General features: G+C 60.9%; 53 protein-coding genes (1 of these 53 cut by a window edge). 28 read left to right on the top strand and 25 right to left on the bottom strand.

The features are described 5' to 3' along the window. The 13 genes from ACIP8I_RS08240 to ACIP8I_RS08180 all read left to right on the top strand — a co-directional run. On the top strand, positions 1-265 hold the 3' portion of the coding sequence (locus tag ACIP8I_RS08240) for a hypothetical protein (protein ID WP_400760116.1). It extends 62 nt beyond the left edge of the window; the window shows 265 of its 327 coding nt (coding positions 63-327); its start codon lies off the left edge, out of view; its stop codon occupies positions 263-265. 164 nt (positions 266-429) lie between these two features. Further along, positions 430-753, top strand: a complete 324-nt coding sequence (locus ACIP8I_RS08235) for a hypothetical protein (protein WP_007963450.1) — start codon at positions 430-432, stop codon at positions 751-753. Positions 754-806: 53 nt separating this feature from the next. Continuing rightward, on the top strand, positions 807-1,142 hold the full coding sequence (locus ACIP8I_RS08230; protein ID WP_400760114.1) for a hypothetical protein: 336 nt from the start codon (positions 807-809) through the stop codon (positions 1,140-1,142). A 274-nt stretch (positions 1,143-1,416) separates the two neighbouring features. Then, positions 1,417-2,232, top strand: a complete 816-nt coding sequence (locus tag ACIP8I_RS08225) for an energy transducer TonB (RefSeq protein ID WP_400760110.1) — start codon at positions 1,417-1,419, stop codon at positions 2,230-2,232. Positions 2,233-2,276: 44 nt separating this feature from the next. Continuing rightward, positions 2,277-3,002: a MotA/TolQ/ExbB proton channel family protein gene (locus ACIP8I_RS08220; RefSeq protein WP_007963447.1), complete on the top strand. Its 726-nt coding sequence runs from the start codon at positions 2,277-2,279 to the stop codon at positions 3,000-3,002. A gap of 1 nt (position 3,003) precedes the next feature. Continuing rightward, the gene (locus ACIP8I_RS08215; RefSeq protein WP_003220570.1) at positions 3,004-3,405 is read left to right on the top strand and encodes a biopolymer transporter ExbD; all 402 of its coding nucleotides are present in this window, start codon (positions 3,004-3,006) and stop codon (positions 3,403-3,405) included. Between the two features lie 280 nt (positions 3,406-3,685). Continuing rightward, positions 3,686-4,267 (top strand): alpha/beta hydrolase, encoded by a 582-nt coding sequence (locus ACIP8I_RS08210; protein ID WP_329699052.1) that lies wholly within the window; start codon positions 3,686-3,688, stop codon positions 4,265-4,267. A 56-nt stretch (positions 4,268-4,323) separates the two neighbouring features. Next, on the top strand, positions 4,324-5,244 hold the full coding sequence (locus ACIP8I_RS08205) for a sigma 54-interacting transcriptional regulator (protein WP_400760106.1): 921 nt from the start codon (positions 4,324-4,326) through the stop codon (positions 5,242-5,244). Positions 5,245-5,505: 261 nt separating this feature from the next. Continuing rightward, entirely contained in the window at positions 5,506-6,303 is a 798-nt protein-coding gene (locus tag ACIP8I_RS08200) for a MetQ/NlpA family ABC transporter substrate-binding protein (RefSeq protein WP_400760104.1), read from the top strand. A gap of 654 nt (positions 6,304-6,957) precedes the next feature. Then, entirely contained in the window at positions 6,958-7,623 is a 666-nt protein-coding gene (locus ACIP8I_RS08195; RefSeq protein ID WP_367082451.1) for an amino acid ABC transporter permease, read from the top strand. Continuing rightward, entirely contained in the window at positions 7,604-8,263 is a 660-nt protein-coding gene (locus ACIP8I_RS08190; protein ID WP_400760102.1) for an amino acid ABC transporter permease, read from the top strand. The genes ACIP8I_RS08195 and ACIP8I_RS08190 overlap by 20 nt, the downstream gene beginning before the upstream one ends. Next, positions 8,260-9,042 carry an amino acid ABC transporter ATP-binding protein gene (locus tag ACIP8I_RS08185; RefSeq protein ID WP_400760100.1) on the top strand — a complete coding sequence of 261 codons (783 nt, stop codon included), beginning with the start codon at positions 8,260-8,262 and terminating at the stop codon, positions 9,040-9,042. Before ACIP8I_RS08190 ends, ACIP8I_RS08185 begins: the two co-directional genes overlap by 4 nt. Continuing rightward, entirely contained in the window at positions 9,039-9,920 is an 882-nt protein-coding gene (locus ACIP8I_RS08180) for a transporter substrate-binding domain-containing protein (RefSeq protein ID WP_007964751.1), read from the top strand. The genes ACIP8I_RS08185 and ACIP8I_RS08180 overlap by 4 nt, the downstream gene beginning before the upstream one ends. Positions 9,921-10,149: 229 nt before the next feature. Here ACIP8I_RS08180 and ACIP8I_RS08175 read toward each other — a convergent pair whose 3' ends face one another. Continuing rightward, a complete protein-coding gene (locus tag ACIP8I_RS08175; RefSeq protein ID WP_400760097.1) occupies positions 10,150-11,346 on the bottom strand; it encodes an AAA family ATPase in 1,197 nt (398 codons plus the stop codon). Positions 11,347-11,605: 259 nt separating this feature from the next. Between ACIP8I_RS08175 and ACIP8I_RS08170 the strand changes: the two genes are divergently transcribed. From ACIP8I_RS08170 to ACIP8I_RS08160, 3 genes are read left to right on the top strand one after another with little or no spacing between them, the layout of a single operon-like run. Beyond that, a complete protein-coding gene (locus tag ACIP8I_RS08170) occupies positions 11,606-12,709 on the top strand; it encodes an efflux RND transporter periplasmic adaptor subunit (protein WP_007964746.1) in 1,104 nt (367 codons plus the stop codon). Continuing rightward, positions 12,706-13,770: an efflux RND transporter periplasmic adaptor subunit gene (locus ACIP8I_RS08165; RefSeq protein ID WP_007964743.1), complete on the top strand. Its 1,065-nt coding sequence runs from the start codon at positions 12,706-12,708 to the stop codon at positions 13,768-13,770. Before ACIP8I_RS08170 ends, ACIP8I_RS08165 begins: the two co-directional genes overlap by 4 nt. Further along, a complete protein-coding gene (locus tag ACIP8I_RS08160) occupies positions 13,767-16,820 on the top strand; it encodes an efflux RND transporter permease subunit (protein ID WP_007964741.1) in 3,054 nt (1,017 codons plus the stop codon). Before ACIP8I_RS08165 ends, ACIP8I_RS08160 begins: the two co-directional genes overlap by 4 nt. A gap of 84 nt (positions 16,821-16,904) precedes the next feature. Here ACIP8I_RS08160 and ACIP8I_RS08155 read toward each other — a convergent pair whose 3' ends face one another. The 12 genes from ACIP8I_RS08155 to ACIP8I_RS08100 all read right to left on the bottom strand — a co-directional run bounded on the left by ACIP8I_RS08155 (position 16,905) and on the right by ACIP8I_RS08100 (position 29,415). Then, positions 16,905-17,534 carry a class I SAM-dependent methyltransferase gene (locus tag ACIP8I_RS08155; protein WP_400760094.1) on the bottom strand — a complete coding sequence of 210 codons (630 nt, stop codon included), beginning with the start codon at positions 17,532-17,534 and terminating at the stop codon, positions 16,905-16,907. Between the two features lie 158 nt (positions 17,535-17,692). Then, the gene (locus tag ACIP8I_RS08150) at positions 17,693-18,337 is read right to left on the bottom strand and encodes a methionine ABC transporter permease (protein WP_027611182.1); all 645 of its coding nucleotides are present in this window, start codon (positions 18,335-18,337) and stop codon (positions 17,693-17,695) included. Further along, the gene (locus tag ACIP8I_RS08145; RefSeq protein ID WP_400760092.1) at positions 18,327-19,448 is read right to left on the bottom strand and encodes a methionine ABC transporter ATP-binding protein; all 1,122 of its coding nucleotides are present in this window, start codon (positions 19,446-19,448) and stop codon (positions 18,327-18,329) included. Before ACIP8I_RS08145 ends, ACIP8I_RS08150 begins: the two co-directional genes overlap by 11 nt. A 2-nt stretch (positions 19,449-19,450) precedes the next feature. Beyond that, on the bottom strand, positions 19,451-20,260 hold the full coding sequence (locus ACIP8I_RS08140; RefSeq protein ID WP_007964733.1) for a MetQ/NlpA family ABC transporter substrate-binding protein: 810 nt from the start codon (positions 20,258-20,260) through the stop codon (positions 19,451-19,453). 119 nt (positions 20,261-20,379) lie between these two features. Continuing rightward, positions 20,380-21,738: an LLM class flavin-dependent oxidoreductase gene (locus ACIP8I_RS08135; protein ID WP_400760090.1), complete on the bottom strand. Its 1,359-nt coding sequence runs from the start codon at positions 21,736-21,738 to the stop codon at positions 20,380-20,382. Next, complete coding sequence (locus tag ACIP8I_RS08130; protein ID WP_400760088.1) at positions 21,738-22,931, bottom strand: SfnB family sulfur acquisition oxidoreductase; 1,194 nt, start codon at positions 22,929-22,931, stop codon at positions 21,738-21,740. The genes ACIP8I_RS08135 and ACIP8I_RS08130 overlap by 1 nt, the downstream gene beginning before the upstream one ends. Positions 22,932-22,967: 36 nt before the next feature. Next, positions 22,968-24,209, bottom strand: coding sequence for an SfnB family sulfur acquisition oxidoreductase (locus tag ACIP8I_RS08125; protein WP_400760085.1), 1,242 nt, complete (start codon positions 24,207-24,209; stop codon positions 22,968-22,970). Between the two features lie 400 nt (positions 24,210-24,609). Further along, positions 24,610-25,380: a hypothetical protein gene (locus tag ACIP8I_RS08120; RefSeq protein WP_400760083.1), complete on the bottom strand. Its 771-nt coding sequence runs from the start codon at positions 25,378-25,380 to the stop codon at positions 24,610-24,612. A 473-nt stretch (positions 25,381-25,853) separates the two neighbouring features. Next, positions 25,854-26,603 carry an L-cystine ABC transporter ATP-binding protein TcyN gene (gene tcyN / locus ACIP8I_RS08115; RefSeq protein ID WP_003220606.1) on the bottom strand — a complete coding sequence of 250 codons (750 nt, stop codon included), beginning with the start codon at positions 26,601-26,603 and terminating at the stop codon, positions 25,854-25,856. A gap of 4 nt (positions 26,604-26,607) precedes the next feature. Next, positions 26,608-27,273, bottom strand: coding sequence for a cystine ABC transporter permease (gene tcyL / locus ACIP8I_RS08110; RefSeq protein ID WP_003220607.1), 666 nt, complete (start codon positions 27,271-27,273; stop codon positions 26,608-26,610). Continuing rightward, on the bottom strand, positions 27,273-28,073 hold the full coding sequence (tcyJ, locus tag ACIP8I_RS08105; protein ID WP_007964723.1) for a cystine ABC transporter substrate-binding protein: 801 nt from the start codon (positions 28,071-28,073) through the stop codon (positions 27,273-27,275). The genes tcyL and tcyJ overlap by 1 nt, the downstream gene beginning before the upstream one ends. A gap of 343 nt (positions 28,074-28,416) precedes the next feature. Continuing rightward, positions 28,417-29,415 (bottom strand): D-cysteine desulfhydrase, encoded by a 999-nt coding sequence (locus ACIP8I_RS08100; protein ID WP_400760080.1) that lies wholly within the window; start codon positions 29,413-29,415, stop codon positions 28,417-28,419. 190 nt (positions 29,416-29,605) lie between these two features. On the opposite strand from ACIP8I_RS08100, the gene epsC reads away from it, so the two are divergent. Further along, positions 29,606-30,532 (top strand): serine O-acetyltransferase EpsC, encoded by a 927-nt coding sequence (gene epsC / locus ACIP8I_RS08095; RefSeq protein WP_095137901.1) that lies wholly within the window; start codon positions 29,606-29,608, stop codon positions 30,530-30,532. 424 nt (positions 30,533-30,956) lie between these two features. Beyond that, the gene (gene betT / locus ACIP8I_RS08090; RefSeq protein ID WP_167734187.1) at positions 30,957-32,918 is read left to right on the top strand and encodes a choline transporter BetT; all 1,962 of its coding nucleotides are present in this window, start codon (positions 30,957-30,959) and stop codon (positions 32,916-32,918) included. A gap of 24 nt (positions 32,919-32,942) precedes the next feature. Here the strand turns inward: betT and ACIP8I_RS08085 are convergent, their stop codons facing one another. Continuing rightward, positions 32,943-33,203 (bottom strand): hypothetical protein, encoded by a 261-nt coding sequence (locus ACIP8I_RS08085; RefSeq protein ID WP_400760077.1) that lies wholly within the window; start codon positions 33,201-33,203, stop codon positions 32,943-32,945. 394 nt (positions 33,204-33,597) lie between these two features. On the opposite strand from ACIP8I_RS08085, the gene ACIP8I_RS08080 reads away from it, so the two are divergent. Together ACIP8I_RS08080 and ACIP8I_RS08075 are read left to right on the top strand one after the other, a co-directional pair. Continuing rightward, complete coding sequence (locus ACIP8I_RS08080; RefSeq protein WP_400760075.1) at positions 33,598-33,780, top strand: type II toxin-antitoxin system HicA family toxin; 183 nt, start codon at positions 33,598-33,600, stop codon at positions 33,778-33,780. 59 nt (positions 33,781-33,839) lie between these two features. Beyond that, the gene (locus ACIP8I_RS08075) at positions 33,840-34,241 is read left to right on the top strand and encodes a type II toxin-antitoxin system HicB family antitoxin (RefSeq protein WP_367082484.1); all 402 of its coding nucleotides are present in this window, start codon (positions 33,840-33,842) and stop codon (positions 34,239-34,241) included. 93 nt (positions 34,242-34,334) lie between these two features. Here ACIP8I_RS08075 and ACIP8I_RS08070 read toward each other — a convergent pair whose 3' ends face one another. Further along, positions 34,335-35,372, bottom strand: coding sequence for a LacI family DNA-binding transcriptional regulator (locus ACIP8I_RS08070; RefSeq protein ID WP_400760072.1), 1,038 nt, complete (start codon positions 35,370-35,372; stop codon positions 34,335-34,337). Between the two features lie 205 nt (positions 35,373-35,577). Here ACIP8I_RS08070 and ACIP8I_RS08065 point away from each other — a divergent pair, with 205 nt between their 5' ends. From ACIP8I_RS08065 to mgrA, 3 genes are all read left to right on the top strand, one after another. Beyond that, complete coding sequence (locus ACIP8I_RS08065; RefSeq protein ID WP_400760069.1) at positions 35,578-37,803, top strand: TonB-dependent receptor; 2,226 nt, start codon at positions 35,578-35,580, stop codon at positions 37,801-37,803. Between the two features lies 1 nt (position 37,804). Beyond that, positions 37,805-39,124 (top strand): LLM class flavin-dependent oxidoreductase, encoded by a 1,320-nt coding sequence (locus tag ACIP8I_RS08060; protein ID WP_400760067.1) that lies wholly within the window; start codon positions 37,805-37,807, stop codon positions 39,122-39,124. A gap of 190 nt (positions 39,125-39,314) precedes the next feature. Beyond that, positions 39,315-40,352: an L-glyceraldehyde 3-phosphate reductase gene (mgrA, locus tag ACIP8I_RS08055; RefSeq protein WP_400760065.1), complete on the top strand. Its 1,038-nt coding sequence runs from the start codon at positions 39,315-39,317 to the stop codon at positions 40,350-40,352. Positions 40,353-40,561: 209 nt separating this feature from the next. Here the strand turns inward: mgrA and tauD are convergent, their stop codons facing one another. From tauD to ACIP8I_RS08020, 7 genes are all read right to left on the bottom strand, one after another. Further along, positions 40,562-41,404 carry a taurine dioxygenase gene (gene tauD, locus ACIP8I_RS08050; protein ID WP_135294742.1) on the bottom strand — a complete coding sequence of 281 codons (843 nt, stop codon included), beginning with the start codon at positions 41,402-41,404 and terminating at the stop codon, positions 40,562-40,564. Positions 41,405-41,545: 141 nt separating this feature from the next. Beyond that, a complete protein-coding gene (gene tauC, locus ACIP8I_RS08045) occupies positions 41,546-42,379 on the bottom strand; it encodes a taurine ABC transporter permease TauC (RefSeq protein WP_400760063.1) in 834 nt (277 codons plus the stop codon). After that, on the bottom strand, positions 42,376-43,170 hold the full coding sequence (gene tauB, locus ACIP8I_RS08040; RefSeq protein ID WP_400760060.1) for a taurine ABC transporter ATP-binding subunit: 795 nt from the start codon (positions 43,168-43,170) through the stop codon (positions 42,376-42,378). The genes tauC and tauB overlap by 4 nt, the downstream gene beginning before the upstream one ends. Positions 43,171-43,186: 16 nt before the next feature. After that, positions 43,187-44,164 (bottom strand): taurine ABC transporter substrate-binding protein, encoded by a 978-nt coding sequence (gene tauA, locus ACIP8I_RS08035; protein ID WP_007964707.1) that lies wholly within the window; start codon positions 44,162-44,164, stop codon positions 43,187-43,189. Between the two features lie 283 nt (positions 44,165-44,447). Continuing rightward, positions 44,448-46,031, bottom strand: coding sequence for a glutamate--cysteine ligase (gene gshA, locus ACIP8I_RS08030; protein ID WP_400760058.1), 1,584 nt, complete (start codon positions 46,029-46,031; stop codon positions 44,448-44,450). A gap of 270 nt (positions 46,032-46,301) precedes the next feature. Next, on the bottom strand, positions 46,302-46,685 hold the full coding sequence (locus ACIP8I_RS08025; protein ID WP_086793980.1) for a PaaI family thioesterase: 384 nt from the start codon (positions 46,683-46,685) through the stop codon (positions 46,302-46,304). Continuing rightward, positions 46,685-49,009, bottom strand: a complete 2,325-nt coding sequence (locus ACIP8I_RS08020; protein ID WP_007964702.1) for a Tex family protein — start codon at positions 49,007-49,009, stop codon at positions 46,685-46,687. Before ACIP8I_RS08020 ends, ACIP8I_RS08025 begins: the two co-directional genes overlap by 1 nt. A 358-nt stretch (positions 49,010-49,367) precedes the next feature. Between ACIP8I_RS08020 and ompR the strand changes: the two genes are divergently transcribed. After that, positions 49,368-50,108 carry a two-component system response regulator OmpR gene (ompR, locus tag ACIP8I_RS08015; protein WP_007964700.1) on the top strand — a complete coding sequence of 247 codons (741 nt, stop codon included), beginning with the start codon at positions 49,368-49,370 and terminating at the stop codon, positions 50,106-50,108. Positions 50,109-50,220: 112 nt separating this feature from the next. Continuing rightward, positions 50,221-51,534, top strand: coding sequence for an ATP-binding protein (locus ACIP8I_RS08010; RefSeq protein WP_003220639.1), 1,314 nt, complete (start codon positions 50,221-50,223; stop codon positions 51,532-51,534). Between the two features lie 201 nt (positions 51,535-51,735). Here ACIP8I_RS08010 and rimK read toward each other — a convergent pair whose 3' ends face one another. Together rimK and ACIP8I_RS08000 are read right to left on the bottom strand one after the other, a co-directional pair. Next, on the bottom strand, positions 51,736-52,641 hold the full coding sequence (gene rimK, locus ACIP8I_RS08005) for a 30S ribosomal protein S6--L-glutamate ligase (RefSeq protein WP_007949201.1): 906 nt from the start codon (positions 52,639-52,641) through the stop codon (positions 51,736-51,738). Then, positions 52,638-53,099, bottom strand: a complete 462-nt coding sequence (locus tag ACIP8I_RS08000) for an ATP-dependent zinc protease (protein WP_007964698.1) — start codon at positions 53,097-53,099, stop codon at positions 52,638-52,640. The genes rimK and ACIP8I_RS08000 overlap by 4 nt, the downstream gene beginning before the upstream one ends. 233 nt (positions 53,100-53,332) lie before the next feature. Here ACIP8I_RS08000 and ACIP8I_RS07995 point away from each other — a divergent pair, with 233 nt between their 5' ends. Continuing rightward, positions 53,333-53,740 (top strand): RNA-binding S4 domain-containing protein, encoded by a 408-nt coding sequence (locus ACIP8I_RS07995; protein ID WP_007964694.1) that lies wholly within the window; start codon positions 53,333-53,335, stop codon positions 53,738-53,740. 166 nt (positions 53,741-53,906) lie between these two features. Here ACIP8I_RS07995 and ACIP8I_RS07990 read toward each other — a convergent pair whose 3' ends face one another. After that, positions 53,907-54,710 (bottom strand): phosphatase PAP2 family protein, encoded by an 804-nt coding sequence (locus ACIP8I_RS07990; protein ID WP_367082506.1) that lies wholly within the window; start codon positions 54,708-54,710, stop codon positions 53,907-53,909. Between the two features lie 104 nt (positions 54,711-54,814). Here ACIP8I_RS07990 and hslO point away from each other — a divergent pair, with 104 nt between their 5' ends. Next, the gene (hslO, locus tag ACIP8I_RS07985) at positions 54,815-55,717 is read left to right on the top strand and encodes an Hsp33 family molecular chaperone HslO (RefSeq protein WP_400760053.1); all 903 of its coding nucleotides are present in this window, start codon (positions 54,815-54,817) and stop codon (positions 55,715-55,717) included. A gap of 181 nt (positions 55,718-55,898) precedes the next feature. Continuing rightward, positions 55,899-56,953 (top strand): phosphoenolpyruvate carboxykinase (ATP) (locus ACIP8I_RS07980; protein ID WP_400760050.1); only part of this gene is annotated, 1,055 nt, incomplete at its 3' end.

Below are 56,953 nucleotides of genomic sequence, written 5' to 3'. Positions count from 1 at the left end.
TGGCAATGACTCCAACGGCACCTTCAGCGGCAAGTTCAGCCAGAACGGCGTGAACTACGACATCGCTTACGGGCATTACCATTTCCAGAACAGCACCGGGCAGCCTACGATCATCACTTTCGCGGCTCTGAATGACGGCTCGGGCTATCAGTCCTGGACGCTGATCTCGCCGGATCACAACTATTCGAAAGTTCGTGCGGTGGGTTCGCGTACCAACTTTGATGGTGATGTTGTGGGTGTGGCTGGAGAGTTTATTAAACAGTAATTAAATGTTGCAGAAAAAGCCGCCATGCTATTCAAGCCTGGCGGCTTTTTTCTTACATGAAATAAGTCATTTTCATGTTCTTTGTGCTTCCTGTGGATGACAGCGCTTGCTGGTGTTTGATTCTAAGCTCGCGGTGGAATTAATCATTCGATCAGGACGCTTACATGCAAAACGCGCTTTATTCCAACACCCTCGATGGGCCCTCTCTGACCATTGTCGATTCCGATGACCGCACCGGGGTCTTCGGCGGCACGTTGCATCACCAAGGCATCAACTACGGCATCGTCAGTGGCCGTTACGCCAGCCTCAACGGCTACCAGCCGCCAACCGTGGTCACGCTGATTGCCAATAACCAGGATCACGGTTATTTCGCCCTGACCCTGTTCTCGCCAAGTCGCGGCACTCATGAACTGCAGGGGCACTGCGTGCGCGTTACTTATGACGGCGTGGTCAGCAGCCTGCCGGGCGACTTCGTTCGCCATGCATGAGGCGCAGCCAGCGCCGGATTTTTCTCTCAAAACATCAAGCAAGGATGCTGCACATGTCCACGATCAACGGCGTTTATCGTCATGAACCTTCAGATACAACCTTGACCCTCGTCGAGGGCGATGACCGCACCGGCAGTTTCACCGGCACGTTGTCCGAGTCCGGCACCGATTATCCGATCGCATTTGGCAATTTTCACTTCAGGCATGGTTTTTCAACAGGCCCGGTCGCCATCTCTTTCAATACGCTGACGGCCGATGGCACGGCGCAAGCCTGGGTGATTTTCTCACCCGATCAGGCTTACACACGCTTGCGGGCACTGGGCAGCGCTGCCGATCTGAGCGGCGATGTCGCGCTGACAGGCCTTGAATTCATTCGACAAAAACCCTGAAAAAGCCCGGATTGAAGGCTTTTCGCATGCCTTCGCCGAATATTTTTCATGCTTGAAAAGCATTGTAAATTTTGACCTCGGCGCCAGCCCTTGCAGGGCGTGGCTTCGGAGCGATCAGCAAAAATTTATATTCATAAAAATTCTAAACACATCGATAAAAGTTACTTTCGGAGATAAGCCATTACTCCAATGATTCACCCAACGACCGGTCGCCCGGGGGATGTTTGCGGCGACCCGTCGGGTACTTCGCAAAGAGACCGCAGGGAGTGAATCAATGGGCAATGTCCAGACCGCCGCCAGTGCACAGGAGGTGCTGTGGCGCCAGGCACCGAGTGGCGAATTGGTCGATCTCGGCCGGCCCCATCGTGTGCCGCTGGGGCAGCTGCGGTTGCAGCGTGCGCCCAAGGGCATTCTGAGCCGCCGTGAAACCATTCTGCTCGGCGTGCTGGCGCTGCTGGTGCACGGTGCGGTGATCTACTGGATCAACCAGCATCCGACGCCGGCATTGCCGATCGTGCCGCCGGAAATTCCACCGATGACCATCGAGTTTTCGCGGCCGGCGCCACCCGCGCCACCAGTGGTCGAACCGCCGTCGCCGGCACCGGTCGTTGAGCCACCGCCGCCGGTTGAAGACGAGTTGGCGGTGAAGCCGCCGCCACCCAAACCGATTCCCAAGCCCAAGCCGAAACCGGTGGCCAAACCGGTGCCGAAACCGGCACCCAAAGCCGTTGAACAACCACCTGCGCCGCCGCAACCGGCAGCCCCAGTCGCAGCGCCAGCGCCACCTGCACCACCGGCCCCGGCTCCGGTAACGCCGGCCTCGGCCAACGCCACGTATTTGAAGAATCCGGCGCCGGAATATCCATCGCTGGCCCAGCGTCGCGGCTGGGAAGGCACGGTGATGCTAAGGGTGCACGTATTGGCCAATGGCAAGCCCGGTGAAATTCAGATTCAGAAAAGCAGTGGTCGGCAGCAACTCGACGATGCGGCACTCAATGCCGTCAAGCAGTGGAGCTTCGTGCCGGCCAAGCAGGGTGATGTCGCCCAGGACGGCTGGGTCAGCGTGCCCATCGATTTCAAGATTCATTAAACCGAAACCTATTCGCGCTAAATGTTTACACGAGGGAACACATCATGACGTTACTGGCCTCTCCACTGGAATCCATCGAAAGTGCGGTGATCTGGCTGCTGGTGGTTTTTTCCGTTGCCACCTGGGGACTGGCGCTGCTCAAGGCTGTGCAGTTCGGTCGTCTGAAGGCACAGGATCGCAAGTTTCATAAACGTTTCTGGGCGGCGTCGAGTCTGGATTCCGCCGCTGAGTTGAGCGAAACCCAACCCGGCGCTGCCGCCCGGGTGGCACAGGCCGGTTACGCGGCGATTCAGGTGGGTGAGGCGCCGCAGGCCAATGACCTGAGCCAGGCGATCAACCATCAGGATCGATTGGAGCGTGCCCTGCGTCAGCAGATCGTCCGTGAACGCCGTTCGCTGGAAACCGGCCTGGCAGTGGTCGCAAGTATTGGCAGCACCTCGCCGTTCATTGGCCTGTTCGGCACGGTGTGGGGAATCATGGAAGCGCTCAAAGGCATCAGCGCGGCAGGCTCGGCGAGCCTGGAAACAGTCGCCGGTCCGATTGGCGCGGCACTGGTTGCCACCGGTGTGGGGATCGCCGTCGCGGTGCCGGCGGTGCTGGTTTACAACTACTTTCTGCGTCGTCTGAAACTGACGGCGGCGGATCTCGATGACTTCGCCCACGACTTCTACAGCCTGGCGCAGAAGAGCTCGTTCCGCGTGCTGATCCACCCGACCGCGAACAAGGTAGCGGCGCCGGGCAGCGCAACAAAAGTGAAGGAGGCGTCCTGATATGGCCTTCTCCACGCAAGACAGCGACGAGGTGCTGAGCGAGATCAACGTGACGCCGCTGGTGGACGTGATGCTGGTGCTGCTGGTGGTGTTCATCGTCACCGCGCCGCTGCTGACCAACGCGATCCCGATCAACCTGCCGAAGACCGAGGCGGTAGCACCGGTCGAGCAGAAGGATCCACTGGTGGTGAGCATCGACGGCGCCGGCAAACTGTTTATCAACAAGGATGAAATTCAGCCGGACTTGCTGGAATTCAACCTCAAGTCGGCCAAGGCCAAGGACCCGGAAGTGCGCGTGCAATTGCAGGCCGACGACGGGGTGAACTACGGCGAGGTGGCGCGGGCCATGGCTTCGATCGAGCGGGCGGGGATTACCAAGTTGTCGGTGATCACTGCGCGGTAACAGGATTTACGTTTTTCCGGGGCCGTCTCCTTGGCAGGGTGCGGCCCTTTTTTTATCCCGGTTTTAACCCACACGCGACCCCTGTAGGAGCTGCCGCAGGCTGCGATCTTTTGATTTTGATTGTAAAAACAAGAGCAAAAGATCGCAGCCTTCGGCAGCTCCTACGCAAAGCCAGACATATTTCTTTTGGGTCTTAATAAATAGCTTCTTATTCCTTAACGAATATAAATCCCGTCCCTATACTCGATCAGGAACAGACACGACGCAGGAGAGCTCCCCCATGCGCAACGAATCAATCCGCTATCTGATTGTGCCGGGCTGGCAAGGATCGCCAGAAGATCATTGGCAAACCCACTGGCAAAACAGCCTGCCCAACAGCGCCCGGGTGGAGCAGGCCGACTGGCTGACGCCGCGCCGTGAAGACTGGGTCGCGGCACTGGCCGAAGCGATTGCCGCCGACAGCACGCCGGTAATTCTGATCGCTCACAGCCTGGGTTGCGTCACCGTTGCGCATTGGGCTGCCACCGCGCCTGTGCAATACCTGCGGCAAGTGCGCGGGGCGTTGCTGGTCGCACCGGCCGACGTCGAGCGTCCGGCCTGCGCGCCGGCGCTGCGCAATTTCGCGCCGATCCCGACCGATCTGCTGCCGTTCCCCAGCCAGGTCGTGGCCTCCGACAACGACGCCGCCGTCAGCGCCCCGCGCGCGCTGGAGCTGGCGCGCAACTGGGGCGCCGAGGCGGGAATTCTTGCCGGGGCCGGGCACATCAACGTCAAGTCCGGGCATCAGCGCTGGGAGCAGGGCTTCGCTTATCTGTATCGCCTGCAAAACCGTATGGAACACCACGCCCGGCGTCGCGCTTGAACCTTTTTCTTTTTTGAACGCCCCCGTCTGCCGGCGGTTGTGGGCGGGAGTCTGCCATGAGTTTCGAAACGTTCGGTCAGCCGTTGCTGACCTTTCCCGATGCAGAAAAAAGTCCCCTGAGCATTCGCGCCAAGGCGCTGGTGTTCGTCGATCCCCGTTCCCGCCAGTTGCGCGAGGAACTGGAGCACCTGGCACCGCGTTCGATCTCGGTGTTGATCCGCGGCGAGACCGGCACCGGTAAAGAGCTGCTCGCGCGCCATATCCATCGGGCCAGTGATCGCAGCGGCCTGTTCGTCTCGGTCAATTGCGGTGCGATCAGCCCGACCTACGCCGATGCCGAGCTGTTCGGTTATGCCGCCGGCAGTTACACCGGTTCGGCCAGCAGTCGTGCCGGCTGGTTCGGTTCGGCCAATGGCGGCACTTTGTATCTCGACGAAATCGGCGATCTGCCGTTGCCGATCCAGATCAAACTGCTCGCCGCCCTGGAAAATCACGAAGTCACCCGCGTCGGCGCGCATCAGCCAAGCCCGGTGGATGTGCGGCTGGTGGCGGCGACCAGCATCGACCTGGCGCAAGCGGTGGACGCGGGGAAGTTTCACGAACGGCTCTATCACTACCTCAGCGAAGGGCAGCTGGAACTGCCGGCGCTGCGCGAGCGGATCGGCGACATCCTGTCGCTGGCCGAATATTTTCTCGGCATCTACAGCCAGCGCCTCGACCTGCCGGTGCCGTTGATCAGCGAAGCGGCGCAACACCTGCTGGAGCGCCACAGCTGGCCGGGCAACACCCGTGAGCTGGAAAACGTCATTCACTTCGCGCTGCTGGTCAGCACCGGCGACGAAATCCTCCCGGAACACCTGAACCTGCCTCCGACACTGGTGCAGATCGAAAGCCAGATTAAACACATCCTGGAAAATGGCACCGCCACCGATCAGCAGGCGCTAAAGCAGCTACTGAAAAACGCAGGCCTCCTGTAGGAGCTGCCGCAGGCTGCGATCTTTTGATCTTGCTTCCAGACACATTCAACCCGTTGAAAATCAAAAGATCGCAGCCTGCGGCAGCGCCTGCACGTCTATCTCGCGTGTATGAACAAAATGGAATATCAACGTGAATAAACGTTATTGTCCGGGAATAAAAAATCCCGGTATTGTCCGCTTCACGCCAGAGATAGCACTTCACTGGCACTCGTATTAATAGCCGTCGCCATTCGCGACCGTGATTCTCGATAAGGACACTGCATGAAAAAGGTTCTGTTGTTTACCGCATTGGCGGCTGCTCTGACTGCTTCCCTGGCCCAGGCCGGCGAGAAACTGGTGGTGGCGGCGACTCCGGTACCGCACGCGGAAATTCTTGAGCTGATCAAACCGACCCTGGCCAAAGAAGGCGTGGATCTGGAAATCAAGGTCTTCACCGACTACGTGCAGCCGAACGTGCAGGTTGGCGAGAAGCGTCTGGATGCCAACTACTTCCAGACCAAGCCTTACCTGGACAGCTTCAACGCCGGCAAATACAAGGACGACAAGGCCAAGTACCTGGTGACCGTGCAAGGCGTGCACGTTGAACCGTTCGGTGGCTACTCGAGCAAGTACAAGAAGCTGGCTGATCTGCCGGACGGCGCGACCATCGCCATTCCGAACGAAGGCAGCAACAGCGGCCGCGCACTGATCCTGCTGCAGAAGGCGGGCCTGATCGAACTGAAAGATCCGAAAAACGCCCTGGCGACCCCGAAAGACATCGCCAAGAACCCGCACAACTTCAAGTTCAAGGAACTGGAATCGGCCCTGCTGCCACGCGTTCTGAAAGAAGTTGATCTGGACATGATCAACACCAACTACGCGCTGGAAGCCAAGCTGAACCCGACCAAGGATGCGCTGGTGATCGAAGGTGCCGATTCGCCTTACGTGAACTTCCTGGTGGCCCGTGAGGACAACAAGAACAGCGACGCCATCCATAAACTGGCCAAAGCCCTGACCAGCCCGGAAGTCAAAGCGTTTATCGAGAAGAAGTACAACGGCGCGGTATTGCCGGCGTTCTGATCACGACGCGTGAACCACCCCTTCAAGGTATGAAAACGCCGATGGCCAGTGAGGGTCATCGGCGTTTTTGTGCGTGCGTTGAAAAGCCCCTCACCCTAGCCCTCTCCCAAAGGGAGAGGGGACTGATTGGGGGATGCTGTAGAAGTACACCGACGTGAAAGTTTTCTGCCGAATCCATAATCGACTCGATCTTTCAGGTCGATGTTAATCGCCAGACACTGCGGTCGGCCCCCTCTCCCTCGGGGAGAGGGCTGGGGTGAGGGTGCTGTTGATCCTGACCTCAGGTTACCTGAGCCTTCAACGCCCGGCGCAACGCCACGAGCAATTTCACGATGTCCTGCGGATCCAGTCGCTGCGGCACTTTTACGTCCATGTTGTCTTCCTTGTAATGGTTTGGCCGGGGGAGTCTGGCCAAAAGCTGTTCGTCCTTGGAGGGCTTTCACGCAAAAAAGATCCTTCCTACAGCGCAAGGGAAAATAGCCTTCTTATTCCTTCCCGGCAAACCCACAAGATAGTTTTTTGGGTGATATCAATATGCTTTAACGGTATTTAAATTCTTGTTTTTATACCTATAAAGTCAGCGCCTGCCGGACAGTTACCCGCTGTCCATGGACTGCATGACCGCCGCTTACCGAGCGACGTCCAGGATGCTTCATGACTTTCGATTACGCATTTATCCTCAGCACCTTGCCGGCCTTTCTCAAAGCCGTGGGCGTGACGTTGCAGGTCGGTTTCATCGCCATCGGCACGTCGCTGCTGGTGGCGCTGTTCAACGCAACGATTCTGGTGTTCCGCACGCCTTACCTGCAACGCGCGGTCGGCCTGTATGTCGAGTTGGCGCGCAACACGCCGCTGCTGATCCAGTTGTTCTTCGTCTACTTCGCCTTGCCGGCCATCGGCATCCAGGTCTCCGGCTTCACCGCGGCGATCATCACCATGACTTTTCTCGGCGGCGCCTACCTCACCGAAGTGCTGCGCGCCGGGGTCGATGCGGTACCGCAGGCGCAATTGGAATCGGGGCGCTCCATTGGTCTGTCCCACGGCCAGTTGCTGCGCTACGTGATCCTGCCGCAAGCGGGGATTCTCAGCCTGCCGTCGCTGTTCGCCAATTTCATTTTCCTGCTCAAGGAAACCACAGTGGTCTCGGCGGTGGCCGTGCCGGAAATCCTCTACACCACCAAGAGCTACATCGCGCTCTATTACAAAACCTACGAAATGCTCGCCGTGCTGACGCTGATCTGCGTGCTGTTGTTCTTGCCGCTGTCGTTGCTGCTCAGCCGTCTGGAAAGGAGGCTCCAGCATGGCCAGTTCGGGTCTTGAGCTGCTCTGGGTGTCGTTGCCGCAACTGGCAAAAGGCGCCGGACAAACCCTGTCGATCTCGTTCCTGAGCATCGCCATCAGCACGGTTGGCGGTGTGCTCTACGGCGTGTTGCGCACGCTCAACGTGACGTGGCTGAACGCGATCCTGCGGGTCTATCTGGAACTGTTCCGGGCGATTCCGGTGCTGGTCTGGCTGTACCTGTTGTTTTTCGGCCTGCCGATTTTCTTCGGACTGAGCCTGCCGAGCTTCTGGTGCGCGGTGCTGGTGCTGTCGCTGTGGGGCGCCAGCGAGGTGGGCGAAGTGGCGCGCGGTGCGCTGCATTCGTTGCCGCGCGGGCAGCGTGAGGCGGGGCTGTCGATCGGCCTCAACGCGGCGCAACTGTACAGCTACGTGTTGCTGCCGCAGGCGCTGAAACGCATGACGCCGCCGACCATCAACGTCTACACGCGAATCATCAAGACCAGCTCGCTGGCGGTGCTGATTGGCGTGGTCGATGTGATCAAGGTCGGCCAGCAGATCATCGAGCGCACTTACGAATCGGTGCTGATCTACGGCGTGCTGTTCCTGTTTTTCTTTTTCATCTGCTACCCGCTGTCGGCCGCCTCGCGCGTGCTGGAGCGGCGCTGGACGCAAGCATGAGCGCATTGATCGAGTTTCAGGGTTTCAACAAATTCTACGGCGAGCAGCAAGTGCTCAAGGGCATCGACCTGCAAGTGCGCAGCGGCGAAGTGATCGTCATCCTCGGCCCCAGCGGTTGCGGCAAAAGCACGCTGCTGCGTTGCCTCAACGGTCTGGAAGAAGCCCACAGCGGCAGCCTGAAGTTTGTCGGCCGCGAGCTGCTGGACAAGACCACCGACTGGCGAGAGGTGCGCCAGCAGATCGGCATGGTGTTCCAGAGTTATCACCTGTTCCCGCACATGAGCGTGCTCGACAATTTGCTGCTCGGCCCGCTCAAGGTGCAAAAACGCCAGCGCCGCGAAGCGCAGCAGCAGGCCGAAGCCTTGCTTGAGCGCGTGGGCCTGGCCGACAAGCGCGATGCATTCCCGCGCCAGCTCTCCGGCGGCCAGCAGCAACGCATCGCCATCGTCCGTTCGCTGTGCATGAACCCGCGCGTGATGCTCTTCGATGAAGTCACCGCCGCCCTCGACCCGGAGATGGTCAAGGAAGTGCTGCAAGTGATTCAGGGGCTGGCCCGCGAGGGCATGACCCTGCTGATCGTCACCCACGAAATGGCCTTCGCCCGCGCGGTGGCCGACCGCATCGTGTTCATGGACGCCGGGCGCATCCTTGAACAGAACCCGCCCGAGATTTTCTTTACGAACCCGCAAACCGCACGCGCGCAGCAGTTTCTGGAGAAGTTCTCCTTCGTTGCAACACTGCCTGAAACGAATCCGACAAAGGAACTGGAACCGCTATGAAAACTGCCAAGTCATCCCTGTTTTTACTGCCGCTGCTGGGGCTCGCGCTGCTCGCCGGCTGCAACAAATCCGAAGAACCGGCCAAGCCGAAAGTCGCCAGCGCAAGCACCGCGCCGGCCGGTTACCTGGACAAGATCAAGGCCCGCGACAAACTGATCGTCGGCGTGTTCACCGACAAGCCGCCGTTCGGTTTCGTCGATGAGGCCGGGCGCTACGTCGGCTTCGACACCGACATCGGTCGGCGCTTCGCCAAGGATCTGCTGGGCGACGAGAACAAGGTCGAGTTCGTGGCCGTGGAGCCGGCGAGCCGCATTCCGTTCCTGCAAAGCGACAAGGTCGACCTGATCCTCGCCAACATGACCGTGACTCCGGAGCGCAAGGAAGCGGTGGAATTCACCAACCCGAACCTCAAGGTCGCGGTGCAGGCGCTGGTGCCCCAGAGCAGCGCGGTGAAAAGCCTCGATGACTTGGCCAGCCGCACCACTATCGTTACCACCGGCACCACCGCCGACATCTGGCTGACCAAGAATCATCCGGACTGGAAACTGCTCAAGTTCGAGAAAAACTCCGAGTCGTTGCAAGCTTTGGCCAATGGTCGCGGCGACGCCTACGCGCAGGATAATCTGGTGCTGTTCAGCTGGGCCAAGCAGAACCCGGGCTACCGCGTGCTGGACGAAAAACTCGGCGCCGAAGCACCGATTGCCCCGGCGGTGAAGAAGGGCAACGTCGAGCTGCGTGACTGGGTGAATACCGAGCTGGCGAAGCTGGGTGAAGAGAAGTACCTGCTCAAGCTGTACGACCAATATGTGCGTAAAGAGCTGAGCGATGACACCCAGCCTGAGAGTGTGATTGTCGAGGGTGGCAAGTGGCAGGGGTGATTGCCTGACAGGTCCGCGGTGAGGCTGAAGAGCAACCCCTCACCCCAGCCCTCTCCCGGAGGGAGAGGGAGCCGACCGAGGTGTGTTGCGTCCTGCATCGACCTGAACGACCGAGTCGATTATGGATTCACGGAAGCATTTTCAGGTCGGCGTAATTCACCAGCATTCCCCAATCAGTTCCCTCTCCCTCCGGGAGAGGGTTAGGGTGAGGGGCTTTGGGCTGAAACGCTCAATCCGGCCAGTTCCACGCCGGCTCATCCAGCACCCGCTGGCCGACAATCCCGGTCTGTCCCAGCGTCTTCTCCAGCACGATGCAATTGCACTCCGAGTCTTCCTGCAATGCCGAAATCAACCTTCGCGCATGCGACACCACCCACACCTGACACGCCTGCGAAGCGCGAATGATCAAGCGCGCCAGCGCCGGCAACAGATCCGGATGCAGACTGGTTTCCGGTTCGTTGAGCACCATCAATGACGGCGGGCGCGGCGTCAGCAGCGCGGCGATCAGCAGCAGATAACGCAAGGTGCCGTCCGACAGCTCCGCCGCCGACAATGGCCGCAGCAACCCCTCCTGAAAGAACTCGATGGCAAAGCGTCCGCCGGCCAGCGGGGCGATGTTCAGCCGTGCGCCGGGAAAGGCATCGCTGATCGCCGCCTGCAACGCCTCGGGGTCGCCGATTTCATTGATGGTCTGCAGGGCTGCGGCGAGGTCGCGACCGTCGTGGTGCAGCACCGGCGTGCGCGTACCCAGTTGCGGTTGGCGCACCGGGGCGTCGGCGTCGCTGCGAAAGTGATCGTAGAAGCGCCAGCGGCGGATGAACTCGCGCATCTGGAACACTTCCGGCGAACTGCGCAGACTGCCGATCTGATCGAACAGGCTGTCGAAGTTCGGCGTGTGCTGCGCCAGAACGTCCCAGCTGCGGCCTTCGCGGGCGCGAATCATCGGGCCGTTGCGATCTACCAGCAGGCTGGCCGGACGATAGAGCGGTCCGGCCCAGATGCATTCGCGCTTGATCTGCGGATCGAGGCTGAAGCGCGAGGGGCTGGGATGAGTGTCCCCCGGCAGCATGAAATGTCCGTTGGAATCGGGCAGGCCGAGACTGATGGAGTAGCTGAAATCTTCCCCGGCAAACCCCAGGCGCAGACGTTTGACGCCCTGACGCACCGTCGGCTCGACCGCCACTTCGCCGTTGCGCATGCGCCTGCTGATGGTTTCCGGCCCGGCCCAGAACGTCGAATCCAGCCCACCCTCGCGGGCCAGCGCGTTGACCACGCCGCCCTGCGCGGTCTCCGCCAGCAGGCGCAAGGCCCGATAGAGGTTGGACTTGCCGCTGCCGTTGGGGCCGGTGATCAGGTTCAGCCGGCCCAGCGGAATCACCAATTTATTGATCGAGCGGTAATTGGCCACCGCGAGGGTCTTGAGCATGGGCGTTTCCTTTGCCGGAGCCGATAGTGTGCCGTGCCCGTACCCCTGTGGCGAGGGAGCTTGCTCCCGCTGGGCTGCGAAGCGGCCCCAAACCCCGATTCGAGAGGTTTGCGCCTGCTTCGCAGTCGAGCGGGAGCAAGCTCCCTCGCCACAGAAATCAATGTGGAAAATGCGTTATTCCCGCGAGCGAAGGTTGAACCCTGTTCTAAGCTCACAGTCGTATCGTCACTTGCACGTTCGTACACAGGAAGGAGTCTGCATGGCGAGTCCCGGATTGAAAACAGTTGTCGTGCTGAGCCTGCTCACGGCGCTGACCGCTTGCGGCAAGAAAGAGGCCCCGGCGGAGTACCTGCCACGAGTCTTCGTGCAGGAGGTCAAACCGGCCGATTACGCCGCTGCCGTGACCCTCACCGGTGACGTTCAGGCCCGGGTGCAGACCGAACTGTCGTTCCGTGTCGGCGGCAAGATCATCCAGCGCATGGTCGATGTCGGCGACCGGGTGAGCGCCAAGCAGGTACTGGCCAAACTCGATCCCAAGGATTTGCAGACCAATGTCGATTCCGCCCAGGCGCAGGTGGTCGCCGAGCAGGCGCGAGTCAAACAGAGCGCCGCGGCGTTCGTGCGGCAGCAGAAACTGTTGCCCAAGGGTTACACCAGCCAGAGTGAATTCGACTCCGCCCAAGCCGCCTTGCGCAGCAGCCAGAGCGCCCTGAGCGCAGCGCAGGCGCAACTGGCCAATGCCAAGGATCAACTCAGTTACACCGCGCTGATTGCTGATGCTCCCGGCATCATTACCGAGCGCCAGGCTGAAGTCGGCCAGGTGGTCCAGGCGACCGCGCCGATTTTCAAACTGGCCCGCGATGGCGAGCGCGATGCGGTGTTCAACGTCTACGAATCGCTGCTCTCGGAACGGCCTGCCGATCGCTCGATTGTGGTCAGCCTGCTCGACAACCCCAACATCAAGACCACCGGCACCGTGCGCGAAATCACCCCGGCGGTGTCGGCGCAGTCCGGCACGGTGCAGGTCAAGGTCACTCTCGACAGCCTGCCGCAGGGCATGCAGCTGGGCTCGGTGGTCAGTGCCAGTGCCAAAGGCTCGGGCAAGTCGGCAGTGGAACTGCCGTGGTCGGCGCTGACCAAAAACATCAGCGACCCCGCCGTGTGGATCGTCGATGACAAGGGCGAGGCGCAACTGCACAACGTCACGGTCGGTCGCTACCTGACCGGCAACGTGATCATCAGTGAAGGACTCACCGGCGGCGAGAAGGTGATCGTGGCCGGTGGGCAACTGCTGCACCCGGGGATAAAAGTCGAGGTGGCAGAAAACACCTACAAGGATCTGCAACCGGGAGCGCAGCCATGAAGCGTCTGGGGCTGTTGTCCATCGGCGTGTTGCTGGCCGCCTGCTCGAAAAGCGAGCCACCGCCGGAGCCGGTGCGACCGGTATTGTCGATCAAGGTGCAGGCGCTGAACGAGGAAACCCTCGGGCGTTTTGCCGGGAGCATTCAGGCGCGTTACGAGAGCAATACCGGGTTTCGCGTCGGCGGCCGTATCGCCAGTCGCAACGTCGATGTTGGCGCGGAGGTCGACAAGGGCACGCTGCTCGCCACCCTCGATCCGAGCGATCAGCAGAACCAGTTACGTTCGGCCCAGGGCGATCTGGCCAAGGTCCAGGCGCAACTGATCAACGCCCAGGCCAACGCCCGGCGGCAGCAGGCACTGTTTGATCGCGGAGTGGGTGCCCAGGCACAACTGGACATCGCCACCACCGACCTGAAAACCACCCAGGCTTCGCTCGATCAGGCGCGCGCGGCGGTCAATCAGAGCCAGGATCAACTCGGCTACACCGAATTGCGTGCCGACCACAAAGCCGTGGTCACCGCATGGAATGCCGAGGCCGGCCAGGTGGTGACCGCCGGCCAGCAAGTGGTGACCCTGGCGCAACCGGACATCAAGGAAGCGGTGATCGACCTGCCGGACACGCTGGTCGATCAGATCCCGTCCGACGTGGTGTTTCTGGTGGCCGCGCAGCTCGACCCGAGCATTCACACCACGGCGATCATTCGTGAAATCGAACCCCAGGCGCAGAGTGCCACGCGTACCCGTCGCGCCCGCCTGACCCTGAGCGAAACACCCACCGGGTTTCGTCTCGGTACGGCGATCAGCGTGACCCTCAGCTCGGCGATCAAACCACGCATCGAACTGCCCGCCACGGCGTTGCAGGAAGTCGACGGCAAGACCCGCATCTGGGTCATCGACACCCAGAGCAAAACCGTGTCACCGCGCGATGTCAGCGTCACCAGCCGCACCGACAGCACCGTGGTGCTCGCCGGAGGGGTCAAGAGTGGTGAGCAGGTGGTCAGCGCAGGCGTCAACAGTCTCAAACCCGGACAAGCCGTGAAACTCGACGAGGACAGTCAATGAAAGGCTCTTTCAATCTCTCCGAATGGGCCCTCAAGCATCAGTCGTTCGTCTGGTACCTGATGTTCGTCGCGCTGCTGATGGGAGTGTTTTCCTACTTCAATCTGGGGCGCGAAGAAGACCCCTCGTTCACCATCAAGACCATGGTCATCCAGACCAAATGGCCGGGTGCGACCCAGGAGGAAACCCTCAAGCAGGTTACCGACCGCATCGAGAAAAAACTCGAGGAGCTCGATTCTCTCGACTACGTGAAAAGCTATACGCGGCCCGGCGAATCGACGGTCTACGTGTACCTGCGCGACACCACCAGCGCCAAGGACATTCCGGAAATCTGGTACCAGGTGCGCAAGAAGATCGATGACATTCGCGGGCAGTTTCCCCAAGGGATTCAGGGCCCCGGGTTCAACGATGAGTTCGGCGATGTGTACGGCTCGGTCTACGCCTTTACCGCCGACGGCCTGACCATGCGCCAGTTGCGCGACTACGTGGAGCAGGCCCGCGCCGAGATCCGCAACGTTCCGGGGTTGGGCAAGATCGAAATGATCGGCCAGCAGGACGAAGTGATCTACCTGAACTTCTCCACCCGCAAACTCGCGGCGCTGGGCATCGATCAGCGCCAGGTGGTGCAGAGCCTGCAATCACAGAACGCGGTGACCCCGGCGGGGGTGATCGAGGCCGGGCCGGAGCGGATTTCCGTGCGCACTTCGGGGCAGTTCGCTTCGGAGAAGGATCTGGCCGAGGTCAATCTCAAGCTCAACGACCGTTTCTACCGGCTGGCCGACGTCGCCGACATCAGCCGTGGTTACGTCGACCCGGCCACCCCGGAATTCCGCTTCGACGGCAAACCGGCCATCGGCCTGGCGATCGCCATGCAGAAGGGCGGCAACGTGCAGGAGTTCGGTAAAGCGCTGCACGCGCGCATCGACCAACTGACGGCCGACTTGCCCGTGGGTGTCGGCGTACACACCGTGTCCGATCAGGCGGTGGTCGTGGAAGAGGCCGTCGGCGGCTTCACCAGCGCGCTGTTCGAAGCGGTGATCATCGTGCTGGTGGTCAGCTTCATCAGTCTTGGCGTGCGCGCCGGACTGGTGGTGGCGTGCTCGATTCCGCTGGTGCTGGCGATGGTCTTCGTGTTCATGGAATACAGCGGCATCACCATGCAGCGGATTTCTCTCGGCGCACTGATCATCGCCCTCGGCCTGCTGGTGGATGACGCGATGATCACCGTGGAGATGATGGTCACGCGCCTCGAAATGGGCGAGACCAAGGAGCAGGCGGCGACGTTCGCCTACACCTCGACGGCATTCCCGATGCTCACCGGTACGCTGGTGACGGTCGCCGGTTTCGTGCCGATCGGCCTCAACGCCAGCTCCGCCGGTGAGTACACCTTCACCCTGTTTGCGGTGATCGCGGTGGCGATGCTGGTGTCGTGGATCGTCGCGGTGCTGTTCGCACCGGTGATTGGCGTGCACATCCTCAGCACCAATGTGAAACCCCACGAAGGTGAGCCGGGGCGCATTGGCCGTGCGTTCAACCACGGTTTGCTGTGGTCGATGCGCAACCGCTGGTGGGCGATCGGCATCACCGTGTTGTGCTTCGTGCTGGCGGTGTTCTGCATGCGCTTTGTGCAGAACCAGTTCTTCCCGTCCTCCGACCGCCCGGAAATCCTCGTCGATCTGAACCTGCCGCAAAACGCCTCGATCGACGAAACCCGCAAGGCTGTGGACAAGCTCGAAGCCACGCTCAAGGGCGACCCGGACATCGTGCGCTGGAGCACTTACATCGGTCAGGGCGCAATCCGTTTCTACCTGCCGCTCGACCAGCAATTACAGAACCCTTACTACGCGCAACTGGTGATCGTCAGCAAAGACTTCGAGGCCCGCGAAGCCCTCAGCCAACGCTTGCGCGAGCGTCTGCACAAGGACTTCGTCGGCATCGGCAGTTACGTCCAGGCGCTGGAAATGGGCCCGCCAGTGGGGCGGCCGATCCAGTACCGGGTCAGCGGCAAGGACATCGATCAGGTGCGCAAGCACGCCATCGACCTGGCGACCGAGCTGGACAAGAACGAGCACATCGGCGAGATCATTTACGACTGGAACGAGCCGGGCAAAGTCCTGCGCATCGACATCGCCCAGGACAAGGCGCGTCAGCTCGGGCTGTCGTCGGAAGACGTGGCGAAGCTGATGAACAGCATCGTCAGCGGCTCGCCATTGACCCAGGTCGATGACGATATCTACCTGATCAACGTTGTTGGCCGGGCGGTGGATTCCGAGCGCGGCACCCCGGAAACTTTGCAGAACCTGCAGATCGTCACACCCAACGGCACCTCGATTCCGCTGCTGGCCTTCGCCACTGTGCGGTATGAGCTGGAGCAGCCGCTGGTGTGGCGTCGCGACCGTTTGCCGACCATCACCATCAAGGCCTCGGTGCGCGACGAGATCCAGCCGACCGACCTGGTGAAACTGCTCAAGCCGTCAATCGATGCCTTCGCTGAAAAACTGCCGGTCGGCTACAAAGTCGCCACCGGCGGTACGGTCGAGGAAAGCGGCAAGGCCCAGGGACCGATTGCCAAGGTGCTGCCGTTGATGCTGTTTTTGATGGCGACCTTCCTGATGATCCAGCTGCACAGCGTGCAGAAGATGTTCCTGGTGGCGAGCGTCGCGCCACTCGGGCTGATCGGCGTGGTGCTGGCGCTGGTGCCGACCGGGACACCGATGGGCTTCGTGGCGATTCTCGGGATCCTGGCGCTGATCGGCATCATCATCCGCAACTCGGTGATTCTGGTGACGCAGATCGATGAGTTCGAGCAGAAGGGCTATGCGCCGTGGGATGCGGTGGTGGAAGCGACCGAGCACCGTCGCCGGCCGATCCTGCTGACCGCGGCGGCGGCGAGCATGGGCATGATCCCGATCGCCCGCGAAGTGTTCTGGGGGCCGATGGCCTACGCGATGATTGGCGGGATCGTGGTGGCGACGTTGCTGACCCTGCTGTTTCTGCCGGCGCTGTATGTGGCCTGGTACAAGATTCGCGAGCCGCAGAAAGAGGCCGCTTAAGGCAAAAGCAAAAGATCGCAGCCTGCGGCAGCTCCTACAGATAATCCCCTGTAGGAGCTGCCGAAGGCTGCGATCTTTTGATCTTCAACCCACCCGCCGCCAGACGCTGGCCACCCAAGGCTGCTGCTCGCGCGGCAAGCCTGCCGGCCGGTAGTAGTGCTCAAGCTCGACAAACCCCGCCGCCGTCAACAACCCGCGCCACGCTTCAAGATCGTGATACGCGCCATACCTCGGCCCGTTCCAGCCCTCACGGTTATCCCCGCGCGGATTGGAGCTGAACAACACCCCGCCCGGTTTTAGCGTGCCATGCAACTGCTTGAGCACTCGCGGCAACTCCTGCGACGGCACATGAAACAGCACCGCATTGGCGAAGATGCCGTCGAAGCGCTCAGCCGGCAGGTCGAGTTTCAGAAAGTCCTGCTGCCAGACCACGCAACCACTGTCCTCGCGGGCCATGCGCGCAAATTCCGGCGTGCCATCGAGGCCGACCGCGACGTGGCCCATGCGGGTGAACGTCTGCAAGTCACGCCCCGGGCCGCAGCCGAAATCGAGAAGAGTGAACGGCGCCTGACCCTGGATGTGGCGAAGCAAGGCGTCGATGTTCTGACTGACATCGTGGTCGCGGGTGCCTTCGCGGAAGTCTTCGGCCACCGAGTTGTAGTGGCCGAGGGTGGTGGCGGTGATCTGTTCCAGATCGGTGGGCGTTTGCTTCATGGTCAGGTGCTGCGCGGCAGTTGGTGTGTGTCGAATATACGCCAACCAGCGGGGCCGCTGCGCAGCCCATCGCGAGCAGGCTCACTCCTACATTTGAAATGCGATCCCATGTAGGAGTGAGCCTGCTCGCGATAGCGGTTTCAGAGGCGCGGCATGCCTTAACGCTTGTTCAGGCCCCGCGCCAGACGATCCCCGCCCAACTGAATCACCGCTACCAACGCCACCAGCAACACAATCACCGTCAGCATGATCTGGCTGTCGAAACGCTGATAACCGTAGCGGTAAGCGATATCGCCCAAACCGCCGGCACCAATCGCCCCGGCCATGGCCGACGAGTTGATCATCGTCACCAGCGTAATCGTGAACCCGCCGACGATCCCCGGCAGCGCTTCAGGCAACAGCACATGCCAGACGATGTGCCAGCGCCGGCAGCCCATGGCTTGCGCCGCCTCGATCAAGCCGTGATCGACCTCACGCAGACTCACTTCGGCAATCCGCGCAAAGAACGGCGTCGCGGCGATGGTCAGCGGCACCACCGCCGCCCACACACCGTAGGTGGTGCCGACAATCAGCCGGGTGAACGGAATCAGCGCGACCATCAGAATCAGAAACGGGATCGAGCGGAACAGGTTGACGAACGCGCCCAACGCGCGGTTGAGCAGCGGCGCCTGATAGATCCCGCCCTTGTCGCTGGTGACCAGAATCACCGCCATCGGGATCCCCACCAGCAACGCGATCAGCGACGACACGCCGACCATCAGGAAGGTGTCGATGAATCCCTGCAGCAAACGATCAAACCACATAACCCGCTACCTCCACCCGTTGCGCCCACTGCCCGGCGCGCTCGCGCAATTGTTCGGCGCTCAAGGATGAGCCGCTGACCGCCAACAACAGTTGTCCCAGCGCGTGGCCCTGAATCCGTTCGACGCCGCCCTGCAGCAACTTCACCCGACCACCGAGGGCGGCGAACAGCGCCGCCAGATCCGGCTCGTCGCCGGCACTGCCAGTGAACTGCAAACGCAGCATCACCGCTGCCTCGGAGTAGGGTGGCTGGGCATGCAGGCGATTCTGCAGCTCTGCCGGCAAGGCGTGTTGCAGCGGCGCGAGCAAGGTCTGGCTGACCTCGTGCTGCGGATTGCCGAACACCTCCCAGACCGGGCCTTGCTCGACGATCCGCCCGTGTTCCAGGACCACCACGCGGTCGCAGATTTCGCGGATCACCGCCATTTCGTGAGTGATCAGCACAATGGTCAGGCCCAGGCGCTGGTTGATCTCGCGCAGCAGGCCGAGGATCGATTGGGTGGTCTCCGGATCGAGCGCCGAAGTGGCCTCGTCGCAGAGCAGAATGTCCGGGTCATGCACCAATGCGCGTGCGATGCCGACGCGCTGCTTCTGCCCGCCGGAAAGCTGCGCCGGGTAGGCCGTGTGCTTGGCTTGCAGGCCGACCAGTTCGAGCAGTTCGCGGACTTTCTGCTCGCGTTTTGCCTTCGGCACGCCAGCCACCTTCAATGGCAGTTCGACGTTCTGCCACACGGTCTTGGCCGACATCAGGTTGAAGTGCTGGAAGATCATGCCGATCCTTCGGCGCAAGGCCACCAGACGGTCTTCATCGAACTCGCCGATATCGACCTGATCGATCAGCACCCGCCCTGCAGTGGGTTGTTCCAGACGATTGATGGTGCGGATCAGCGACGACTTGCCGGCGCCGCTGCGACCGATGATGCCGAACACCTCGCCGCGCTGGATCGCCAGGTCGATGCCTTGCAGGGCCGCGACCGGGCCTTGCCGACCCTCGTAGGTTTTACCCAGGCCGATGAAGCGCACGTGGGCGCGATTCAGCTCGGGATGCAGTTCGGTTTTTTTAGCATTTTTGGGCTCTGGAATCTCCAGTCGCCGTTGGATCGCGGCCGTCATGTTCAGCTTTCCCAGCCGGCCTGATACAGCTTGCCGTGGGCTTTATCCAGGGCGGCGCGAACGGCCGGCGAGTGCTGGTAGATGTCGACGAATTTGATCAGGCGCGGATCGTCCTTGCTCTTTGGCTGGATCACGAACTGGATCACGTATTCCTTGTGGTCGAGGCCGTCGAACAGCAGCGCCGAGCCGGCGTCGAAGGTCTTCGCCAGACGAATGTAGGCCGGGTAGCCCTGGACCAGATCGGCGTCGTCATAGGCGCGCACCAGTTGCACGGCTTCGACTTGGAGGATCTTGATCTTCTTCGGGTTGGCGACGATGTCGTCTTCGGTGGCCTTGTAGCCGACCCCCGGTTTCAGGGTAATCAGGCCGGCCTTGGCCAACAGTTGCAGACCGCGACCGCTGTTGATCGGGTCATTGGCGATGGCGACGCTGGCGCCTTCTGGCAACTCGTCGAAGCTTTTGTATTTTTTCGAATAGAGGCCGACGTTGTTGATGATGCCCGGGGCGAACGGCACCAGGTCAAAACCGGAAGCGGCCTTGGCGTTTTCGAGGAACGGGATGTGCTGAAAGTAGTTCACGTCGATGTCGCCGGCGGCGAGGCTGACGTTCGGCGCGATCCAGTCGGTGAACTCCACCAGTTCGACTTTCAGGCCTTGTTTGGAGGCCTCTTCTACGGCAGCTTCCAGGGGAATGGCGAAGGCGGCGGTGGTGCCGATTTTCAGTGGTGCATCAGCGGCGAACACCGCTGAGCTGAACAGGCCGAAGGCCAGGGCCAGTGCTTTGACTGGGTGGGAGAGACGTTTCTTGGTCATGGTGGTTTTTCCAGTCAGTGCATGAATTTTGTGGTGTCTGGTCGGGCCTCATCGCGAGCGGGCTCACTCCTACATTTGGAATGCGTTCCCCTGTAGGAGTGAGCCTGCTCGCGAAGTTTTTAATGTCGGTATGAAGAGCCGGTGTGTTGCTCAGGCAAATGCGCTTCACCGTGGAACAACTTCTCGCGCAAACTGCCGCTGTCATACGCAGTCTTGTACGACCCACGCCGTTGCAGCTCCGGAATCACCAGCTCAATGAAATCGACATAGCTTTCCGGGGTCACGATGCGCGTCAGGTTGAAGCCGTCGAGTCCCGTTTCAGCGATCCACGATTCCAGTTCATCCGCCACTTGCTCAGGCGAGCCGACCACGGTGATGTAGCGGCCACCGAGGGCGTGCTGATCGAGCAATTTGCGTCGGGTCCAGTCGTTGTTCTGCAGGTTCTTGGTCGCGGACTGGATGGCATTGCTCTTGACGTACTGGATCGGTTCGTCGATTTCGTATTGGGAAAAATCGATTCCGGTGGACGCCGAGAAATGCGCGACGCCGGCCTCGGCGCTGGCATAGCTCAGGTACTCGGCGTGCTTGGCCCACGCGGCTTCTTCGGTGGCACCTACGATCACGTTGAGGCCCATGAACACCTTGATATCCTCGGGATTGCGCCCGGCCTCGACCGCGCTGGCGCGGACCTTGTCCACCTGCACCTTGGTCGACGGTTTGTTCTGGCCGCTGATGAACACGCATTCGGCGTGGCGTCCGGCGAACAGCAAACCGCGATCGGAACTGCCGGCCTGAAACAGCACCGGCGTGCGCTGCGGCGACGGCTCGCAGAGGTGATATCCCTCGACCTGATAGAACTCGCCGTGGTGTTCGACCTTGTGCACTTTCTCCGGCTGCGCGTAGATGCGTTGCTCGCGGTCATTGAGCACCGCGCCGTTTTCCCAACTGCCTTCCCAGAGTTTGTAGAGCACTTCAAGGTACTCGTCGGCCTGATCGTAGCGACGGTCATGCTCGACCTGTTCGCGCAGGCCCATGGCCTTGGCGGCGCTGTCCAGGTAACCGGTGACGATATTCCAGCCGACCCGACCGCGGCTCAGGTGATCGAGCGACGACATGCGGCGGGCGAACAGATACGGCGGCTCGTAAGTGAGATTGGCGGTCAGGCCGAAACCAAGGTTTTTTGTCACCGCAGCCATGGCCGAGACCAGCAGCAGCGGGTCGTTGACCGGCAGCTGGATCGACTCTTTGAGCGTGACGTTCACCGAATTCTGATAGACGTCGTACACGCCGACGATGTCGGCGATGAACAGCCCGTCGAACAGCCCGCGCTCCAGCAACTGCGCCAGTTCGGTCCAGTATTCGAGGGTGTTGTAGCGCGTCGAAGTGTCGCGCGGATGCGTCCACAGGCCATGGTTGATGTGGCCGATGCAGTTCATGTTGAACGCGTTGAGCAGGATCTTTTTCTTCGCGGCGCTCATCAGATCGTCCCTCGCAGCGGAGGGTTTTCATCGTTGAGGTAGTAGTTGCCCACCGCGTGATACTTCCAGCGCACCGGGTCATGCAGAGTGTGCACCCGGGCGTTGCGCCAGTGACGGTCGAGGCCATGCTCGATCAGGGTCGCCTGACTGCCGGCCAGTTCGAACAAGGTGCTGCCGGCGGCGAGCGAAATTTCCGTGCTGATCGCCCGTGCTTCGGCGACCGCAATCGAGGCGGCAGCGACGGTTTCGGCGTTGGTCTCGGCCTGGGCCTTGTCGAGGAATTCGCCAGAGCGCTCAAGCAGCGCTTCGGTGGCGTGCAGACGGATGCTCAAGTGGCCGAAACTCTTCAGGGTCAGCGGGTCTTCGGTGGCCTTGTCGTTGCCGGAGTCGATCCATGGCCGGGTCTTGCTGCGCACGAAGTGCAGGGCGTCTTCGTAAGCAGCGCGGGCAATGCCGGTGTCGATGGCGGCGTGAAGAATCTGCGCCAGCGGGCCGACCGTGGTCGGACGCTCGAAGGCGCTCTGGAACGGGATCACGTCTTCGGCAGCGACATACACGTCTTCGAACACCACCGAACCGCTGCCGGTGGTGCGCTGGCCGAAGCCGCTCCAGTCGTCGATCACCGTCAGGCCCTTACTGTCACGCGGGACGAACGCCAGTTGCTGCACGCCGTTTTCATCCACCACCGAGGTCGGGATGCGCTGGGCGTAGATCGCGCCGGTCGCGTAGAACTTGCGACCGTTGATGCGATAGCCGTCGCCGTCACGCTTGAGGCGGGTGACGCGGTCGTGGGCGGTTTTGGTACCCAGTTCCGCCAAGGCGTTGCCGAAGCGCTGGCCGGCCAGCACTTCGGCGTACAGGCGTTGTTTCTGCTCGTGGCTGCCGTTAACCCGCAACACTTCGAGGGCGTAGAAATGGTTCTGCGGAATCTGCCCGAGGGAGCCGTCGGCCTGAGCGATCAGGGCGATGACTTTGGCCAGGGTCACGTTGGACACGCCGGCGCCGCCATACTCCTTGGGCACGCTGATGCCCCACAGGCCGGAGCGGGAAAACACGTCGAGTTCCGGCAGTGGCAGGCGGCGTTCACGGTCGCGCACGGCACTGTCGCGTTTGAAATCTTCGGCCAGGTCGCTGGCGACGATCAGGGCTTGCTCATCGCTGGTGATGACCGCGACGGGATGGGAAAAAGTCATGGTTCTCTCCAATGCCTTTGAGAAAGTGTGCGGTCGTCAGATCCAGGAATGGCGGGCCGGCAAAGTACCGTTCAGGCGATAGGCGCCGACCGCGTGATATTTCCAGCGCACCGGGTCGTGCAGGGTGTGCACCCGGGCGTTGCGCCAGTGGCGGTCGAGGTTGAATTCGGCGAGGGTCGCGCGGCTGCCGGCCAGTTCGAAAAGCTTCTCGCTGGCGAGCAAGGAAATCTCGGTTGTCAGCACTTTCGCTTCGGCCACGGCAATCGAGGCGCGGGCGGCGGATTCGGCGGTCAGCGGCGCGGCGTGCACCTGATCCAGCACTTGCCCGGCCTTGCGCAGCAAAGCTTCGGCGGCGTGCAGTTCGATTTTCAGTTTGCCGATGTCGGCGATCACGTAGAGGTCATCGCTGGCGCGTTCGACCTTGGCGTCGATCCATGGCCGCGCGCGGGTTTTAACGAATTCGATGGCGTCGTCAATGGCGCCACGGGCGATGCCGGCGTCGATGGCCGCTTGAATCAATTGCGACACCGCGCCTTGGGTATTGGGCTTTTCGTTGATCTTCCAGTTATCGACGACGAGGCTCGACTCGACCCGCACGTTGTTCAGCAAAATCGTGCCGCTGGCGGTGGTGCGCTGCCCGAAGCCCGACCAGTCATCGACGATGCGCAGGCCCGGCGTGCCACGGCGGACGAAGGCCAGCACTTGCCTGCCGTCGTCATTGAGCGCCTTGACCGCCACCCAGTGCGCGAACAGCGCGCCGGTGGAGTAGAACTTCTGGCCGTTGATCACGTAATCATCACCATCGGCGGTGATACGCGCTTTCAATTCAAGAGTATTTTTGGTGCCGCGCTCAGGGCCGGCATTGCCGATGCGCCAGCCTTCCAGAACGCTCTGGAACAGCTGCTTTTTCTGTTCTTCAGTGGCGCTGCCAAGCACCAGATTGATAATGCCGAACTGGTTCTGCGGGATCTGTCCCAGTGCCGGGTCGGCTGCGGAAATGATCGCGAACACTTCGGCCAACGTGACAAACGAAACCTGCGGGCCGCCGTACTCACGCGGGATGGCAATGCTGCCCAGACCGCTGCGGGTGAACTGTTCGATTTCCGACCACGGCAGCTTGCGCTGACGATCACGTTTGGCGGCCTGCACGCGGGCAACTTGCGCCAGTTCGTGGGCAGCCTTGATGGCTTGGGCGTCGTTGCGCAAGACCTGCGCGGGCAACAACAACGGGGCGATGTCCAGATCCGACTGGACGTTTGCATCGGCCAGACTGGACATCAGTGCCGCTCCTTGGCTGCACGCAATGCCCTGGCGATCTGCACTGGGGTGATTGTGTTCCGGACCATACTACCTACCTCACATCTCATGAAAAACGCCGCAAAAGTGCGGCGAACGAAAGAATGTCCGGTGGTCCGGTTCATATACCCTAAGCGTGTATAAATATTAAATAAACTAACTTTTAGGAATATGTATAGAAGGGGTGGTGGTCGGGTTGGTTAACAACTTTGTTTCGGTGACGGGAGTCTGTGGCAAGGAGCTCGTCGAATCGTCGCACCGTCCCGTTCGACTGCGCAGCAGTCGCGAAACCTGATCTCCACGTTTCAATTGAAAGAACGCGTTCTGCAGGTTCTGGGGGCGCTTCGCACCCCAGCGGGAGCGAGCTCCCTCGCCACAGAGTTCAGCTTTCTTCTTTGCGCGATTCAGCGGCCTTCAGATCCTGGCGCAGCGGCACCTTCAGATAAGGATTCACACAGCCGATCTTCAGCGTCCGTGGCGGTGCCCAGCGTGAGTTGTTGCCCACCCAGTCGATGATGCAGTAGGTCACGTCCAGACGCAGATCCTCACCGCCTTCGACGATCACCGCCGGTGGTACCCAGACCTGAATCGGTAGGCCGACATCGGCTGCGGTGATCCGGGCCAGGTCCATGCGCACGTCGCCCCAGCGCAAGGTAATGGCGTCGTCCTCGGCCATGTTCAGGTAGGGTTCGATGGTCAGTGGTACACCGCGTTTGATCTGATAGGGATTCACGCCCTGGCGCCGAATGGTGTCGGGCAGCGAGACGGGCGCCAGTTGCTGATTCTCGTCACCGCAGAGCGGCGAAGGCTGGCCGCCGGGGCAGTCGAGCTTGACCTGCACCCGGGTTGCCGCCGACAGCGCCGGCCCCTGGCCGATCTGCATCACCCGATAGTGAATCCGTGCGGTGCCACTGGCGATAAAACTCTCCGGTACCCGCAGGCTGATCGAGGCGCCAACGTCTTCGCTGGTCAAGACCCGCGATGCAACGTAGCAGTTGTTCCAGAACAGTTCGATCAGATCACCGGCGTCCATGCCGGAATAGGGCAGCACATCAATCAGCAAATGCGCGGCAGCCGCCAGGTTGATCGCGTTGTTGTGTGCGGATGCGAGGTTCGGCGCTGCCAGTTCGGCAATATGCGAAGTGCGGGTCATCAGGTTCTCTCCTTGAAGTCTTGCGGCGAATTCCATGTCTTGAAAAAACAAAAGGCGTGATGAATCGGTAATGCAACCGTGAACTTTTGTTCGGGCTGAGTACGGATTTATTCAACTACTGGGTGCCGGTTGCCGACTAGATAAGAGCGTGCGGGAAAGAGTGTCAATAGAGCACGTTAGTTAATCCATGAATTACGGATTAATCAGAAGCTTCCTACGCTGATCAGGCATGCTGCCTAGCGGTTACGGCGAATGGAACTACGATTCTTCCGGAGTTTCTGCGGTTTCTGTGCAGACCGGTTTAAGTGGTTTTACAGGCGCAATAGCGCGCAGCAGATTATTTTTATCTGTTGCAGAGGATAAATGTATTGTTTTGACAGGTTTTTAAACTGGAGGGATTCAAATATTTTTCAGGCGGGGGGGGAAGTATAACTTCCATCCGTGGAAGTTAATGATTCAAAACAATAATGTTCTCAGGCGTGATTCAGGAACTTGCTGAGAAACTGTTGGGTGCGTTCTTCTTTCGGATTGGCAAACAACGCCTTGGCTTCGCCTTGTTCGACGATCACGCCCTTGTCGAAAAACACCACACGGTTGGCCACGTCGCGGGCAAAACCCATTTCGTGGGTGACGATGACCATGGTGCGTTTTTCTTCAGCGAGACCGCGAATGGTCGCCAGCACCTCGCCCACCAGCTCCGGGTCGAGGGCCGAGGTCGGCTCGTCGAACAGGATCACTTCCGGCTCCATCGCCAGCGCCCGGGCAATCGCCACGCGCTGCTGCTGACCGCCGGACAGACGACGCGGATAAGCATCTTCCTTGCCGGCCAGACCGACCTTGGCCAGCAGCTTCATGCCCAGGGCAACGGCTTGCTCGCGCGGCATCTTCTTGACCACGATCGGCCCTTCGATGACGTTTTCCAGCGCCGTGCGGTGGGGGAACAGGTTGAAGTTCTGGAACACGAAGCCCACGTGCTGACGCAGGTTGCGCACCAGGCTCTGTTGCTGGCTCAGCGGGCGGCTGGTATCGATCTCGATATCGCCGACCTTGATCCGGCCGCTGGTGGGTTGTTCAAGGAAATTCAGGCAGCGCAGGAACGTGGTCTTGCCCGAACCGCTGGGGCCGATGATGGCCACGACCTCACCTTCCTTCACCTCAAGATCGATGCCTTTGAGCACCTCTTGACCCTTGAACTGCTTGGTCAGTTTTTCCACGACAATCATGGGGTCAGGACTCCTGGTCGTGCCGATTGGCCCGCTCTTCCAACTTGTTCTGCAGGTGCGACAGCACCGTGGCCAGAATCCAGTAGATCAGCGCGGCGGCAAGATACATGGTGAAGACTTCAAAAGTCCGGGCAGTAATCAGTTGCGCCTGGCGGAACAGTTCCGGCACCTGAATGGTGGCGGCCAGTGCCGTGTCCTTGACCAGCGAAATGAAGCTGTTGCCCAGCGGCGGCAGCGCCGTGCGCATGGCTTGCGGCAGGATGGCCCGGCGCAGAGTCTGCGCACGGGTCATGCCGATGCTCGCAGCGGCTTCCCACTGGCCGCGCTCGATCGAACCGATCGCCGCACGCAGGATTTCACAGGCGTAGGCGGCCATGTTCAGCGAGAAGCCGATCAGCGCCGCCGGCAGCGGATCCAGTTCCAGACCCAATTGCGGCAAGCCGTAATAGATCACGAACAGTTGCACCAGCAACGGCGTGCCGCGAAAGAACGACACATAGATGCGGGCAATCCAGCTCACCAGTTTGAAGCGCGACAGGCGCATCAAGGCCAGGCCGAAGCCCAGCAGCAAGCCGAAGAACATGCCGCCCAGGCTGAGGATGACCGTGTAATACGCGCCCTTGAGCAGAAAGGGCGCGGAGTCCAGTGCGAGTTGGAAAGCTTCTTCCATTATTTGGTGACGTCAGCGTTGAAGTATTTCTTCGACAGCTTCTCAAGGGTACCGTCGGCGCGCAGCTCGTCGAGCGCCTTGTTCACCGCCGCCAGCAGCTCAGGCTCGCCTTTGCGCAGGGCGATACCGGATTCCTGACGGGAGAACGCTTCACCGGCAGCCACGGTTTTCGGGGCTTTCTTGGCGTATTCCAGTGCAGCCAGACGGTCGATCAGGATGGCGTCAGTGCGTCCGTTGTTCAGGTCGGCGAACTTGGTCGGATCATCGTCGTAGGTACGTACGTCAGCGCCCGGCACGTTGGCGCGGACCCATTGCTCGTAGTTGGTGCCCAGGCCGACACCGACTTTCTTGCCGGACAGATCGGCGGCAGTCTTGATGTTCAACTTGGCTTCCTTGTCCTTCAGCACCAGCGCCTGAATCCCGGAAACGGTGTACGGCTCGGAGAAGTCATACTTCTTCTTGCGCTCGTCGGAGATGGTCACCTGATTGACCACGACGTCAAGACGTTTGGATTCCAGTGCAGCGAGGATACCGTCCCACTTGGTCGGCTGAATCTTGGCTTTGACGCCGAGTTTCTGCGCCAGGGCTTCGGAGAGTTCGACTTCGAAACCGGACAGCTTGCCGTCGGCGTCAACGAAGCTGAACGGTGGGTAAGTGCCTTCCAGGCCGACGTTGATGACGCCTTTGTCCTTGATCTGTTGCAACTGCTCACCGGCGGTTGCCTGACCGATCAGGCCGGCGCTCAGTGCAAGGCCCAGCGAACCTACCAGCAGATTGCGACGTAGTGCGGAAAAATTCATGACAAGCCCCTGTGTTTTCTTATGGAAGACGCTTAAGGAAAGTTGGCGAATCCGGGAGTTGGACGACAGCGCTATCCTGCCTTAAAGCAGCTTATGCGTCTTGCCCGAAATTCGCCTGCGGCGAGACTATAAGATGTCTCCTTTAGACTTGAAAATACTTAATATCTAATTTGATATTCTTATATGGAATATGTGGCATTCACATGTGGCGAGGGAGCTTGCTCCCGCCCGACTGCGCAGCAGTCGCAATACCTGCCGCCAGTGTTTAACTGAAAAACGCGGAAGCAGGTTTGGGGGCGCTGCGCACCCCGGCGGGAGCAAGCTCCCTCGCCACAAAGGCGCTTCAACCGCTCAAAGCGTCCTTGTAGGCAAACAACGCCGGCGCCCCACCCGTGTGCAGGAAGATGATCGGACCCTCGTTGAAACGCTGGCGGCCGATCCCGTCGAGCAATCCGGCCATGGCCTTGCCGGTGTACACCGGGTCGAGCAGCACCGCGTCCTGACTGGCCAACAGTTTCACCGCCGCGAGTGTCCCGGCATTTGGCTCGCCGTAACGCGGGCCGAAGTATTCGTCCCACAACTCGACCTTGAAGTTCACGGGCAATTTTACGCCCAGCAGGTCCGCCGTGCGCTCGGCCAGACCCTGCACTTTCGGTCGCTGATCTTCTTCGCTGCGCGAGACCGTCACGCCGATCACCGGCAATTGCGGCAGCGCTTCGCTCAACGCCAGCGCCAGACCGCTGTGGGTCCCGGCGCTGCCCGAGGCCAGCACCACGGCGGCGAAATTCAGCCCGGTGTCCTTGATCTGCTCGGCCAGTTCCAGGCCGGCACGCACGTAGCCCAACGCACCGAGGGCATTCGAGCCGCCGATCGGCACCAGATAGGGTTTCTTGCCATTGCTGCGCAGGCGCACGGCGAGGGCGGCCAGTAATTCGTCGGCGTTGTCGAGGTTGTCCACCAGCTCGACCTTGGTGTCGAACAAGTCCAGCAGCAGACGGTTGCCGTTGCCGGTGTAGTTGCTGTCGTCGGTGCCCAGCGGATTTTCCAGCAGCGCCGCGCAACCCAGGCCGAGTTTGGCCGCCAATGCGGCGGTCTGGCGTACGTGGTTCGATTGCAGGGCGCCGGCGGTGATCAGCGTGTCGGCGCCTTGGGCGAGGGCGTCGGCGGCAAGGTATTCGAGTTTGCGCAGCTTGTTGCCACCCATGGCCAACGGCGTCAGGTCATCGCGTTTGATGTACACATCGCGGCCCAGCCAGGCGGACAGGCGTTCGAGTTTTTCCAGTGGCGTGGGTTGGCCGAGCAGGTTGAGACGGTTAAAGCGATCCAGCTGTTGTTTGATCATGAGCCCGTACTGGCGGAGGAAGATGACAGGACTATAGGCAGGCGGTTTTACCGGGGCAACCGTGAATTGCTTATAGCTAAATGTGCTTAGGCCAGCACTATCGGTTCTTAATTCGCCCTCATGGGCATGTCGTAAAGTAGTCGCCGTTGACGCGGCCCGACCGTCCGGCCGCCCGTGAGGAGTCTTTACCGTGAGCGAGCGTTCCAGCCATTGGCAATTGCAGACCATCGTCAGCCAACTGCGTACCGCGCGGGATCAGTGGCGTACCCAGAATGGCCGCGCGAGCGGCGAGCAGGGTGGTCGCGAGTTGCCGTCCCGCGCGGCGATGGCCGAGATTCTCGAGGCGCTGTGTGGCGCGTTGTTCCCGATGCGGCTGGGGCCGGTGGATCTGCGTGAGGAGAGTGAGGACTTCTATGTCGGGCACACCCTCGATACCTCGTTGAATGCCTTGCTGGCGCAGGCGCGGCTGGAGTTGCGTTATGTCGCCCGGCACAGCGCTCAAGGCGATGCTGACGTCGAAGCTCAGGCGATCCGCATCATTCAGGATTTTGCCCTGGCCTTGCCGGGTTTGCGCAGTTTGCTCGACACCGATGTGCTGGCGGCCTATCACGGCGACCCGGCGGCACGCAGTGTTGATGAAGTGCTGCTGTGCTATCCGGGGATTCTGGCGGTGATTCACCATCGTCTGGCGCACCATCTGTATCGCGCCGGGTTGCCGTTGCTGGCGCGAATCAGCGCGGAGATTGCGCACTCGGCCACCGGCATCGATATCCATCCGGGCGCGCAGATCGGCCGCAGCTTCTTCATCGACCACGGCACGGGTGTGGTGATCGGCGAGACCGCGATCATCGGCGAGCGGGTACGGATTTATCAGGCCGTGACTCTGGGCGCCAAGCGCTTCCCGGCGGATGAAGACGGGCAGTTGCAGAAGGGCCATCCGCGGCATCCGATTGTCGAGGATGACGTGGTGATTTACGCCGGGGCGACGATTCTCGGGCGGATCACCATCGGTCAGGGGTCGACCATTGGTGGCAATGTCTGGCTGACGCGCAGCGTGCCGGCGGGGAGCAACCTGACCCAGGCCAATCTGCAGCATGATGACGGGACGCAGAAGTAAAACATCCAATTCGTTTGTGGCGAGGGGGCTTGCTCCCGCTGGAGGCCGCAGGACTCCCAATTGCGACTGACGCCGGATTGGGACTGCTGCGCAGTCCAGCGGGAGCAAGCGCCCTCGCCACAATTTTCGCATCGAATCAGGTTGATGGCATTCAGCCAATTCTCCATTGAACGAATCCCCTCAAACCCGCGTCATACCCCTCCTTGGGCTACTGTAGGAAAACTACCGCCTGGCCCTGCGATTAGTCCTTACCACCCTATCCATGTTTAACTTGAACGTTCATTCAAGTTAAACCGGTGGTTCGCTGCCCGCTCACAACAGGAGGCTTGCCTTTGCTGAGTCCGATCATTTCAGCCACGTTTCAACCCCTCGAGGTGCACGTTTCATGAGTGCATCGTCTACTCCCACCAGCGGCCTGGTGCGCATGAATCCGCCGGTGTTCTACTTCGCCGCGACGGTGATTCTGCTGTTTGGTCTGGTTGTTATCGCCATGCCGGAGCAGGCAGGAGCCTGGTTGCTGGCTGCGCAAAACTGGGCGGCCAACACGGTCGGCTGGTACTACATGCTCGCGATGACGCTGTATCTGGTCTTCGTGGTGGTCACCGCGTTATCGGGCTACGGCAAGATAAAACTCGGTGCCGACCACGACGAACCCGAGTTCAGTTACCTGTCCTGGGCCGGCATGCTGTTCGCCGCCGGGATCAGCATCACGCTGTTTTTCTTTTGCGTATCCGAGCCACTGACGCACCTGGCCCAACCGCCGCAAGGCGAGGCCGGCACCGCCGATGCGGCGCGGCAGGCGATGCAGATTCTGTTTCTGCACTGGGGCCTGCACGGCTGGGGCGTGTTCGCCTTCGTCGGCATGGCGCTAGCCTATTTCGCTTACCGGCATAACCTGCCGCTGGCCTTGCGTTCGGCGCTGTACCCGCTGATCGGCAAGCGCATCAACGGCCCTATCGGTTATGCGGTGGACGGCTTCGGTATTATCGCCACGGTGTTCGGTCTGGGCGCCGACATGGGCTTCGGCGTATTGCACCTCAACTCCGGTCTGGACTACCTGTTCGGCATCGCCCACACCCAATGGATTCAGGTCGGCCTGATCACGCTGATGATGGGTGCGGCGATCATCGTCGCCGTGTCGGGTGTGGACAAGGGCGTGCGGGTGATGTCCGACATCAACATGCTGCTGGCCTGTGCGCTGCTGCTGTTCGTGTTGTTCGCAGGTCCCACCCAGCACCTGCTCAACACCCTGATCCAGAACCTCGGCGATTACCTCGGCGCGTTGCCGATGAAGAGTTTCGACCTCTACGCCTACGACAAACCGAGCGACTGGCTCGGTGGCTGGACGGTGTTCTATTGGGCCTGGTGGATCGCATGGTCGCCGTTCGTGGGCCTGTTCATCGCGCGCATTTCCCGTGGTCGGACCATCCGTGAATTCGTCTTCGGCGTGCTGCTGATTCCACTCGGTTTCACCCTGGCGTGGATGTCGATCTTCGGCAACAGCGCCATCGATCAGGTGCTCAATCACGGCATGTCGGCGCTGGGCATGTCGGCCCTCGACAATCCGTCGATGAGCCTTTACCTGCTGCTGGAAACCTACCCGTGGAGCAAGACCGTCATCGCGGTGACGGTGTTCATCAGCTTCGTGTTCTTCGTCACTTCTGCCGACTCCGGCACCGTGGTGCTCTCGACGCTGTCGGCCAAGGGCGGCAACCCGGACGAAGACGGGCCGAAATGGCTGCGAGTGTTCTGGGGCGCGATGACCGCGCTGGTGACCAGTGCACTGCTGTTCTCCGGCAGCATCGATGCGCTGAAATCGGCGGTGGTGCTGACCTCGTTGCCGTTCTCGATGATTTTGCTGCTGATGATGTGGGGCCTGCACAAGGCGTTCTATCTGGAATCGCAGAAGCAGATCGCGCAGCTGCATTCGCTGGCCCCGGTCTCCGGTTCGCGGCGTGGCACCGGCGGCTGGCGCCAGCGCCTGAGTCAGGCGGTGCACTTCCCCTCACGCGACGAGGTGTACCGCTTCATGGACACCACGGTGCGCCCGGCGATTGAAGAAGTGACGGCGGTATTCGTCGAGAAGGGCCTGAACGTGGTCACGCAGCCGGATCCGGCGCACGACAACATCAGCCTGGAAATCGGCCACGGTGAGCAGCATCCGTTCATCTATCAGGTGCAGATGCGCGGCTACTTCACGCCGTCGTTCGCCCGCGGCGGCATGGGTTCCAAGCAACTCAACAACCGCCGCTACTACCGCGCTGAAGTGCACTTGAGCGAGGGCAGTCAGGACTACGATCTGGTCGGCTATACCAAAGAGCAGATCATCAACGACATCCTCGACCAGTACGAACGTCACATGCAGTTCCTGCATCTGGTGCGTTGATCGGCAACTGAGCGCCGGGACGTCTCACGACTCGGCGCTCAGCACCATGAACAACACCATCGCCGCCATCGGCACCCCGAACACCGCACTGCCCACCGCGATCTCCGACCCCAGCGGCTGCCCGGCATGCACCACCCCCACCGCACCATTGATCACCGTCAACGCCAGCCACAGCGCGGCGAAACTGTAGGCCAGCGTTTGTCGGCTGAAGCCAACGCGCTCGCCGATGTAGAGCATCAGGGCGAGCAGGACCAGGCCTAAGAAGATGATGATGGCGGTGTGCATGGATGTGCCTTTGGGTTATGCGGTGCCTGATCGGACGCCTTCGCGGGCAAGCCCGCTCCCACAGTGATCTCGGTCATTCACAGATTCTGCGTACAACCAAAATCCTGTGAGAGCGGGCTTGCCCGCGAAAGGGCCACCTCGGTGTCATTTAGAGCATAGACAAGTCAGCCCACAACCATACGAGCCAACCCTTCTCGATCGACACATTTCGTGACGCATTCAAATGTATCTGGACGACAAGGCCCTTTCTCGCTGGCCCGCGTCTGCCGTTGGTCGAACCAATAACCGGTGATTGTTCACTCAGGTAATATTTATCCGAGTGTGTATTGTGTGTATAAATCGGTTGTCCACGTCCTAGAGTGACCCGCTCTTGCTGTCGAACAGGGCGAAGGAAATGCGTAGTCGGGAAATGATCAGGATGATCGAGGAGGATGGCTGGTATCTGGTTGCAGTGAAGGGCAGTCACCATCAGTACAAGCATCCACGCAAGCCGGGGCGGGTGACGATCAAGCATCCGGATACAGATCTTCCCAAAGGGACGATCAACAGCATTTTGAAACAGGCGGGGTTGAAATGAAGCCCGTTATTGGAAGTGAAAGTCTCTTTTTGGACACGTCAGAGGAAGGATTCACGTTTATGAAATTCCCGGTCGTTCTGCACAAGGATGCCGACTCGGACTACGGAGTGATTGTCCCGGATGTACCGGGGTGCTTCTCCGCAGGTACCACGGTAGCCGAAGCCTTCGAAAACACTCAGGAGGCTCTGGCCCTGCACTATGAGGGGCTGGTGGCTGATGGCGCGCCATTGCCTCGTGTTCAGGATATTGATGCGCATATCGAAAACCCGGATTACGCGGGTGGAATCTGGGGTGTTGTCGACTTTGATATCACACCCTATTTCGGCAAGTCGGTACGCTTCAATGCCACGCTGCCCGAGCAACTGCTGGAGCGTATTGATCAAACAGTCCGGCGTGATCAGCGCTACAGTTCTCGCTCCGGGTTTCTGGCCGCCGCTGCGTTACGCGAATTGTCGACATAACCTGTAGGAGCTGCCGCAGGCTGCGATCTTTCGCTTTTAAAAGCCAGAATCAAAAGATCGCAGCCTGCGGCAGCTCTTGCAGAAGCATGTGCGTCAGGTGCTCTCGCGCTCGATCATTTGGCACTGCAGCAGGTTCAACCGCTGCACCTCATCGCTCGGCAACACCCCGAGACTTTCCAATACCCGTGTCGCCGCCAGCACGCCAATCTCCAGCGCCGGCGGTTCGATCGTGCTCAGGCTCGGCAACAGCATCTCGGCGAACGGGTAATCGCCGAAGCCGAGCACGGCGCAGTCTTCGGGGATTTTGATGCCTGCGCGTTGCCCGGCGAGCAGGCCGCCGGCGGCGAGGTTGTCGTTGGCGAAGATGATCGCGTCGGGGCGGGGCGCGGCGTTCATCAGCGCCTCCATTGCCTGCTTGCCGGCCTCGAATGGCGCGCGCTCGGCGTCGGGGGCGAACACCCACGGCTCCAGCCCAAAGTCGCGCACGGTGGTGGCGTAACCGTCGCGACGTTCGAGGGCACTGAGGTCGCCGGGAGCGCTGTTCTGTACGAAGGCGATGCGGCGATAGCCTTTGTCATGCAGATAACGGGCAGCGGTCACGCCGACTTCATAGTGCGAAAAGCCGATCTGCATCGGCTCGCGATCCGGCTGGTAATCCCAGGTCTCGATCACCGGAATGTCTGCCTCGGCGATCATTTTTTCCGTGCCCGAACTGTGGAAGTGGCTGGTCAGCACCAACGCTGCCGGCGACCAGCCGAGAAATGCGCGCACGGCGTTTTCTTCCTGCTCGGTACTGAAGTAACTCGACGCCAGCAGCAATTGATAACCGTGGCGGCTGAGGGTGTCGCTGAAGCCCTGAATGGTGTTGGCGAAGATCGGCCCGGAGATGTTCGGAATCACCATGCCGACGATTTTGCCCCGCGCCGACGCCAGTCCGCCGGCCACCAGATTCGGCACGTAACCCAACTCGGCCACCACCGCCGCGATCCGCTCGCGGCGCTCCGGCGAGACGGTTTCCGGCTGATTGAAATAGCGCGACACGGTGATTGCCGACACACCCGCCTCGCGCGCCACCGCATTGAGGGTTACGCGTCCGGCACCACGGCGTTTGCGGGGCTTTTCCTGGTTCAAGGCTCGATCCTTCTTAAAAACCAAAACGCATATAAAAGTAATTTTTCAGTATTGGACGCTCTATGACGAGCTTGCCGATACTGGCGATGTTAGCGCTAACAACGCGCATTGTCTGCTACTCGCTCGAGCGAATGCCCAAGACACCGATTCAGGCGCTGTCGTCGCAGAGCGGCAGCGGTTCAGGGCCAATTTCGAGCGGGCAACCATGCACAACATTCCTGGGGCGACACACAAACTGGCGCAGTCGATTCGCGCCGCTGGCTGGATTTTTACCGGGCTGGCTGCGTTACCGCTGGCCGATGCGCTGGCGGCTGACAGCAGCGATCAGGAGCCAACCCTCAAGTCCGTCACGGTCACTGCCACCCGCCGTGAAGAGTCACTGCAAAAGGTGCCGGTGGCGGTCTCGGTGATCGACGGCGAACAACTGGAGCGCGACAACCGCAACGGTGTGGCGAGCATCGTCCAGCAAGTGCCGTCGCTGAATTTCCGTACCGGTGCGTCGAACAAGGACACCTCGTTGTTTGTGCGTGGCGTCGGCACGATTTCCACCTCGCCCGGCGTCGAGCCAACGGTGGCCACGGTGATCGATGGCGTGGTCTATGCGCGTCCCGGTCAATCGACCCTTGATCTGCTGGATCTGGAACGCGTCGAAGTGCTGCGTGGCCCGCAAGGCACGCTGTTCGGCAAGAATGCCTCGGCCGGTGTGCTCAACATCACCAGCAAGGCGCCGACCAACGAGACCCACGGTTACATCGACCAGTCGTACTACAGCGGTAACGAAAGCCGCACCCGCTTCGGCATTGGCGGCAGCCTGATTCCGGACACGCTCAAGGGCTCGATCAGCACCCTGTTCGGCACATACGACGGCAATGTCGACAACAAGCACAACGGCCAGGAGGTCAACGGCTACAACCATCGCGGCGTGCGCGGCAAACTCGAATTCACCCCGAATGACGACGTCACCTTCACCCTGATCGCCGACTACATGCAGTCCCACGACGACGGTCCCAACGGCGTCGTCAGCAAGTCGTTGACCCCGGCCTTCGCCAACGCGCTGAGCCCGGTCTATGCGAGCAACCACAACCGCGACATCAACACCGATACCCGCAGCCATGTCGAGGACACCAACAAAGGCCTGTCCGGCCAGCTCGACTGGCAACTGGGCGATTACACCCTGACCTCGATCACCGCATGGCGCGGCTGGGACAACACTCAGTATCAGGATGGTGATCGGCTGAGCACGATCACCCCGGCGTTCCCCGGCACCGCCGACAAGGGCGATCTGGCCTTCGATCAGTACTCGCAGGAGCTGCGTCTGGCCTCGCCGAAAGGTGAGTTCCTCGAATACGTTGGCGGCCTGTTCTACATGCACGGCAAGGATGACGAGACCTATCAGCGCACCCTGACCACTACCACGCGCACCGACCGTGGCGTCGCCGATTACAGCACCACCAGCGACAGCTACGCCGCATTTGGCGAAGCCACGCTGAACTTCACTTCGGACTTCCGTGGCATCGCCGGCCTGCGCTATACCCACGATGAGCTGGAATACGATCACCGTCGCGTCTCGACCTCGGCGACCACGGTCAGCGGCATTCAACCGGCCACCAGCAGTTCCGGCTCGGTGGACGAAGACGGCTGGTCCGGTCGGCTCGGCGTGCAGTACGACCTCAGTGATGCAGTCACCACGTACCTGACCTATTCGCGCGGCTACAAAGGCCCGGCGTACAACGTGTTCTTCAACATGCAGCCGCGCGACACCGAGGCGCTGAAACCAGAGACCTCGAACACCTGGGAAGCGGGGATCAAGGCCACGAGCTGGAACAACCGGCTGACCACCAACCTCGCGGTGTTCCACAGCGATTACGACAACTACCAGGCGAACTTTTTCGACACGGTCGCCGGGCAAGTGGTGACGCGCCTGATCAACGCCGGCAGCGTCAGCACTGAAGGCGTCGAACTCGATTACGCCTTGCAGGCGACCCAGCAACTCAAGTTCTCCGGGGCGCTGGCTTACACCCGCGCGCGTATCGATCAATTCAGCTGCCCGGCAGGTGCGGCGGCGTCGTGCAACGTCAACGGCAAGCCATTGCCGTTCAGCCCCGACTGGAAAAGCTACGTGCGCGCCGACTACAGCATCCCGCTGGACAACGGCCTCGATATCGAACTCGGCACCGACTACAGCTGGCAGAGCGAGGTGCAGTACGACATCAGCCAGAACGCTGATACCAAGCAGGGCGCCTACGGCATCTGGAACGCCAGCGTCGCTCTCGCCGATTACAGCAACGGCTGGCGCGTGGCGCTGCTGGGCAAGAACCTCGCCGACAAGTCCTACTCGCCGTTGCTGGCCAGCGGCGGCAGCTACATCTACCGCGCTGTGCCACGGGATGACGAGCGCTACTTCGGCGTGCAACTGCGCAAGGATTTCTGAGATGAGCAGACAACTGAAACTCGGCGCGTTTCTCATGGCCACCGGGCACCACATCGCCGCGTGGCGTCACCCGCAGGTGCCGGCCAATGCCGGTCTGGATTTCGCCCACTACAAGCGTCTGGCGCAGATCGCCGAGGCGGCGAAATTCGATGCGCTGTTCGTCGCCGACAGCGTCGCCGCGCCGACCCAGACCATCGCCAGCCGCATGGCACGCTCCGATCACTTCGAGCCACTGACTGTGCTCTCGGCGCTGAGCGCCGTCACCGAACACATCGGCCTGATCGCCACGGCGACCACCAGCTACAACGAGCCGTACCACGTGGCGCGCAAATTCGCCTCGCTCGATCATTTGTCCGGCGGGCGTGCGGGGTGGAATCTGGTGACCTCGGACAACGCCGCCGAGGCGCTGAATTTCGGTCGCGACGAGCACATCGGTCACGCCGAACGCTACAGCCGCGCTCGCGAGTTTCATCGAGTGGTCACCGGGCTGTGGGACAGTTGGGAGGACGATGCCTTTGTCCGCGACAAGGCCAGCGGCGCCTATTACGACCCGGCGAAGTTGCACGTGCTGGATCATGTCGGCGAACACTTTCGGGTAAAAGGCCCGCTGAACGTGGCGCGCTCGCCACAGGGACAACCGGTGATCGTGCAGGCCGGTTCATCCGACACCGGGCGTGAACTGGCGGCACAAACCGCTGAGGTGGTGTTCACCGCGCAGACTTCGCTGGCCGGCGCACAGGCGTTCTACGCCGACCTCAAGGGGCGTCTGGCCAAGTACGGGCGCAGTGCCGATTCGCTGAAAATCATGCCGGGGGTGTTTGTCGTCGTCGGGCAGACAGAAGCCGAAGCACAGGAAAAATGTGAAACGTTTCAGCAATTGGTCGAACCGGAGGTTGGCGTGGCATTGCTTGGGCGTATGCTGGGCAACTTCGACTTGTCGAAGTACCCGCTGGACGGCCCGCTACCGGATTTGCCGCTGACCGACAGCGGCCAGCAGAGCCGGCAGAAATTGCTGACTGAACTGGCAGGGCGGGAGAATCTGACCCTCGCCGAATTGGGCCGCAGGATTGCCGGTGGGCGCGGGCATTACAGCCTGGTCGGCACGCCGGCGCAGATCGCCGACCGCTTGCAGGAGTGGTTCGAACAGGGCGCGGCGGACGGCTTCAATGTGCTGGTGCCGCACCTGCCGGGCGGGCTGGAAGATTTCGCCCAGGGCGTGGTGCCGGAACTGCAACGGCGTGGGTTGTTCAGAACCGAGTATGAGGGCCGGACCTTGCGCGAGAACCTGGGCCTTGCCCGACCCATAAACAAATTTGTGTAAAGATTTTTGTGGCGAGGGAGCTTGCTCCCGCTGGTCTGCGAAGCAGACCCAAAACCTGCAATCGCATTCAGCCAGGCATACCGCGCTGGATGGGTTTGCGGTTGCTGCGCAACCGAGCGGGAGCAAGCTCCCTCGCCACAGGTTTGGGATTCACCCTCAATTTGCTGTCAATCAAACAAGAGAGGATTCGATGACTTACACCGCTGCCGAAAACCGCTACGACTCCATCCCTTACCGCCGCGTCGGCCGCAGCGGTCTGGTGCTGCCGGCGCTGTCGCTGGGCCTGTGGCACAACTTCGGCGACAGCACGCCGATCGACACCCAGCGTGCCCTGCTGCGCACCGCGTTCGACCTGGGCATCAACCACTTTGACCTCGCCAACAACTACGGCCCGCCGTACGGCAGCGCCGAGATCAATTTCGGTCGCCTGCTGCGCGAAGACTTCAAGCAGTACCGCGATGAGCTGATCATCTCCAGCAAGGCCGGTTGGGACATGTGGCCTGGCCCGTACGGCCAAGGCGGCGGTTCGCGCAAATACGTGCTGGTCAGTCTCGACCAGAGCCTGCAGCGCCTCGGTCTCGACTACGTGGATATCTTCTATTCGCACCGCTTCGACCCGGACACCCCGCTGGAAGAAACCGCCAGCGCCCTCGCCACCGCCGTGCAGCAGGGCAAGGCGTTGTACATCGGTATCTCGTCGTACTCCGGGGTGAAAACCCGCGAGATGGCAGCGCTGCTCAAAGAGTGGAAAGTGCCGCTGCTGATTCATCAGCCGGCGTACAACCTGCTCAATCGCTGGGTGGAAAAAGACCTGCTCGACACCACAGACGAACTCGGCACTGGCGTCATTGCGTTCACGCCGCTGGCGCAAGGTCTGCTGACCGACAAGTACCTCAACGGCGTGCCGGCGGATGCGCGGGTCAATCGTCCGGGCGGTGGTTCGCTGCAGGCTTCGCACTTGTCCGATGCCAACATTGCCCACGTGCGTGCGTTGAACGAGATCGCCAAACGTCGCGGCCAGAGTCTGGCGCAACTGGCGCTGGCCTGGACCCTGCGCGATCCACGCGTGACCTCGGCGCTGATCGGCGCGAGCCGGCCGGAGCAGATCATCGAGAACGTCGGGGCGTTGAAGAACCTGAGTTTCAGTGCTGAGGAACTGGCGGAGATCGACCGGTTTGCCCAGGAGGGCGGGATCAATCTGTGGGAGAAGCCTTCGACGGCGGAGTGAGTCACCCTCACCCCAGCCCTCTCCCGGAGGGAGAGGGAGCCGACCGAGGTGTCTTGCGTCGTAAATCGACCTGAGAAACCGGGTCGATTATGGATTCAGCACAGATTGATCAGGTTGGCGTACTTCTGATGCATCCCCCAATCAGTCCCCTCTCCCTCCGGGAGAGGGTTAGGGTGAGGGGCTTTTGATTCTGCTCTGGGCTTCAACGCTCAGCGAAAAAACGGCACATCCCCCAACACCGTAGCCCGCTGCATCACCCGCCGCGCCGGGCGGTAATCATCCACCGCGTAATGTTGCGTCACGCGGTTGTCCCAGAAGGCAATATCGTCCTGCTGCCAGCGCCAGCGAATGGTGAACTCCGGCCGGGTTGCGTGGGCGAACAGGAATTTCAGAATCGCCTCGCTCTCGGTGTCCGACAGCTCGTTGATCTTCGAGGTGAAGCCTTCGTTGACGAACAACGAACGGCGTCCGCTCACCGGGTGAGTGCGGATCACCGGGTGTGACAACGGTGGGTTCTTGCGTCGTGCCTCTTCCCACTGTGCCAGCGCTTCCGGCGTGTTGCCGTAGCGCTCCAGCGGAAACGAGCGAGTGAAATCGTGAGTTGCAGTCAACCCTTCGAGCAAGGTTTTCATCGGCGCCGACAGTGCTTCGTAAGCGGCAATCCCGCTGGCCCACAACGTATCGCCGCCGAACTCTGGCAGCAGTTTGGCGCTGAGCACCGCCCCCATCGCCGGGGTCGGCAGGAAGGTCACGTCGGTGTGCCAGATCGCGTTGTCGCGCACGTCGGTGACGGCGGTGTCGAGGATCAGCACTTCGGGCTGCTCCGGCACGTTCGGGTAGATCGGGTGAATGTGCAGGTCGCCGAAGTACGCGGCGAAACGTGCCTGTTGCGAAGGCTCGATCGGCTGGTTGCGGAAGAACAGCACCTGGTACTTGAGCAGCGCCTGCTCGATGGCGTCGCGCTGTTCCAGGTTCAACGGCTGGCTGACGTCGACGCCGCTGATCTGCGCGCCGAGGGCCGAGCTTAATGGGGTGATGGTCAGGCTGCTCATGGTGGTTCTCTTCAATTCCGGGTAACCGCGCCCGTGTAGGAGCTGCCGCAGGCTGCGATCTTTTGATTTTGTTTTTAAAAGATCAAGATCAAAAGATCGCAGCCTGCGGCAGCTCCTACAGGGGGCGAATTTTCAAATGACTCAGTGCGCCTGGCCGTGCCACGGCACCAGTTTGCGCTGCAGGGCACGCAGGCCCATTTCCATGGCGAAGGCGATCAGGGCGATCACCAGAATCCCCAGCACCACCACATCGGTGACCAGGAACTGCGCAGCCGACTGCACCATGAAGCCCAAACCGCTGGTGGCGGCGATCAGTTCGGCGGCGACCAGGGTCGACCAGCCAACACCCAGACCAATGCGCACACCTGTGAGAATGTCCGGCAGGGCGCTGGGCAAAATCACATGGCGGATCAGTTGTGCGCGAGTGGCACCGAGCGACTGCGCAGCGCGCAATTTCGCCGGGTCTACAGTGCGCACACCGGTCGAGGTAGCGATGGCGATCGGTGCAAAAATCGCCAGGTAGATCAGCAGCACCTTCGACAACTCGCCGATGCCACACCAGATCACGATCAGCGGCAGATACGCCAATGGCGGAATCGGCCGGTAGAACTCGATCAGCGGATCAAGCACGCCACGGGCAATGCGGTTGGCGCCGATGGCGATGCCCACCGGCACTGCGGTCAAAATCGCGAAGCCTAGGCCCAGACCAATGCGGCTCAGGCTCGCGCCCAGGTGCTGCCACAGGGTCGAATCCATGTAACCGCTGGTCGCCAGCAACCAGCCTTTTTGCAGCACGGCGGACGGTGGCGGCAGGAACAGCGGTTCGATCAAACCAGTGGCGGTCACGGCCCACCAGATCACCAGCAAGGCGAACAGGGTCAACAGACTGATCCAGCGGGTGCTGAGGCTGCGCCGTACCGGAATCGCCACCGATGGGCTTTTCACGGCGGGGGCGGAAACGTCGTAACTGCTCATGCGCGCTCCTGCCGTTGTACGGCGCTGCGTTGCGAGAACACTTTGCTCAGCACGTGCTCGCGGGTTTCGATAAAACGCGGATCGGATTTGATCGCCCGCGCCGATTCACCAGCAGCGTAGCGCTGACCGAAATCCAGATGCAGACGCTCGACGATCTGCCCCGGATTCGGCGCCAGCAGAATCAGGTCAGTGGCGAGGAATACCGCTTCTTCGATGTCGTGAGTAATCAGGAACACCGGTTTGGCAGTGCGCTGCCAGACTTGCAGCAATAGCTCCTGCATCTGCTCGCGGGTGAAGGCGTCGAGGGCGCCGAAAGGTTCGTCCATCAGCAGCACGCGCGGGTCGGCGGCGAGTGCGCGGGCCAGGCCGACGCGCTGTTTCTGGCCACCGGAGAGTTGCCAGATGCGGCGGTGTTCAAAACCTGAGAGATCAACCAGTGCGAGCATTTCCCGGGCGATTTCTTCGCGTTTGTCCTTGGCGACACCCGCCAGTTCCAGGCCGAAAGCCACGTTAGCCAGCACATCCTGCCAGGGCAGCAACGCGTCGTCCTGGAACACCACGCCACGCTCGGCACTCGGGCCTTTGACCGGCACGCCGTCGAGGGTGATGCGCCCGGCGCTGGGTTCGACGAAGCCGGCAATCAGGTTCAACAGCGAAGTCTTGCCACTGCCGGACGGGCCGAGGGCGACCAGCAATTGCTGAGGCCCGAGGGTCAGGGAAATGTCCGCCAGCACCGGTTCCGGGCTGCCGGGATACTGTGCGCTGATGCGCTCCAGCTGTAGCAAGGCCATCGCAGTGAACTCCCGATCAGTTGGTGATGTATTTGGCACTGACGTACGGCGCGTAGTCCGGCAGTACGGCTTCGACCTTGCCTTGCTCCTTGAGGAACGCGGCGGTGTCGGTAATGGCTTTGGTGGTCGGCGCGCCGAGGGTGATCACCTGATCAGCCGCCAGCGGGTAGACGTTGCCTTGCAGCAGCAGCGGAATGTCGCTGGCCTTGGCGCCGGAGAGCTTCACCAGTTTGTCGACGTGGGACTGATCGGCGAGCCAGGCTTTGGGATCCTTTCGGTAGTCGGCGTAAGCGTCGAGGGTGACCTTGGCGAACGCGGTGACGATTTCCGGGTGCTTCTCGGCAAAATCCTTGCGCACGATCCAGGCATCGAAGGTCGGCGCGCCGAACTTGGCCAGTTCGCCGGAGGTGATCAGCACTTTGCCGTTTTCCTTGGCGACACCGAGGGCCGGATCCCACACGTAAGTGGCGTCGATGTCACCGCGTTTCCACGCGGCGATGATCGCTGGCGGGGCAAGGTTGAGCACGGTGACTTTCGACGGATCGATGTTCCAGTGCTTCAACGCCGCGAGCAGGCTGTAGTGTCCGGTGGACACGAACGGCACGGCGATTTTCTTGCCGACCAGATCCTGCGGGGTCTTGATCCCGGAACCGTCGCGGGCGACCAGTGCTTCGGCGGCGCCGATCTGGGTGGCGATGAGGAAAGTCTCCACCGGCACCTTGCGAGTGATCGCAGCGGTCAGCGGGCTGGAACCGAGATAACCGATCTGCACGTCACCGGAGGCAATGGCGGCGATGATGTCGGCGCCGTTATCGAACTTGCGCCAGCTGATGTCGGCCTTGGTGGCTTTCTCGTAAGCGCCATCGGCCTGGGCGACTTTCGCCGGGTCGACGGTGGTCTGGTAGGCGACGGTGAGGTCGGCGGCCTGCGCCAGAAAGCTCGCAGCAGCCAACGAGGCCACGGCCAGCAGGCGAAGCGGGAAATTCAGTTTCATGGGGGAGTGCTCCAAGTCAGGCGACCGACGATCGGCGTGAAAGGAGACTAAATGATCTAAGAATCTAAAAATAAATAACTTTTTAGACTTAGCTTATGAGCGGAAAAATCTAAGGCGTGAGGGATTGTGGGTGAGGTCATTGTGGCGAGGGAGCTTGCTCCCGCTGGAGGCTGGAGGACTCCCATATCAATTCATCACGGTGCTGCTGATGCACCGGGGGACTGAGATTGCGACTGCTGCGCAGCCGAGCGGGAGCAAGCTCCCTCGCCACAGGGAATAGTGGTTAGTTACTGATCGCCAGAATGCTCGCCTGATACGACCCGACAAACACGTCGAAATCGCCCACCTCGTTCTGCTCAAGCTCCGCCTGTTGCGCCAGCGACGAACGCGCCAGCTCCTCGAACTTCGCCTGTTCATCAGCAGCCAACGGCTCGCTGCGGAAGAACTCGGCATGCGCCTGGCTTTGGCGCAGGGAGAATTGCGCGAAGCTTTCCTTGTGCTCAGCCATTGCCGCCAGTACCTGGGCCGACGGGGTCAGGGACGAATCCTTGACCTTGGCCAGTTGCGCGTCCAGCGCCTTGCTGTGTGCGTCGCCGCCATGGCTCTGATCGAGCAATGCCGCCAGCGGTGCGATTTTTTCCAGCAGATCGGCTGCCCAAACCTTCAATTCGACCGCTTCACCGTCGCGCTGCAATTGCAGGCCCGGACGCCGACCTTCCTTGACCACGCTGAGGAAGTTCGAAGTGGCATTGCCGCACGAAGTGTTGGTCAGCAGCGGACTGTCGTTCAGCGCGCAATACAGCAGGAACGCGTCGAGGAAGCGCGATTCGGTGACGTCGATGCCCATCGGCAGGAACGGGTTGATATCCAGGCAACGCACTTCGACGTACTGAATGCCACGGGCCATCAGGGCCTGGATCGGTCGCTCGCCGGTGTAGGTCACGCGTTTTGGGCGGATGTTGGAGTAGTACTCGTTTTCGATCTGCAGGATGTTGGTGTTCAACTGCACCCACTCGCCATCCTGGTGCGTGCCGACTTCCACGTACGGCGGGTATGGCGTGGCCACGGCTTTGCGCAGGCTGTCGGTGTAGCTCGCCAGATCGTTGTAGCACGGCGTCAGGCCGGCCTGGGCGTTGCTCTGGTAACCGAGGTCGCTCATGCGCAGGCTGGTGGCATACGGCAGGTACAGGGTGTCCGGGTCCAGTTGTTCCAGCTGATGCGAACGGCCGCGCAGGAAGCCCGCGTCCAGCGCTGGCGAAGCACCGAACAGGTACATCAGCAGCCAGCTGTAGCGGCGGAAGTTACGGATCAGCGCGATGTACGACGACGACTGGAAATCGCGGTCGGTGCCGACGTAACCCTCGGCTTCGCGCAGCAGCGGCCAGAGCTTTTCCGGCAGGGAAAAGTTGTAGTGAATCCCGGCGATGCACTGCATGGTCTTGCCGTACCGCAGGGCCAGGCCCTTGCGGTAGACGTACTTGAGCTGACCGATGTTGGAGGTGCCGTAATAGGCGATCGGGATGTCTTCCTCGGCCGGCAACGGGCACGGCATCGATGGACTCCACAGGTACTCGTTGCCGAGCTTGCTGTAGGCAAAGCGATGAATCTTGTCCAGGCTCGCCAGCGTATCGGCCGGATCGGGCAGGGCGGGGGTGATGAATTCCAGCAGCGACTCGGAGTAGTCGGTGGTGATCTGTTCATTGGTCAGCGCGGAACCCAAGGCTTCCGGGTGCGGCGTTTGCGCCAGACGACCTTCACTGGTCACGCGCAGGCATTCACGTTCGATACCGTGGAGGCACTGTTCGAGCAGAGAGAGGTTGGCGCGCTCGCCGAGCAGAGCCAGGCGGCGGTTGAGAAGTTCGCTCAATTTGGATTCCTTCACGCGTCAGTCGCCCCAATATGGGGGTGGGCAGGACGGTCTACAAGGGTGAAGTTGAAACTGGCGTTATCGCCTGGTTTTGTAGCGGCAGGCCATTTGCCGGTCAGTCAGGAACTGCACAATCCCTGTGGGAGCGAGCTTGCTCGCGAAGAGGGTTTATCAGTCAACATTTCGGTTGCCTGACACACCGCCTTCGCGAGCAAGCTCGCTCCCACAAGGTTCGTTGCGCCGAAATTAACTCAAAATGATGAACAACATCTACAGGACAGCGAACGTGCCTTGCGCTTTTGCGACCAGTTTGTCGCCCTGCATCACGTCGGCCTCGACCACCAGCGTGCGACGGCCCGGGTGGATGACCCGCGCCGTGCACAGCACCTCGCCGTCGGATACGGCGCGGATGTAGTTGATCTTGCACTCGATGGTCGCGCTCTGCTGGTCGAAGCCGTGGGTGCTGGAACAGGCCAGCCCCATGGCGATATCGACCAGACTGAACAGCGCGCCACCGTGCAATTTGCCGCCGCGATTGCGCAGTTGCGGTTCCAGCACCAGGGCGACTTGCGCCACCCCGGTTTCCAGGCTGTGCAGGCGGCAGCCCAACAGCTTGAAAAACGCACTCTCGACGAGCCCGGCCGGAATTTCCATCAGCGTTTCTTCAGCTGCTTGGCGTTAGCGAACAGCGAAGCCATGGCGTTGTTCACCGGAGCGGCTGTGGCTGTTTCCTTGCGTGGCGCGTTGTTCGACGACTGCCGCGGTGCCGAGCCCGGACGCGAACCACGGGCACCGTCGATTTTCTCGCCCGGAGTATCGCTCATGCGCATCGACAGGCCGACGCGTTTGCGCGGGATATCGACTTCCATGACCTTCACTTTCACCACGTCACCGGCCTTCACCGCTTCGCGTGGGTCCTTGATGAACTTCTCCGACAGCGCCGAGATGTGCACCAGACCGTCCTGATGCACGCCGATGTCGACGAACGCGCCGAACGCGGTCACGTTGGTCACGACGCCTTCGAGGATCATCCCCAGTTGCAGGTCTTTCAAATCTTCGACGCCTTCCTGGAACTCGGCAGTCTTGAACTCCGGACGCGGGTCGCGACCGGGTTTTTCCAGTTCTTGCAGGATGTCGGTGACGGTGGGCAGACCGAAGGTTTCGTCGGTGAATTTCTTCGGATCCAGACGCTTGAGGAACGCGGCGTCGCCGATCAGCGAGCGAATGTCGCGGTCGGTTTCAGCGGCAATGCGCTGCACCAGCGGATAGGCTTCCGGGTGAACAGCGGAAGAATCCAGCGGGTTGTCGCCATTCATCACGCGCAAGAAGCCTGCGGCCTGTTCGAAGGTTTTTTCGCCCAGACGCGCGACTTTCTTCAGCGCCGCACGGGTCTTGAACGCACCGTGTTCGTCACGGTGGGCGACGATGTTCTGCGCCAGAGTCGCGTTGAGGCCGGAGATCCGCGCCAGCAAGGCCACCGAAGCGGTGTTCACATCGACGCCGACGGCGTTCACACAGTCCTCGACCACCGCATCCAGACCACGCGCCAGTTTCAGCTGCGACACGTCGTGCTGGTACTGGCCGACACCGATGGATTTCGGATCGATCTTCACCAACTCGGCCAGTGGATCCTGCAGACGACGGGCGATGGAAACGGCGCCACGGATCGACACGTCCAGATCCGGGAATTCCTTGGCCGCCAGTTCCGATGCCGAGTACACCGAGGCGCCGGCCTCGGACACCATGACCTTGGTCATCTTCATCGCTGGGTATTTTTTGATCAGCTCGATGGCCAGCTTGTCGGTTTCACGGCTGGCGGTGCCGTTGCCGATGGCGATCAGGTCAACCGAGTGCTTGGCGCACAGGGCGGCCAGAATCGCGATGGTCTGATCCCACTTGTTGTGCGGCACGTGCGGGTAAACCGTGGCGTGATCGAGCAGTTTGCCGGTGGAGTCGACCACCGCGACTTTGCAGCCGGTACGCAGGCCCGGGTCGAGGCCCAGGGTGGCACGCGGGCCGGCCGGCGCGGCCAGCAGCAGGTCGTGCAGGTTGTGGGCGAAGACGTTGATCGCCTCGGTTTCGGCGCCGTCGCGCAGCTCGCCGAGCAGGTCGGTTTCCAGGTGGGTGTAGAGCTTGACCTTCCAGGTCCAGCGCACCACTTCACCGAGCCATTTGTCGGCCGGGCGGTTCTGGTTCTGGATGCCGAATTGCTGGCCGATCATGCCTTCGCACGGGTGCATGGTGCCCGGCAGCTCGTCGCCGACTTTCAGCGCGGAGCTGAGGATGCCTTCGTTGCGGCCACGGAAAATCGCGAGTGCGCGGTGCGACGGCATGCTTTTCAGCGGCTCGTCGTGTTCGAAGTAGTCGCGGAACTTGGCGCCTTCTTCTTCCTTGCCGGCGATCACGCGGGCGCTGATGGTCGCTTCCTGCTTGAGGAAATTACGCAGCTTTTCCAGCAGGCTGGCGTCTTCGGCGAAGCGCTCCATCAGGATGTACTTGGCGCCTTCCAGCGCAGCTTTCACGTCGGCCACGCCTTTCTCGGCGTCGACGAAACGTGCGGCTTCGGTTTCCGGCGTCAGATTCGGATCGTTGAACAGGCCGTCGGCCAACTCGCCGAGGCCGGCTTCCAGGGCAATCTGGCCCTTGGTGCGGCGCTTCTGCTTGTACGGCAGGTACAAGTCTTCGAGGCGGGTCTTGGTGTCGGCGAGCTTGATGTCGCGCTCAAGGGCGGGGGTGAGTTTGCCCTGCTCCTGGATGCTGGCGAGGATGCTGATGCGCCGTTCGTCGAGTTCTCGCAGGTAGCGCAGACGCTCTTCCAGATGACGCAGCTGGGTGTCATCGAGGCTGCCGGTGACTTCTTTCCGGTAACGGGCGATGAAGGGAACGGTAGAGCCTTCATCGAGTAGCGCGACGGCCGCTTCGACCTGTTGCGGGCGTACGCCGAGTTCCTCGGCGATGCGGCTGTTGATGCTGTCCATAAAACCACCTGACATATTGTGAAAGCAGGCTCGCAGGCACGGAAATAAAGGCCCGGAGTCTGGTTGAGCGGCTAGAAAATTGCCGCTGCCTGGGTCAAAAGGCACCCCATTGACCCGTGAAATCGAACAATTACTGCGGCCACCGGGAAAAAAGCCCGGCCACCTGCGGTAACGATTCAGACGTTGCCTGGCACAAAACGCCGCGCATTATAACCAGCGTTCTGTCATTCGGGGGTGTAGCAGTCTGTAGGTAGAAACCCCGGTTTTCTGGCAGTGAAGGAAAAATCTGCTAACAATGCACACGGTGCGTATAACGGCAGCTACGCCATAATGCGCGCCGAGCTAAAAGGAGCATCCAATGAGCAGCACTGCAAACAATGCTGAAGGCGAAAAAATTCTTATTGTTGACGACGATCCGGGGCTGAGCAGCCTGCTGGAACGTTTCTTCGTCAGCAAGGGCTACCGTGCCCGTGCCGTACCGAACACCGAGCAAATGGATCGTCTGCTGTCGCGTGAAGTGTTCAATCTGGTCGTCCTCGACCTGATGCTGCCGGGCGAAGACGGCCTCACCGCATGCCGTCGCCTGCGGGCGGCGAACAATCAGATTCCGATCATCATGCTCACCGCCAAGGGCGATGAGATGAGCCGCATCAAGGGCCTGGAACTGGGCGCCGATGACTACCTGGCCAAGCCGTTCAACCCGGATGAGCTGATGGCTCGCGTCAAAGCGGTTCTGCGGCGTCAGGCCGCACCGGTGCCGGGCGCGCCGGGCAGCGAAGACGAAAACGTCACGTTCGGTGATTACGTGTTGTCGCTGGCAACCCGCGAACTGAAGCGTGGCGACGAAGTGCACATGCTCACCACCGGTGAGTTCGCGGTACTCAAGGCGCTGGTGATGAACGCGCGGCAGCCGCTGACCCGCGACAAACTGATGAACCTGGCCCGTGGCCGCGAGTGGGATGCCCTCGAGCGTTCCATCGATGTGCAGATTTCCCGTCTGCGCCGGATGATCGAACCCGATCCGTCGAAACCGCGCTACATCCAGACTGTCTGGGGCGTGGGCTACGTGTTCGTACCGGATGGCGCCGCCACCAAGTGATCGGCGATTTGTAGGAGCGGGTCTGCGCATCGGGTTGATCGACCCTCTACGCAGACTCGCAATCCGCAATATGCGAGCATGGCTCGCTCCTGCAAGTGTGTAACGGTTATCGATGAAAACCCCCGTCTGGTTCCCCCAAAGTTTTTTCTCCCGCACCCTGTGGCTGGTGCTCATCGTCGTGCTGTTTTCCAAGGCGCTGACCCTGGTTTATCTGTTGATGAACGAGGACGTCCTGGTGGATCGCCAATACAGCCACGGCGTCGCCCTGACGTTGCGCGCCTATTGGGCGGCCGATGAAGAAAATCGCGCAAAGATTGCCGATGCCGCAACCCTGATCCGGGTAGTCGGCGCCGGTGTACCGGAGGGCGAACAACACTGGCCTTACAGTGAAATCTATCAGCGGCAGATGCAGGCGGAGCTGGGCGCCGATACCGAAGTGCGCTTGCGCATGCACTCGCCGCCGGCGCTGTGGGTGCGTGCGCCAAGCCTCGGTGACGGCTGGCTGAAAGTGCCGTTGTACCCGCATCCATTGCGCGGCCAGAAAATCTGGAACGTGCTCGGCTGGTTCCTCGCCATCGGCTTGCTGTCCACCGCCTCGGCGTGGATTTTCGTCAGCCAGCTCAACCAGCCATTGAAGCGCCTGGTGTACGCCGCCCGACAACTCGGTCAGGGCCGCAGCGTCCGTCTGCCGATCAGCGACACACCGAGCGAGATGACCGAGGTGTATCGCGCCTTCAACCAGATGGCCGAAGACGTCGAACAGGCCGGTCGCGAGCGTGAGTTGATGCTGGCGGGGGTCTCCCATGATTTGCGTACACCGCTGACGCGCCTGCGTCTGTCGCTGGAGCTGATGGGCGATCGCAACGATTTGACCGACGACATGGTGCGCGACATCGAAGACATGGACGCGATTCTCGACCAGTTCCTCGCGTTCATTCGCGATGGTCGCGACGAGTCGGTGGAGGAGGTCGACCTGAGCGATCTGGTGCGTGAAGTGGCCGCGCCGTACAACCAGAACGAAGAGAAAGTGCGCTTGCGTCTGGAGCCGATCCAGCCGTTTCCACTGCGCCGGGTGTCAATGAAGCGCCTGCTGAACAACCTGATCGGCAACGCCCTGAACCATGCCGGCAGTGGCGTCGAAGTCGCGGCTTATGTGTCCGGTGACACCAGCGCGCCGTACGTGGTGTTGAGCGTGATGGACCGGGGGGCGGGGATCGATCCGTCGGAGCTTGAGGCGATCTTCAACCCGTTCACCCGTGGCGACCGTGCCCGGGGTGGTAAAGGTACGGGGTTGGGACTGGCGATCGTGAAGCGCATTGCTTCGATGCATGGCGGCAATGTTGAATTACGTAACCGGTCCGGGGGTGGATTGGAGGCGCGAGTCAGGTTGCCGCTGGGGTTGATGTTGCCTCGGGATGCCGTTTAAACCATTAAACCCTCACCCCAGCCCTCTCCCAGAGGGAGAGGGAGCTGACCGAGGTGTCTGGCATCATACATCGACCTGAAAGACTGGGGGCGATTGTGGATTCGGCACAGCAGGATCAGGTCGGCGTATCTTTTAAGCATCCCCCAATCAGTCCCCTCTCCCTTTGGGAGAGGGTTAGGGTGAGGGCTCTTGCTCCTCGCTTTAGCCTTTGCCTTTGGTGCGGGTCATGTTCGGCCCGCCATTCTTCTCAAGATGCTCAATGATAATTCCCGCCACGTTCTTGCCGGTGGTGGTCTCGATCCCTTCCAGGCCCGGCGAAGAGTTCACCTCCATCACCAGCGGCCCGTGGTTCGAGCGCAAAATATCCACACCCGCCACCGCCAGCCCCATGACCTTGGCCGCACGCAACGCGGTCATGCGTTCTTCCGGGGTGATCTTGATCAGGCTGGCGCTGCCGCCACGGTGCAGGTTGGAGCGGAACTCGCCCGGCTTGGCCTGACGCTTCATGGCGGCGATCACCTTGTCGCCGACCACGAAGCAGCGGATGTCCGCACCGCCTGCTTCCTTGATGTATTCCTGAACCATGATGTTCTGCTTCAGGCCCATGAACGCCTCGATCACCGATTCGGCTGCGGTCGCGGTTTCGCACAGCACCACGCCGATACCCTGAGTGCCTTCCAATACCTTGATCACCAGCGGCGCGCCGTTGACCATGTCGATCAGGTCGGGAATGTCATCCGGCGAGTGAGCGAAGCCGGTGACCGGCAGGCCGATGCCACGCCGCGACAGCAGTTGCAGCGAACGCAGTTTGTCCCGCGAGCGGGCGATGGCCACCGATTCGTTGAGCGGAAACACCCCCATCATTTCGAACTGGCGCAACACCGCGCAGCCATAGAACGTCACCGACGCACCGATCCGCGGGATCACCGCGTCGAAGCCTTCCAGCGGCTTGCCGCGGTAGTGGATCTGCGGCTTGTGACTGGCGATGTTCATGTAGGCGCGCAAGGTGTCGATCACCACCATTTCATGCCCGCGCTCGGTGCCGGCCTCGACCAGACGACGGGTGGAATACAGACGCGGATTCCGCGACAGCACAGCGATCTTCATGCAACACCTGTGGAGGAGGTAGATACCGGGAACACCGGCTTGTCTTGTACATATTTGATACCCGGATTGACCACCAGTTGGCCATCGATCAGGGCTTTGGAACCGAGCAACAGGCGATAGCGCATGGACTTGCGGCAGGCGAGGGTGAACTCGACTGCCCAGACCCGATCACCGAGGGCCAGGGTGGTGCTGATCACGTAGCGCACCTGCGCCTGGCCGTTGGAGCTTTTAATGGTCTTGCGCGTGACCAGCGGTGCTTCGCAGCGGCGGTGACGCAACTGCACCACGGTGCCAAGGTGCGCGGTAAAGCGCACCCACTTCTCGCCGTCGCGTTCGAACGGCTCGATGTCGGTGGCATGCAGGCTGGAGGTGCTGGCGCCGGTGTCGATTTTCGCCCGCAGGCCGGCGACTCCCAGATCGGGGAGCGCCACCCACTCGCGCAGACCGACAACGGTCAAATGGTCAAATGTCTTCAAAGGTAATCAACCGGCAGAAACCGCTCGGGCCGCGTACGGCCGAATCGCGGTATTCACGCAGAATAAGGGTTAAAAGGCGACAGATTTCTACGGCCCGGATCGCCGACGCTTCAAGCAGGTATCGGCTGGTGCGCATTGTAATCCGGGACCGGGTAATTCATGGCACGACAGAAACGGTAGTACAGTTCATCAATATTTCAGAATGAGGAAATTCCATGGCACAAAAAAGCGAAGAGGACGACAAGGTCCGTCTCGATAAATGGTTGTGGGCGGCGCGTTTTTACAAGACCCGGGCTCTGGCCAAAGCGGCCATCGAGAGTGGCAAGGTGCATTGCCGGGGAGAGCGCTGCAAGCCTGGCAAAGAGCCACGCATTGGCGATGAGTTCGAAATCCGGACCGGTTTCGAAGAACGCACGGTGAGGGTTGAAGCCTTGTCGATCGTGCGTCGCGGCGCACCCGAAGCGCAGACGCTGTATACCGAGACCGAGGCGAGTATTGCCAAACGTGAAGCGGCTGCGGCGATGCGCAAGGCCGGGGCGTTGGGCGTGAGTACCGACGGCAAGCCGAGCAAGAAGCAGCGGCGGGATCTGTTCAAGTTTCGTGGCAACAGCAATAGCGATTGACCGGCACGGCACACCATTGTGGCGAGGGAGCTTGCTCCCGCTGGAGGCCGAAGGACTCCCAATCCAGTCGATCATGTATTTCAAAATACAACCGAGTCGACTGGTCCAGTGACTGCTGCGCAGTCAAGCGGGAGCAAGCTCCCTCGCCACAGGTGTGTGCAAACTGTCAGTGCGCGGCAGACACCACACTCATCCGCGAGATCAGCGGCAGCTTGCCCAGCAGATTGAAAACCGGCGCAGTCACCTTCAGCCAGAAGTTGGCAGCGTGATAGGCAAACGGCGTGTAGTAACCCCAACCCAACGCCCACACTGCCAGCAGCATGCCGCCGATGTAATCGTCCTGACCCCAATGCGCGCCGGCCACCAGACGTGGCAGCATGAACAGCAATGCCAGACCCCAGATCGTCAGGAACTGGCCGACCGAGCGACTGAACACCCCCATGAACAGCGCCCAGATCAACAACACCGAAGCGTGGTCACCGGGGAAGCTCTGGCTCGAGCGATCCTTCAGCTCCCAGGCTTTTTCCAGATGCGGGAAGTAGTCACTCAGGTGCACCGCGCCTTCCAGCACCATCGATGGGCTGCTGTGCTGCCAGTCCATGTAGTCGGCGAATTTGGAAAACAGCGCGCGAATCACCACCATCAACAGCAGAATCGAGAAAAAACCGAAAAAGGCGCGACGTACATCAATCGCCTTGAACACCCAGTCACCCTTGATCAGCAGCGTCAGCAGGATCAGACCGACGACGATGTCGAACGGACGCAGACTTGCAATTGCCCAGATGTGGAGCCATATGGGGTTGCTGGCCAGTGGTGCATTGAGTGAGCGGAACAGCCACTCGTCGAAAATCACACACAGCATCTGGCCTGTAGGCCATAACCAGAAAGCCAGTAGCGCCAATGGCACTACGTTACACAGAACCAGCCGGCCGAGGTTCCACCTTGATTGGAACAAACCCGGATTGTTCATAAAATGCCTCCCGTGGCTGAACATTTCGCACCAAATGGGTGCGGATAAGTGCGGGATTTTCAACTTTTGTAACCATTTTGTCATCAATTCAGATACCCAGACCTATGACCGACCTACCGGATACCGACTACACCCAACGCTTCATCTTCGATGACAGCGACACTCGCGGCGAACTGGTGGCGCTGGAACGCAGCTACGCCGAAGTCCTCGCCAAGCACCCGTACCCGGAGCCGGTCGCGCAGTTGCTGGGCGAACTGATGGCGGCCGCTTCGTTGCTGGTGGGCACCCTGAAGTTCGACGGCTTGCTGATTTTGCAGGCACGCTCCGAAGGGCCGATTCCGCTGTTGATGATCGAATGCTCCAGCGAGCGCGAGATCCGTGGTCTGGCGCGATACAACGCCGAGCAGATCGCTGCGGATGCCACGCTTGCCGACCTGATGCCGGGCGGTGACCTGACCCTGACTGTCGACCCGACGATTGGCCAGCGTTATCAAGGCATCGTCGATCTCGACGGCGAAACCCTGTCCGAGTGCTTCACCAACTATTTCGTCATGTCGCAACAGGTCGGCACCCGCTTCAAGCTGTTCGCCGACGGCCGCCGTGCTCGCGGAATGCTACTGCAGCAACTGCCTGCCGACCGACTGAAAGACGAAGAAGAGCGCGCCGCCAGCTGGCAGCACGTCACCGCACTGGCCAGCACCCTGACTGCCGACGAATTGCTCAGCCTGGACAACGAAACCGTCCTGCACCGTCTCTACCACGAGGAGCAGGTGCGCCTGTTCGATGTGCAGACCTTGCGCTTCCGTTGCAGCTGCTCGCGGGAACGCTCGGGCAATGCGCTGGTCAGTCTGGGTCTGGAAGATGCGCAGGCACTGGTGGCCGAAAGGGGTGGCGAAGTCGAGATCGATTGCCAGTTCTGCAACCAGCGTTACCTGTTCGACGCGTCCGATATTGCTCAATTGTTTGCTGGCGCAGGCGTCGACACGCCGTCAGATACCCGGCACTAAAACGGTTCAGCGCAGGTAAATTCACTGCGTAACGACGGAATTTCGCCGTTACGACGGGAGGACCCTACTCTTTTTGGGCTTTTCTGGCATAATCCGGCCCACTTTTTTCGCGGTAGTAGTGCACGACTTTCTACTACAAAACGTTTGGAGCACACTCGGCCACTGGCCGACGGGGAACCTCATGACGCAAGCCAATAACGCCGTGTACACCGATCTGAGTGTTGATGATCTGGTAAAAGAAGCCCTGCAACGCGGTGAGGGCGAGCTTGCCGATACCGGCGCTCTGGTCGTTCGCACCGGTCACCGTACCGGTCGTTCGCCAGTCGATCGTTTCATCGTTGAAGAGCCTTCCACCCAGGCCGCTATCGCCTGGGGCCCGATCAACCGCAAGTTCCCGGCCGACAAGTTCGACGCGCTGTGGGCTCGTGTCGAGGCGTTCAACAACGCGCAAGAGCACTTTGTTTCCCACGTGCATGTAGGTGCGGCTGAAGATCACTACCTGGCCGTGAAAATGACCACTCAGACTGCCTGGCAGAACCTGTTCGGTCGTTGCCTGTTCATCAATCCGGCCCAATACAACCCGGCCGGTCGTGAAGAGTGGCAAGTGCTCAACGTGGCCAACTTCGAGTGCGTGCCTGAGCGTGACGGCACCAACTCCGACGGTTGCGTGATCATCAACTTCGCGCAGAAGAAAGTGCTGATCGCCGGCATGCGTTACTCCGGTGAAATGAAGAAAGCCATGTTCTCCGTGCAGAACTTCCTGCTGCCGGCCGCTGACGTGCTGCCAATGCACTGCGCTGCCAACATCGGCGAAGAAGGCGACGTGACCCTGTTCTTCGGTCTGTCGGGCACCGGTAAAACCACCCTGTCCGCCGACGAAAGCCGTTACCTGATCGGTGACGACGAACACGGCTGGGGCGAAGGCGTGGTGTTCAACATCGAAGGCGGTTGCTATGCCAAGTGCATCGACCTGTCCGAGAAGAACGAGCCGGTCATCTGGAAAGCCATCAAGCACGGCGCAGTCCTGGAAAACGTGGTCATCGACGACGCCAAGCATGCTGACTACGCCGATGTCAGCCTGACCCAGAACAGCCGCGCGGCCTACCCGCTGGAGCACGTTGCCAAGCGTTCCGAGAAGAACCTGGGCGGCGAGCCAAACGCGGTGATCTTCCTGACCTGCGACCTGACCGGCGTGCTGCCGCCAGTGTCGATCCTCAACGAAGAACAAGCGGCCTA

It is taken from the genome of Pseudomonas sp. NPDC088414, from assembly GCF_044753325.1.
Taxonomy (GTDB): Bacteria; Pseudomonadota; Gammaproteobacteria; order Pseudomonadales; family Pseudomonadaceae; genus Aquipseudomonas.
Note: the sequence above shows the minus strand (reverse complement) of the source record. Positions and strands in the feature narration are given on the sequence as shown.

Bases quoted from the DNA above. Each gene is read 5' to 3' on its own strand.
- ACIP8I_RS08235 (WP_007963450.1), top strand. From the start codon at position 430: ATGCAAAACGCGCTTTATTCCAACACCCTCGATGGGCCCTCTCTGACC.
- ACIP8I_RS08230 (WP_400760114.1), top strand. From the start codon at position 807: ATGTCCACGATCAACGGCGTTTATCGTCATGAACCTTCAGATACAACC.
- ACIP8I_RS08225 (WP_400760110.1), top strand. From the start codon at position 1,417: ATGGGCAATGTCCAGACCGCCGCCAGTGCACAGGAGGTGCTGTGGCGC.
- ACIP8I_RS08220 (WP_007963447.1), top strand. From the start codon at position 2,277: ATGACGTTACTGGCCTCTCCACTGGAATCCATCGAAAGTGCGGTGATC.
- ACIP8I_RS08215 (WP_003220570.1), top strand. From the start codon at position 3,004: ATGGCCTTCTCCACGCAAGACAGCGACGAGGTGCTGAGCGAGATCAAC.
- ACIP8I_RS08210 (WP_329699052.1), top strand. From the start codon at position 3,686: ATGCGCAACGAATCAATCCGCTATCTGATTGTGCCGGGCTGGCAAGGA.
- ACIP8I_RS08205 (WP_400760106.1), top strand. From the start codon at position 4,324: ATGAGTTTCGAAACGTTCGGTCAGCCGTTGCTGACCTTTCCCGATGCA.
- ACIP8I_RS08200 (WP_400760104.1), top strand. From the start codon at position 5,506: ATGAAAAAGGTTCTGTTGTTTACCGCATTGGCGGCTGCTCTGACTGCT.
- ACIP8I_RS08195 (WP_367082451.1), top strand. From the start codon at position 6,958: ATGACTTTCGATTACGCATTTATCCTCAGCACCTTGCCGGCCTTTCTC.
- ACIP8I_RS08190 (WP_400760102.1), top strand. From the start codon at position 7,604: ATGGCCAGTTCGGGTCTTGAGCTGCTCTGGGTGTCGTTGCCGCAACTG.
- ACIP8I_RS08185 (WP_400760100.1), top strand. From the start codon at position 8,260: ATGAGCGCATTGATCGAGTTTCAGGGTTTCAACAAATTCTACGGCGAG.
- ACIP8I_RS08180 (WP_007964751.1), top strand. From the start codon at position 9,039: ATGAAAACTGCCAAGTCATCCCTGTTTTTACTGCCGCTGCTGGGGCTC.
- ACIP8I_RS08175 (WP_400760097.1), bottom strand. From the start codon at position 11,346: ATGCTCAAGACCCTCGCGGTGGCCAATTACCGCTCGATCAATAAATTG.
- ACIP8I_RS08170 (WP_007964746.1), top strand. From the start codon at position 11,606: ATGGCGAGTCCCGGATTGAAAACAGTTGTCGTGCTGAGCCTGCTCACG.
- ACIP8I_RS08165 (WP_007964743.1), top strand. From the start codon at position 12,706: ATGAAGCGTCTGGGGCTGTTGTCCATCGGCGTGTTGCTGGCCGCCTGC.
- ACIP8I_RS08160 (WP_007964741.1), top strand. From the start codon at position 13,767: ATGAAAGGCTCTTTCAATCTCTCCGAATGGGCCCTCAAGCATCAGTCG.
- ACIP8I_RS08155 (WP_400760094.1), bottom strand. From the start codon at position 17,534: ATGAAGCAAACGCCCACCGATCTGGAACAGATCACCGCCACCACCCTC.
- ACIP8I_RS08150 (WP_027611182.1), bottom strand. From the start codon at position 18,337: ATGTGGTTTGATCGTTTGCTGCAGGGATTCATCGACACCTTCCTGATG.
- ACIP8I_RS08145 (WP_400760092.1), bottom strand. From the start codon at position 19,448: ATGACGGCCGCGATCCAACGGCGACTGGAGATTCCAGAGCCCAAAAAT.
- ACIP8I_RS08140 (WP_007964733.1), bottom strand. From the start codon at position 20,260: ATGACCAAGAAACGTCTCTCCCACCCAGTCAAAGCACTGGCCCTGGCC.
- ACIP8I_RS08135 (WP_400760090.1), bottom strand. From the start codon at position 21,738: ATGAGCGCCGCGAAGAAAAAGATCCTGCTCAACGCGTTCAACATGAAC.
- ACIP8I_RS08130 (WP_400760088.1), bottom strand. From the start codon at position 22,931: ATGACTTTTTCCCATCCCGTCGCGGTCATCACCAGCGATGAGCAAGCC.
- ACIP8I_RS08125 (WP_400760085.1), bottom strand. From the start codon at position 24,209: ATGTCCAGTCTGGCCGATGCAAACGTCCAGTCGGATCTGGACATCGCC.
- ACIP8I_RS08120 (WP_400760083.1), bottom strand. From the start codon at position 25,380: ATGACCCGCACTTCGCATATTGCCGAACTGGCAGCGCCGAACCTCGCA.
- tcyN (WP_003220606.1), bottom strand. From the start codon at position 26,603: ATGATTGTCGTGGAAAAACTGACCAAGCAGTTCAAGGGTCAAGAGGTG.
- tcyL (WP_003220607.1), bottom strand. From the start codon at position 27,273: ATGGAAGAAGCTTTCCAACTCGCACTGGACTCCGCGCCCTTTCTGCTC.
- tcyJ (WP_007964723.1), bottom strand. From the start codon at position 28,073: ATGAATTTTTCCGCACTACGTCGCAATCTGCTGGTAGGTTCGCTGGGC.
- ACIP8I_RS08100 (WP_400760080.1), bottom strand. From the start codon at position 29,415: ATGATCAAACAACAGCTGGATCGCTTTAACCGTCTCAACCTGCTCGGC.
- betT (WP_167734187.1), top strand. From the start codon at position 30,957: ATGAATCCGCCGGTGTTCTACTTCGCCGCGACGGTGATTCTGCTGTTT.
- ACIP8I_RS08085 (WP_400760077.1), bottom strand. From the start codon at position 33,203: ATGCACACCGCCATCATCATCTTCTTAGGCCTGGTCCTGCTCGCCCTG.
- ACIP8I_RS08080 (WP_400760075.1), top strand. From the start codon at position 33,598: ATGCGTAGTCGGGAAATGATCAGGATGATCGAGGAGGATGGCTGGTAT.
- ACIP8I_RS08075 (WP_367082484.1), top strand. From the start codon at position 33,840: ATGAAATTCCCGGTCGTTCTGCACAAGGATGCCGACTCGGACTACGGA.
- ACIP8I_RS08065 (WP_400760069.1), top strand. From the start codon at position 35,578: ATGCACAACATTCCTGGGGCGACACACAAACTGGCGCAGTCGATTCGC.
- ACIP8I_RS08060 (WP_400760067.1), top strand. From the start codon at position 37,805: ATGAGCAGACAACTGAAACTCGGCGCGTTTCTCATGGCCACCGGGCAC.
- mgrA (WP_400760065.1), top strand. From the start codon at position 39,315: ATGACTTACACCGCTGCCGAAAACCGCTACGACTCCATCCCTTACCGC.
- tauD (WP_135294742.1), bottom strand. From the start codon at position 41,404: ATGAGCAGCCTGACCATCACCCCATTAAGCTCGGCCCTCGGCGCGCAG.
- tauC (WP_400760063.1), bottom strand. From the start codon at position 42,379: ATGAGCAGTTACGACGTTTCCGCCCCCGCCGTGAAAAGCCCATCGGTG.
- tauB (WP_400760060.1), bottom strand. From the start codon at position 43,170: ATGGCCTTGCTACAGCTGGAGCGCATCAGCGCACAGTATCCCGGCAGC.
- tauA (WP_007964707.1), bottom strand. From the start codon at position 44,164: ATGAAACTGAATTTCCCGCTTCGCCTGCTGGCCGTGGCCTCGTTGGCT.
- ACIP8I_RS08025 (WP_086793980.1), bottom strand. From the start codon at position 46,685: ATGGAAATTCCGGCCGGGCTCGTCGAGAGTGCGTTTTTCAAGCTGTTG.
- ACIP8I_RS08020 (WP_007964702.1), bottom strand. From the start codon at position 49,009: ATGGACAGCATCAACAGCCGCATCGCCGAGGAACTCGGCGTACGCCCG.
- ompR (WP_007964700.1), top strand. From the start codon at position 49,368: ATGAGCAGCACTGCAAACAATGCTGAAGGCGAAAAAATTCTTATTGTT.
- ACIP8I_RS08010 (WP_003220639.1), top strand. From the start codon at position 50,221: ATGAAAACCCCCGTCTGGTTCCCCCAAAGTTTTTTCTCCCGCACCCTG.
- rimK (WP_007949201.1), bottom strand. From the start codon at position 52,641: ATGAAGATCGCTGTGCTGTCGCGGAATCCGCGTCTGTATTCCACCCGT.
- ACIP8I_RS07995 (WP_007964694.1), top strand. From the start codon at position 53,333: ATGGCACAAAAAAGCGAAGAGGACGACAAGGTCCGTCTCGATAAATGG.
- ACIP8I_RS07990 (WP_367082506.1), bottom strand. From the start codon at position 54,710: ATGAACAATCCGGGTTTGTTCCAATCAAGGTGGAACCTCGGCCGGCTG.
- hslO (WP_400760053.1), top strand. From the start codon at position 54,815: ATGACCGACCTACCGGATACCGACTACACCCAACGCTTCATCTTCGAT.